57 protein-coding genes, 2 pseudogenes and 2 riboswitches are annotated in these 46292 nt (G+C 65.8%); of the genes and pseudogenes, 22 read left to right on the top strand and 37 right to left on the bottom strand.

Features of this window, described 5'->3' with window-relative positions; genetic code table 11:
• Positions 1 to 351: 351 nt before the first annotated feature.
• Positions 352 to 633 (top strand): hypothetical protein, encoded by a 282-nt coding sequence (locus tag IEX18_RS10275; RefSeq protein ID WP_150426775.1) that lies wholly within the window; start codon positions 352 to 354, stop codon positions 631 to 633.
• A gap of 16 nt (positions 634 to 649) precedes the next feature.
• On the top strand, positions 650 to 2419 hold the full coding sequence (locus IEX18_RS10270; RefSeq protein ID WP_229664497.1) for a chloride channel protein: 1770 nt from the start codon (positions 650 to 652) through the stop codon (positions 2417 to 2419).
• A gap of 96 nt (positions 2420 to 2515) precedes the next feature.
• Here the strand turns inward: IEX18_RS10270 and IEX18_RS10265 are convergent, their stop codons facing one another.
• Genes IEX18_RS10265 through IEX18_RS10220 form a run of 10 tightly spaced genes read right to left on the bottom strand, consistent with a single transcriptional unit; the run spans position 2516 to position 9759 of the window.
• Complete coding sequence (locus IEX18_RS10265; protein WP_188658604.1) at positions 2516 to 3406, bottom strand: MBL fold metallo-hydrolase; 891 nt, start codon at positions 3404 to 3406, stop codon at positions 2516 to 2518.
• Between the two features lie 21 nt (positions 3407 to 3427).
• Positions 3428 to 4069 carry a DsbA family protein gene (locus IEX18_RS10260; RefSeq protein WP_188658603.1) on the bottom strand — a complete coding sequence of 214 codons (642 nt, stop codon included), beginning with the start codon at positions 4067 to 4069 and terminating at the stop codon, positions 3428 to 3430.
• A gap of 2 nt (positions 4070 to 4071) precedes the next feature.
• Positions 4072 to 4698: a DsbA family protein gene (locus IEX18_RS10255; RefSeq protein WP_188658602.1), complete on the bottom strand. Its 627-nt coding sequence runs from the start codon at positions 4696 to 4698 to the stop codon at positions 4072 to 4074.
• Entirely contained in the window at positions 4695 to 5474 is a 780-nt protein-coding gene (locus IEX18_RS10250) for a TlpA disulfide reductase family protein (RefSeq protein WP_229664496.1), read from the bottom strand. Before IEX18_RS10250 ends, IEX18_RS10255 begins: the two co-directional genes overlap by 4 nt.
• Positions 5475 to 5503: 29 nt before the next feature.
• Positions 5504 to 6286 (bottom strand): sulfite exporter TauE/SafE family protein, encoded by a 783-nt coding sequence (locus IEX18_RS10245; protein WP_188658601.1) that lies wholly within the window; start codon positions 6284 to 6286, stop codon positions 5504 to 5506.
• Positions 6283 to 7515 (bottom strand): NAD(P)/FAD-dependent oxidoreductase, encoded by a 1233-nt coding sequence (locus tag IEX18_RS10240; protein WP_188658600.1) that lies wholly within the window; start codon positions 7513 to 7515, stop codon positions 6283 to 6285. Before IEX18_RS10240 ends, IEX18_RS10245 begins: the two co-directional genes overlap by 4 nt.
• Positions 7512 to 7946 (bottom strand): protein tyrosine phosphatase family protein, encoded by a 435-nt coding sequence (locus IEX18_RS10235; RefSeq protein ID WP_043060757.1) that lies wholly within the window; start codon positions 7944 to 7946, stop codon positions 7512 to 7514. Before IEX18_RS10235 ends, IEX18_RS10240 begins: the two co-directional genes overlap by 4 nt.
• Positions 7947 to 7964: 18 nt before the next feature.
• Positions 7965 to 8390 carry a DUF6691 family protein gene (locus IEX18_RS10230; RefSeq protein ID WP_043060756.1) on the bottom strand — a complete coding sequence of 142 codons (426 nt, stop codon included), beginning with the start codon at positions 8388 to 8390 and terminating at the stop codon, positions 7965 to 7967.
• Complete coding sequence (locus IEX18_RS10225; RefSeq protein WP_043060755.1) at positions 8390 to 8830, bottom strand: YeeE/YedE family protein; 441 nt, start codon at positions 8828 to 8830, stop codon at positions 8390 to 8392. The genes IEX18_RS10230 and IEX18_RS10225 overlap by 1 nt, the downstream gene beginning before the upstream one ends.
• Entirely contained in the window at positions 8830 to 9759 is a 930-nt protein-coding gene (locus IEX18_RS10220) for an MBL fold metallo-hydrolase (RefSeq protein ID WP_174521626.1), read from the bottom strand. The genes IEX18_RS10225 and IEX18_RS10220 overlap by 1 nt, the downstream gene beginning before the upstream one ends.
• A 72-nt stretch (positions 9760 to 9831) precedes the next feature.
• Between IEX18_RS10220 and IEX18_RS10215 the strand changes: the two genes are divergently transcribed.
• From IEX18_RS10215 to nhaA, 4 genes are all read left to right on the top strand, one after another.
• Positions 9832 to 10455, top strand: a complete 624-nt coding sequence (locus IEX18_RS10215; RefSeq protein ID WP_043060754.1) for a peroxiredoxin — start codon at positions 9832 to 9834, stop codon at positions 10453 to 10455.
• Positions 10452 to 10862 carry an ArsR/SmtB family transcription factor gene (locus IEX18_RS10210; protein ID WP_043060753.1) on the top strand — a complete coding sequence of 137 codons (411 nt, stop codon included), beginning with the start codon at positions 10452 to 10454 and terminating at the stop codon, positions 10860 to 10862. The genes IEX18_RS10215 and IEX18_RS10210 overlap by 4 nt, the downstream gene beginning before the upstream one ends.
• Before the next feature lie 28 nt (positions 10863 to 10890).
• Positions 10891 to 11436 (top strand): DsrE family protein, encoded by a 546-nt coding sequence (locus IEX18_RS10205; protein ID WP_373284538.1) that lies wholly within the window; start codon positions 10891 to 10893, stop codon positions 11434 to 11436.
• 326 nt (positions 11437 to 11762) lie between these two features.
• Entirely contained in the window at positions 11763 to 12944 is a 1182-nt protein-coding gene (nhaA, locus tag IEX18_RS10200; protein ID WP_043060751.1) for a Na+/H+ antiporter NhaA, read from the top strand.
• On the opposite strand, the gene IEX18_RS10195 is transcribed toward nhaA, so the two are convergent.
• From IEX18_RS10195 to IEX18_RS10115, 17 genes are all read right to left on the bottom strand, one after another.
• A complete protein-coding gene (locus IEX18_RS10195) occupies positions 12937 to 13674 on the bottom strand; it encodes a sulfite exporter TauE/SafE family protein (protein WP_061780584.1) in 738 nt (245 codons plus the stop codon). The two genes, nhaA and IEX18_RS10195, sit on opposite strands and share 8 nt — an antisense overlap.
• A gap of 58 nt (positions 13675 to 13732) precedes the next feature.
• Complete coding sequence (locus IEX18_RS10190) at positions 13733 to 14449, bottom strand: sulfite exporter TauE/SafE family protein (protein ID WP_188658599.1); 717 nt, start codon at positions 14447 to 14449, stop codon at positions 13733 to 13735.
• A 37-nt stretch (positions 14450 to 14486) separates the two neighbouring features.
• Complete coding sequence (locus tag IEX18_RS10185) at positions 14487 to 14744, bottom strand: PepSY domain-containing protein (RefSeq protein WP_052814241.1); 258 nt, start codon at positions 14742 to 14744, stop codon at positions 14487 to 14489.
• A 103-nt stretch (positions 14745 to 14847) separates the two neighbouring features.
• Positions 14848 to 15234, bottom strand: a complete 387-nt coding sequence (gene crcB, locus IEX18_RS10180) for a fluoride efflux transporter CrcB (protein ID WP_061780585.1) — start codon at positions 15232 to 15234, stop codon at positions 14848 to 14850.
• 55 nt (positions 15235 to 15289) lie between these two features.
• Positions 15290 to 16102 (bottom strand): undecaprenyl-diphosphate phosphatase, encoded by an 813-nt coding sequence (locus IEX18_RS10175; protein ID WP_188658598.1) that lies wholly within the window; start codon positions 16100 to 16102, stop codon positions 15290 to 15292.
• Positions 16099 to 17400, bottom strand: a complete 1302-nt coding sequence (gene eno, locus IEX18_RS10170; RefSeq protein ID WP_229664495.1) for a phosphopyruvate hydratase — start codon at positions 17398 to 17400, stop codon at positions 16099 to 16101. Before eno ends, IEX18_RS10175 begins: the two co-directional genes overlap by 4 nt.
• A 13-nt stretch (positions 17401 to 17413) precedes the next feature.
• On the bottom strand, positions 17414 to 18043 hold the full coding sequence (locus IEX18_RS10165) for a 2,3-bisphosphoglycerate-dependent phosphoglycerate mutase (RefSeq protein WP_076718498.1): 630 nt from the start codon (positions 18041 to 18043) through the stop codon (positions 17414 to 17416).
• Between the two features lie 3 nt (positions 18044 to 18046).
• On the bottom strand, positions 18047 to 18865 hold the full coding sequence (locus IEX18_RS10160; RefSeq protein WP_229664494.1) for a universal stress protein: 819 nt from the start codon (positions 18863 to 18865) through the stop codon (positions 18047 to 18049).
• Positions 18862 to 19680: an ABC transporter ATP-binding protein gene (locus tag IEX18_RS10155; RefSeq protein ID WP_043060746.1), complete on the bottom strand. Its 819-nt coding sequence runs from the start codon at positions 19678 to 19680 to the stop codon at positions 18862 to 18864. The genes IEX18_RS10160 and IEX18_RS10155 overlap by 4 nt, the downstream gene beginning before the upstream one ends.
• Positions 19677 to 19889 (bottom strand): hypothetical protein, encoded by a 213-nt coding sequence (locus tag IEX18_RS10150; RefSeq protein ID WP_043060745.1) that lies wholly within the window; start codon positions 19887 to 19889, stop codon positions 19677 to 19679. Before IEX18_RS10150 ends, IEX18_RS10155 begins: the two co-directional genes overlap by 4 nt.
• Entirely contained in the window at positions 19886 to 20464 is a 579-nt protein-coding gene (locus IEX18_RS10145; protein WP_150426783.1) for a histidine phosphatase family protein, read from the bottom strand. Before IEX18_RS10145 ends, IEX18_RS10150 begins: the two co-directional genes overlap by 4 nt.
• Entirely contained in the window at positions 20461 to 22320 is a 1860-nt protein-coding gene (locus IEX18_RS10140; RefSeq protein WP_061780587.1) for an alkaline phosphatase family protein, read from the bottom strand. The genes IEX18_RS10145 and IEX18_RS10140 overlap by 4 nt, the downstream gene beginning before the upstream one ends.
• A gap of 23 nt (positions 22321 to 22343) precedes the next feature.
• Positions 22344 to 22781, bottom strand: a complete 438-nt coding sequence (locus IEX18_RS10135; RefSeq protein ID WP_043060744.1) for an EamA family transporter — start codon at positions 22779 to 22781, stop codon at positions 22344 to 22346.
• Positions 22782 to 22783: 2 nt separating this feature from the next.
• A complete protein-coding gene (locus IEX18_RS10130) occupies positions 22784 to 23170 on the bottom strand; it encodes a DUF190 domain-containing protein (RefSeq protein ID WP_229664493.1) in 387 nt (128 codons plus the stop codon).
• Positions 23171 to 23202: 32 nt separating this feature from the next.
• Complete coding sequence (locus tag IEX18_RS10125; protein ID WP_043060742.1) at positions 23203 to 24594, bottom strand: voltage-gated chloride channel family protein; 1392 nt, start codon at positions 24592 to 24594, stop codon at positions 23203 to 23205.
• A gap of 24 nt (positions 24595 to 24618) precedes the next feature.
• Positions 24619 to 24695, bottom strand: a riboswitch (Fluoride riboswitch).
• A 147-nt stretch (positions 24696 to 24842) separates the two neighbouring features.
• Positions 24843 to 25178: a DUF190 domain-containing protein gene (locus IEX18_RS10120; protein WP_188658597.1), complete on the bottom strand. Its 336-nt coding sequence runs from the start codon at positions 25176 to 25178 to the stop codon at positions 24843 to 24845.
• Between the two features lie 25 nt (positions 25179 to 25203).
• On the bottom strand, positions 25204 to 26562 hold the full coding sequence (locus IEX18_RS10115) for a voltage-gated chloride channel family protein (RefSeq protein WP_188658596.1): 1359 nt from the start codon (positions 26560 to 26562) through the stop codon (positions 25204 to 25206).
• A gap of 23 nt (positions 26563 to 26585) precedes the next feature.
• Positions 26586 to 26662: riboswitch (Fluoride riboswitch) on the bottom strand.
• A gap of 163 nt (positions 26663 to 26825) precedes the next feature.
• Between IEX18_RS10115 and IEX18_RS10110 the strand changes: the two genes are divergently transcribed.
• Genes IEX18_RS10110 through IEX18_RS10095 form a run of 4 tightly spaced genes read left to right on the top strand, consistent with a single transcriptional unit; the run spans position 26826 to position 29910 of the window.
• Positions 26826 to 27191 carry a DUF305 domain-containing protein gene (locus IEX18_RS10110; RefSeq protein WP_206434961.1) on the top strand — a complete coding sequence of 122 codons (366 nt, stop codon included), beginning with the start codon at positions 26826 to 26828 and terminating at the stop codon, positions 27189 to 27191.
• A 1-nt stretch (position 27192) separates the two neighbouring features.
• Positions 27193 to 28632: a YncE family protein gene (locus IEX18_RS10105; protein WP_063690139.1), complete on the top strand. Its 1440-nt coding sequence runs from the start codon at positions 27193 to 27195 to the stop codon at positions 28630 to 28632.
• 1 nt (position 28633) lies between these two features.
• A complete protein-coding gene (locus IEX18_RS10100) occupies positions 28634 to 29143 on the top strand; it encodes an RNA polymerase sigma factor (protein ID WP_188658595.1) in 510 nt (169 codons plus the stop codon).
• Positions 29140 to 29910: an anti-sigma factor family protein gene (locus tag IEX18_RS10095; protein ID WP_188658594.1), complete on the top strand. Its 771-nt coding sequence runs from the start codon at positions 29140 to 29142 to the stop codon at positions 29908 to 29910. The genes IEX18_RS10100 and IEX18_RS10095 overlap by 4 nt, the downstream gene beginning before the upstream one ends.
• A gap of 51 nt (positions 29911 to 29961) precedes the next feature.
• Here the strand turns inward: IEX18_RS10095 and IEX18_RS10090 are convergent, their stop codons facing one another.
• Both IEX18_RS10090 and IEX18_RS10085 read right to left on the bottom strand, forming a co-directional pair.
• On the bottom strand, positions 29962 to 30414 hold the full coding sequence (locus tag IEX18_RS10090) for an MgtC/SapB family protein (protein WP_229664492.1): 453 nt from the start codon (positions 30412 to 30414) through the stop codon (positions 29962 to 29964).
• Between the two features lie 56 nt (positions 30415 to 30470).
• A complete protein-coding gene (locus IEX18_RS10085) occupies positions 30471 to 31538 on the bottom strand; it encodes a molybdopterin-dependent oxidoreductase (RefSeq protein WP_007406227.1) in 1068 nt (355 codons plus the stop codon).
• Positions 31539 to 31684: 146 nt separating this feature from the next.
• Between IEX18_RS10085 and IEX18_RS10080 the strand changes: the two genes are divergently transcribed.
• The 4 genes from IEX18_RS10080 to IEX18_RS10065 all read left to right on the top strand — a co-directional run bounded on the left by IEX18_RS10080 (position 31685) and on the right by IEX18_RS10065 (position 35527).
• A complete protein-coding gene (locus IEX18_RS10080; protein WP_007406272.1) occupies positions 31685 to 32557 on the top strand; it encodes a LysR family transcriptional regulator in 873 nt (290 codons plus the stop codon).
• A complete protein-coding gene (locus tag IEX18_RS10075; RefSeq protein ID WP_007406242.1) occupies positions 32554 to 33705 on the top strand; it encodes a TDT family transporter in 1152 nt (383 codons plus the stop codon). Before IEX18_RS10080 ends, IEX18_RS10075 begins: the two co-directional genes overlap by 4 nt.
• An 89-nt stretch (positions 33706 to 33794) precedes the next feature.
• Entirely contained in the window at positions 33795 to 35030 is a 1236-nt protein-coding gene (locus tag IEX18_RS10070; RefSeq protein ID WP_007406293.1) for a molybdopterin-dependent oxidoreductase, read from the top strand.
• Positions 35031 to 35065: 35 nt separating this feature from the next.
• Complete coding sequence (locus tag IEX18_RS10065) at positions 35066 to 35527, top strand: c-type cytochrome (RefSeq protein WP_229664491.1); 462 nt, start codon at positions 35066 to 35068, stop codon at positions 35525 to 35527.
• A 420-nt stretch (positions 35528 to 35947) separates the two neighbouring features.
• Here the strand turns inward: IEX18_RS10065 and IEX18_RS10060 are convergent, their stop codons facing one another.
• The 7 genes from IEX18_RS10060 to IEX18_RS10030 all read right to left on the bottom strand — a co-directional run bounded on the left by IEX18_RS10060 (position 35948) and on the right by IEX18_RS10030 (position 41880).
• Complete coding sequence (locus IEX18_RS10060) at positions 35948 to 36583, bottom strand: hypothetical protein (RefSeq protein WP_188658593.1); 636 nt, start codon at positions 36581 to 36583, stop codon at positions 35948 to 35950.
• A 1-nt stretch (position 36584) separates the two neighbouring features.
• Positions 36585 to 36755, bottom strand: a complete 171-nt coding sequence (locus IEX18_RS10055; RefSeq protein WP_156021424.1) for a hypothetical protein — start codon at positions 36753 to 36755, stop codon at positions 36585 to 36587.
• Between the two features lie 59 nt (positions 36756 to 36814).
• Positions 36815 to 37636 (bottom strand): trypsin-like peptidase domain-containing protein, encoded by an 822-nt coding sequence (locus IEX18_RS10050; protein ID WP_018251266.1) that lies wholly within the window; start codon positions 37634 to 37636, stop codon positions 36815 to 36817.
• 48 nt (positions 37637 to 37684) lie between these two features.
• Positions 37685 to 37954: an HU family DNA-binding protein gene (locus tag IEX18_RS10045; RefSeq protein ID WP_018251265.1), complete on the bottom strand. Its 270-nt coding sequence runs from the start codon at positions 37952 to 37954 to the stop codon at positions 37685 to 37687.
• A 105-nt stretch (positions 37955 to 38059) separates the two neighbouring features.
• Positions 38060 to 39268 (bottom strand): TniQ family protein, encoded by a 1209-nt coding sequence (locus IEX18_RS10040; protein ID WP_026189143.1) that lies wholly within the window; start codon positions 39266 to 39268, stop codon positions 38060 to 38062.
• 3 nt (positions 39269 to 39271) lie between these two features.
• Positions 39272 to 40201 (bottom strand): TniB family NTP-binding protein, encoded by a 930-nt coding sequence (locus IEX18_RS10035; protein ID WP_018251263.1) that lies wholly within the window; start codon positions 40199 to 40201, stop codon positions 39272 to 39274.
• Positions 40198 to 41880, bottom strand: a complete 1683-nt coding sequence (locus IEX18_RS10030) for a TnsB C-terminal domain-containing protein (RefSeq protein ID WP_188658592.1) — start codon at positions 41878 to 41880, stop codon at positions 40198 to 40200. Before IEX18_RS10030 ends, IEX18_RS10035 begins: the two co-directional genes overlap by 4 nt.
• A 294-nt stretch (positions 41881 to 42174) precedes the next feature.
• On the opposite strand from IEX18_RS10030, the gene IEX18_RS10025 reads away from it, so the two are divergent.
• On the top strand, positions 42175 to 42636 hold the full coding sequence (locus IEX18_RS10025; RefSeq protein ID WP_188658591.1) for a hypothetical protein: 462 nt from the start codon (positions 42175 to 42177) through the stop codon (positions 42634 to 42636).
• Positions 42637 to 42860: 224 nt separating this feature from the next.
• Positions 42861 to 43439, top strand: a pseudogene (locus IEX18_RS10020) (phage portal protein); the annotation flags it as partial.
• Positions 43440 to 43765: 326 nt separating this feature from the next.
• On the opposite strand, the pseudogene IEX18_RS10015 reads toward IEX18_RS10020, so the two are convergent.
• A pseudogene (locus IEX18_RS10015) lies at positions 43766 to 44137 on the bottom strand (phage major capsid protein); the annotation flags it as partial.
• Here IEX18_RS10015 and IEX18_RS10010 point away from each other — a divergent pair.
• The 6 genes from IEX18_RS10010 to IEX18_RS09985 are packed head-to-tail and all read left to right on the top strand — an operon-like array spanning position 44073 to position 46236.
• On the top strand, positions 44073 to 44375 hold the full coding sequence (locus tag IEX18_RS10010; RefSeq protein ID WP_188658589.1) for a head-tail connector protein: 303 nt from the start codon (positions 44073 to 44075) through the stop codon (positions 44373 to 44375). The pseudogene IEX18_RS10015 and the gene IEX18_RS10010 sit on opposite strands and share 65 nt — an antisense overlap.
• A complete protein-coding gene (gene gp17 / locus IEX18_RS10005; RefSeq protein ID WP_188658588.1) occupies positions 44372 to 44758 on the top strand; it encodes a tail completion protein gp17 in 387 nt (128 codons plus the stop codon). The genes IEX18_RS10010 and gp17 overlap by 4 nt, the downstream gene beginning before the upstream one ends.
• Before the next feature lie 12 nt (positions 44759 to 44770).
• The gene (locus tag IEX18_RS10000; RefSeq protein WP_188658587.1) at positions 44771 to 45175 is read left to right on the top strand and encodes a phage major tail protein, TP901-1 family; all 405 of its coding nucleotides are present in this window, start codon (positions 44771 to 44773) and stop codon (positions 45173 to 45175) included.
• Positions 45172 to 45486: a gene transfer agent family protein gene (locus IEX18_RS09995; RefSeq protein ID WP_188658586.1), complete on the top strand. Its 315-nt coding sequence runs from the start codon at positions 45172 to 45174 to the stop codon at positions 45484 to 45486. The genes IEX18_RS10000 and IEX18_RS09995 overlap by 4 nt, the downstream gene beginning before the upstream one ends.
• Entirely contained in the window at positions 45483 to 45677 is a 195-nt protein-coding gene (locus tag IEX18_RS09990; protein ID WP_188658585.1) for a phage tail assembly chaperone, read from the top strand. Before IEX18_RS09995 ends, IEX18_RS09990 begins: the two co-directional genes overlap by 4 nt.
• Positions 45670 to 46236 carry a tail tape measure protein gene (locus IEX18_RS09985; RefSeq protein WP_188658584.1) on the top strand — a complete coding sequence of 189 codons (567 nt, stop codon included), beginning with the start codon at positions 45670 to 45672 and terminating at the stop codon, positions 46234 to 46236. The genes IEX18_RS09990 and IEX18_RS09985 overlap by 8 nt, the downstream gene beginning before the upstream one ends.
• Positions 46237 to 46292: the final 56 nt, after the last annotated feature.

The following is a 46292-nucleotide window of genomic DNA, read 5'->3' as shown; positions in this document are numbered from 1 at the left end:
CCCCAAATGGAGCAGCTTACCACTGGCAGGATTTCTCTCCGCCGCACCGGCACCTATGCCGGCGCTCCCGTGGCCGGGTTTGTCACCGCCCTACACATTGAGCAGGCCGGCAGATGGCTGTGGCCGGGGTTGCACCAATTTCGGCGGTATCCGGACGGGTGTGGTCGTCTGGACGGTGATCGGTACGGATGCGGGTGGCAGGGGTTGTCGTCCGGCCGGAACGCATCCGGTAACCACGGTCAGACCAGCAACGATAGAGAGACGACGGTACAGCGAATCAAACGACAATGAGGCTTCCCTTTCCGAGCCTTCTAATGGCCTCCTCAGGGAGCGGAACGGAAGCAAGGAGCCTTGGCCGCGCATCGCGCTCGGCTTGCCGCACAAACTGTTCCGGATGCGCTGCCGAAGGACAATTCGACCAAGAAGGATAGTCCGGACAAGAGCTTGGGGCTAACGGGGACCATGCGTCTTCCCGGCTCTCCTCTCCTCGCGCCGCTACTCATTATCACCCTGCTGATCAGCTTGACCGCTGCCGCCTGGACAGAGACATGGGCGGGTTCGGTTGTGCTTTGGACGCTCAGCGGTGCCATCGCCCTGATTGTGTTCGCGGTGCTCCTTCGTGATGACGACTAAAGGCGCACGGCGCGACATGCGTGATGACGATGGCATGAGGCTGGACGTCACAGCACTGCGAATGGCGGCGTCATGGTTGCGCCGAAGAGTGCGTGCCAGCGAGGCGTTCCTTATCCTTCTGGCCGTTGTAATCGGCGGTGCTGCCGGTCTGCTGAGTGTGGTGCAAGGCGCGATCGCCCGGACCATACAGCACCTGCTATTCGCGCTGCCAAGCGGACAGCGCCTGAGCTCGACGCCGGCGATCCCCGCCTTGGCGCTCCTCGCGCTGCCCCTCGGCGGTGCCATCCTGGCGCTGTTCTCGTGGGTCGTGAAGGCGCGAGCCCGGAAGATGGTCGACGCGGTGGAGGCCAATGCTCTGCACGGCGGTCGCATGTCGTGGAGCGACAGTCTTGTTATCTCCGGCCAGACGATCATCTCGAACGGCTTCGGCGCCTCGGTCGGCCTCGAAGCCGCCTATGCGCAGCTTGGGGGGCTTGTCTCATCGATCGCGGGCGGATGGTTCAGGCTGAGACGCGCCGACCTTCGCGTCCTCGTAGGGGCCGGTGCCGGTGCAGCCATTGCAGGGGCATTCGGTGCACCGCTGGCAGGTGCCTTCTACGCGTTCGAGATCGTCATCGGTGCCTACACACCCGCTGCGATCGCACCCGTTGCGGCAGCGTCGCTATCCGGCGTGCTCGTGGCACAGGGCTTCGGTGCGCAGCCTTACATCGTCGACGCGACGGTCGGCGAGCAGGTTCAGACCCACCATTACCTGATCTACGCCGGCCTCGGCGCCATCGCCGCGGCGATCGGCATCCTGCTGATGCGCGCCGTGGCCGATGTCGAGGCGCTGAGCCGACGCCTGCCGATCCGCGCCTCGTTGCGACCCATCATCGGAGGGGTGCTGCTTGTTCCGCTGGCCTGGCTAACACCCCAAGTCCTGTCGGCGGGTCACGGCGCCCTTCACATCGATCTGGAGTATGGCGTGCCGCTGATGATCCTGGCAGCCATTCTCGTTCTGAAAAGCGCGGCATCGATCGTATCGCTGGCCTTCTGTTTCCGAGGCGGACTCTTTTTCGCATCGCTCTTCCTCGGCAGTCTTCTGGGCCAGCTCTACGCGGGTGGACTGGGTTGGCTTGCAGGGCATCCGCTGGTCGATCCTACTAATGCAGCGCTGGTGGGGATGGCGGCGCTGGCCGTTGCGGTCGTCGGGGGCCCGATGACGATGGCGATGCTGGTGTTGGAGGCGACGCACGACTTCTCCCTCGCCGGCGCGACCATCGCCGCTGGGCTGGTATCGTCGACGATCGTACGCGAGACGTTCGGCTATTCCTTCTCGACGTGGCGTCTCCATCTTCGTGGAGAAACCATCAAGAGTGCCCGCGACGTCGGTTGGGTTCGCACGCTGACCGCCGGACGGATGATGCGGAAGGTAGAGCGGGCGACGCCCGCCCGGATCACTGTCGCCGAGTTTCGACGGCTTTTCCCGTTAGGATCGACGAGCCGGGTCGTGGTGATCGACGATCAGGATCGTTACGCTGGGATCGTACAGACGGCCAGCGCCTTTGCTGAGGGTGTGTCGACAACAGACGCGGTCGGAACGCTCGCGATCCACAGGGAGCAGGTTCTGGAGCCTGACGAAGGCATCAAGGAGGTCATGACAGCGTTCGATACCGCAGGAGCCGACGAAATGGCCATTGTCGCCGGTGACGGCAAAGTCCTCGGCATTCTATCGGAATCCTATGCCCGACGACGCTATGCCGAGGAACTGGACAAGTCTCAGCGCGAGATGTTTCGCGAGGATTGATATTTGACCACGACGAGCTGATTTGCTCGTCGCAGTTAGAAGGAGAGAATGTCAGGAGCGTCCGGTCCGCTATCAGACGCATCGCGGCAGACCGGACTATTCCGCAGCTGGGCCGAAGCGGTTCAAAGGCACCTTGAGGAAAGCCGTCCCGCACGCCTCCGCATCGGGGAGCCGGCCGCCACGAATGTTGACCTGAAGCGCAGCGAGCATCAGGTCGGGTAATGGCAGCGAAGCGTCGCGCTTCTCGCGGGTCGCCACGAACTCCGCCTCGTCTATGCCGTCGCGCACATGGATGTTGTCTCGGCGCTGGTCCGCCACGGTCGAGCGGCCGACTACCTCGCGACCGTCCTTGCCGTAGTCATGCCCGACATAGGTGGCGGTTTCAGGCGAGAGGTCGAGGATAGCGCGGATCGAGCGCCAAAGCGCGTGCGCGTCCCCGCCAGGGAAATCCGCCCGGCTCGTGCCGCTGTCAGGCACCATAAGGGTGTCGTGAACGAACGACGCGTCACCCACGACATAGGTGATCGAGGCGAGCGTGTGGCCGGGCGACAGCATGACGTGCGCGTCGAGCGAGCCGATCCTGAACTGCTCGCCATCGGCGAACAGGCGATCCCACTGGCTGCCATCGACGGGCAGGTCGGGCAGGCAGTAGATGTCCTGCCAAAGCTTCTGCACCTCTATGACCTTGGCGCCGATCGCGGTTTTGCCACCTGTCTTTTCAGCAAGGTACGGAGCAGCGGAGAAGTGATCGGCGTGGGAATGGGTATCGAGTACCCATTCTACTGTAAGACGCTTCGCGCGCACATATTCGAGGATCAAATCGGCATTGTCGGTTGCGGTCGCACCGGCGCGCGGATCGAAATCGAGGACCGGGTCGATAATCGCGGCGACCTTCGTGGCCTCGTCAACTACGACATACTGGAAGCTGCCGGTGCGCTCGTCATGGAGTGACGCGATCGTCATGCCCTTGTGATTATACTCGATCATGTTTCGTATCCTCTCGCATCGTCAGCTTTCTTCCCGCGCACGCGCGAACAGCCGTTTGAAATCGCCGGTGTCGATCGCGCCCATCACCAACAGGCGACCGGCAAGATAACCCGGGGTGCCGGCTAGCCCGATCGAATAGGCTTCCTGACCGTTCGCCCGCAGGCGGGCTGCGACAGCGTCAGCATGGGCCGCAAGCCAAGTCGTCGCGCGCAGCCAGTCGCCGCCAGCGCGCATCACGACGTCCCGCAGCATTGCGTCGTCGATCGTGCGGCTGTCCGTCATCAACGCACGGTGGACGACTGGGTAAATCCCTTGCTCGGCGCACGCGAGCGCCACGCTTGCGGCACGTTCGGATGGTGGACCGAAGATCGGCCAGTCCTTGTAGATGACCCGCACCTTGCCGTCGCGCTGCACAGCCTCTTCCAGCGCGGGAAACCCGTGACGGCAAGCCGGACAACGATAGTCGCTGAACACGGCAAGCCGGAGCGTAGCGTCGGCAGGCCCGTCCTCAGGCGAGCCATTGCCGGCCAGGATCAGGTCAGCGGTCGGCCCGACGTCGCGCCCGATCGGGGCGGTACGCCACAGAACCTGCCCGACTGCCCAACCACCCACGACCACCGCGCCTAAGCCGGCAAGCTGTCTCCGATTGAGCGGCCCGGGCATGGTCAGCGCGCCGCAGGTTTTTTGCGCGCTTCCGCGACGAGACGATGCAACGTCGGGAGATCGACAGCACCGGCGACGACCTGCGAGCCGACGATCAACGCCGGCGTTCCGTTGAAACCGATCGCTTGGGCGATGCTATCGGTGCGCGTGAGCAGTGCGTCGATTTCGGCGCCACGCGTCTTCAAATCGCGTTGCAGACGGGGCCAGTCGACCCTGGCTTTGGCAGCCGCTGCCTTGACGCCCGCGCTGTCGAGCCGCGCCGGCGAGGTCATGAGGGCCTCGTGAAAGGCGGCATGCCTGCCCTGCCATTGGCTCGCGACGGCCGCGCGTGACGCCTCACGCGAGGCAGGTCCGAAGATCGGCCAGTCCCGGTACACGACCCGTACTTTCGGGTCGGAGTGAAGCAGGGCGTTCAGCACCGGCTCCATGCGACGACAATAGGGGCAGTTGTAGTCAAAGAACTCGACCACCGTGACATCATAGGTCTTGCCCGCGCGCTTGGGAGCCGCGGGATCATCGACGACGGACTTGCGCGACAGATCGGGCTGCTGGGCCATGAGAGGCGTGATCGGTGCGGCGAAGGCAAGCGCAGCCAGGAGGCCCCGCGACAACAGGTTGCGACGGTTCATCGGTGTTTCCTTGCTAATTCGATTCCATCGGCGAGGGCAGCGCGTGACAATTCGCCGAGCTGGAGCTGCACGATCGTGCCGTCGCCTGCGACGAAAGCCGTTGCGGGATATCCCACCACCTTCAGGGCTTGGGAAAGCCCGCGATCGGGGTCGAGCGCGACATGCCGCGCACCGACACCTTCACGGTCGAGAAAGCCGCTGACGATCGCTTGTGCCTCGCCCTGATCGGCAAGAAGGATCGGGACCTCGCCAGGGCGCGATGCAACCGCATCGAGCATCGGCAGCTCACGCCGGCACGGGCCGCACCATGTCGCCCACAGGTTGACCACGAACGGCCTGCCACGGAGGCGATCAAGCGGAAGCGGAGCGCCGGACGGGGTCGTCAGGTTGAAATGATAGGGGAACGGGCCGTAGGTCACGGGAGGCATCAGGGCCTGAAGCGAGAACCAGAGGCCACCCGCAACAGCCAACGCTCCCCAGCCTGCCGCCAGCGCGCTTGAGCGGCCAAGCCGGGTGGCCAGCGTCGCCGCAGCGCCGAGAAGCCCTGCGACGGGGGAAAAGCCGCCCTTCCACACGGCAAGGATGGACAGCGGAGCGTCGGCGTAGCTCGACCAATGCGCTGCGACGTAACCGGTCCGCGCCGCGACCATTCCAGCGACGATGGCGCTGGTTGCGGCTGCCGATACGCGAGGGAAGCGGAACCGACCGGCCAGCGTCGTGAGGCCAAGGAACACGACGATGCATAGCACAGCAAGCCCGCGATCGACGACCAGCATCAGCGGCCCGATGGCAATCGCACCCCCCATCAGAGAAACGCGGCCGTGCTCTTCCAAATCATATAGGCCGCCACCACGAAGATCAGGACGGCGAAGACCGTGGTGAGCGTGCCGCCGGTGCCGAGGCGCTTCGCGATCCGCGTGCCGATCAGGCCACCGACAACCCCACCGGCGATGAACACGAAAGCGAGCGGCCAGTCCACCAGACCGGAAAACGCGTAATTGGCGGCCGTCGTCAGCCCGAACGCGGTGACGGCGACCAATGACGTGCCGACAGCGTTCAAAATCGGCATGCCCGTCGACCCGATCAGGCCGGGGACGATCAGAAAGCCCCCGCCGATGCCGAAGAAGCCCGAGAACAGACCGGTGCCGAGGCCATAGCCCAGCACCTTCGGTGCCTTTTCCCGGTTGCACTCCGCTCCCGGGCTACCCGTGTCACCCCGCCCGCGCAGCATCAGGACGCCGACGACGACCATGACCAGCGCGAACAGGAATAGGAGCTTGCCGCCGTCGACGGCCTTGCCCGCAGTGGAGCCGAACAGGGCACCGATGACGCCGGCGGTCGCATACATGCCGCCACAGCGCCATTTAACGGTGTGCGCCCTTGCATGACCGATCAGCCCGGTTGCAGCGTTAGCGGCGACCGCGAACGCGCTCGTGCCGATGGCGAGGTGGGCGTTGGGCACGCGCACCAGATAGACCATGAGCGGGACAGCGAGGATCGAGCCTCCCCCGCCGACCAGACCGAGGGTGAAGCCCACCAGGCTGCCCGACAGCGCGCCCAGCAGATACTGGATCGGTTCGAGGGTCATGCCGCCTTGCCGATCTCATGCGGAGCCGCCATCCACTCATGGCCTTTCAGCATGCCCTGCCAATAGATCGGGGGCAGCATCCGCTCCTTCAGGAACCAGGCCGCGCGCGTCGGGCGCGTGCCGTTCAGCAGCCACGACGGAAAGCTGGGGAGGAGTTTTCCACCATAGCCGAACTCGGCAAGGACGATCTTGCCGCGCTCGACGGTAAGCGGGCACGATCCATAACCGTCATAGTCGGCGACTGGGGCTTTACCATCGAGTGCGGCGAGCGCGTTGACCGCCACCACGGGTGCCTGCTTGCGGGCTGCCGCGGCCGTCTTCGCATTGCTCGTCCCGGCAGCATCGCCCAAGGCAAAGACGTCGTCGTACCGCTTGTGGCGCAGCGTGGCCTCATCGACCTCGACGAAGCCGTTTGCCGCCGCGAGCGGACTTTTGGCGACGACGTCATGCGAAACCTGAGGCGGCACGACGTGGAGCATGTCGAACTCGCGCTCGACCCGCTCGCTGACGCCGTCCCGCTTGTGCTCGAACGTGGCAATACGCCGATCGGCGTCGACCGCGACTAGGTTGGATTCGAGCCTGAGGTCGATCCCGTACTTCCCGACATATTCCATCAGCGCAGGGACGTAGGTCGCAACGCCGAACAGCGCCGGGCCGGCGTTGTGAAACTCGACGTCGATCGCTGGAAGAACACCGTGATCGCGCCAGATGTCGCAGGACAGGTACATCGCCTTTTGAGGAGCGCCGGCGCATTTGATCGGCATCGGCGGTTGCGAGAACAGCGCGCGTCCCCGCTGCAATTCCTGGACAAGCTGGCAGGTGTAAGGTGCCAGATCGTAGCGGTAATTGGACGTGACACCGTTGCGGCCGAGTGCTTCGGGAAGCCCGGCGATCTTTTCCCATGCGAGGCGCAGGCCGGGGGCGACGATCAGGACACGGTAAGCGATCGTATCCCCGTCGCCCAGGGTGATCGCCCGACGCTCGGGGTCGATGGCAATCGCAGGCAGCCGGATCCATTCGACGCCCTTGGGCATCACGTCGGCTTCCGCCTTGCGGGTCTGTTCGGGGGTGAAAACGCCCGCCCCGACCAACGTCCAACCGGGCTGATAATAGTGATCTTGGGCCGGATCGACGACCGCGATCGACACTTGGGCGTTGCGCTTCAGAATGCTGGCGGCCGTTGCGATACCCGCGGCTCCGCCTCCAATGATGACGATGTCGTAGGTCATTTGCCGGCCTTTCCGGAACGGCGGGCGAGCGCCGACTTCAGATCGGCCAGATCGTATCCGGCTGCCTTGGCCTGACCGATGATCGTCGCCGGATCGGCGTGATCCGCCTCCGCCAGCGCCCATAGGGTGGCCGCCCGCGTGCCGCTTCGGCAGAAGCCGAGCGTCGGCCCCGGCAGCGAGGCCAGCGCTTCCTTCATCCGGTCCGCATCGGCATCGGTCGCCTTGCCCGGCACGATCGGGACATGGGCGAACCCAAGGCCATGTTCTTCGGCGATCCGGGCCATTTCGTGCGCGCTCGGCTGCCCTGGCTCCTCGCCATCGGGCCGGCTCGAAATGATCGAGTGGTATCCTGCCTGTGCGGCAGCAGCGACGTCATTTCGGGTAAGTTGGGGAGCAGCCGAGAAGGACGATGTGATCTTCTTGAAGGCCATGTGACGTCTCCTATCCGGTCACGCCGAACGGCGTGGGGTGAGTGCGAAGCAGTGGATGGCTGCGCCGAGCGCCATTGCAGCGATGAAGAGCAGCGCGGGGGCAGGCTGGATCGCGAGTGCGGCGATGGCAGGGCCCGGGCACAGGCCGACAAGGCCCCAGCCTATGCCGAACAGGGCGGCACCGCCGATGAGGCGCGCGTCGATCGGCGACGTGGCGGGCGTATGGAATTGCTCGGCGACGATCGGCGTGGAGCGCCGACGCACGATGAGCCAGGCCAGCGCCATCGGCAGGATCGCTCCGGCCATGACGAAGGCGAGGGTCGGGTCCCAGGCACCGGCGACGTCGAGGAACGCCCGCACCCGCGCAGGATCGATCATGCCGGACACGGCGAGGCCGGCGCCGAACAGCGTGCCGCTCATGAGCGAAAGGAGGCTCTGGCGCATCACGATACCACTCCCGCCAGACGCATGAGGGTCACGGTGGCGATACCGGTCGCCATGAACGTACCCGTCGCAACGATGGACCGCGGCGACAGGCGCGACAGGCCGCAGACGCCGTGACCGCTGGTGCACCCCGCGCCGAGCCGCGTACCGATCCCGACGATCAGCCCGGCGACGGCGATCAGCCCAAGGGATGTCGGGAAGCGGGCTTCCACATCCACATCGGCCGCGGCCAGCGCCGCACCCAGCGGCAGCCCTGCCGTGAAAAGCAGTGCTGTCATCCAGGGAGCGCCCCCTTCGGAGAGGCCGAGGACACGCGCGAACATCCCGCTGACCCCGGCGATCCGACCGTTGCCCAGCAACATGATCGCCGCAGCGACACCGATCATCAGGCCACCGATGAAGCCGGCAAGCGGCATGGCATGGGGAAAAAATTCGGGCATCACAGCGCATCCAGTGGAATCTTGAGGTAGCGGGTGCCGTTGGCTTCCGGCGCCGGCAGATGGCCGCCGCGCATGTTCACCTGCACCGACGGCAGGATGAGCTTGGGCATCGCCAAGGTGGCGTCCCGACTGGTGCGCATCGCGACGAAGTCGTCTTCGTTCACCCCTTCGTGGACATGGACGTTGCCGACGCGCTGCGCGCCCACGGTCGTTTCCCAGACATACCGGTCGCGACCCGCAGCCTTGTAGTCGTGGCACAGGAACAGTCGCGTCTCGTCAGGCAACTGCATCAGCCGGCGGATCGAGCGGAATAGCTGGCGCGCATCACCACCGGGGAAATCCGCGCGTGCGGTGCCGTAATCCGGCATGAAGAGGGTATCGCCGGTGAAGACCGCGTCGCCGATGACATAGGCCATGTCGGCGGGGGTGTGCCCCGGCACATGCAGCGCGATGGCCTCGATGTCGCCGATCGCAAAACGGTCGCCATCGTCGAACAGGCGGTCGAACTCGGAGCCGTCGCGTTCGAAGTCGGTTCCGGCGTTGAAAATCTTGCCGAAGACGTTCTGCACGCGAATGATCTCGCGGCCGATCGCGAGCTGACCACCCAGCACCTTTTGCAGATAGGGCGCCGCAGACAGGTGATCGGCATGGGCATGGGTTTCGAGCAGCCATTCGATCGAGAGGCCGTGCTCCCGCACATATGCGATGACCGCGTCCGCTGATGTCGTCCCGGTGCGGCCTGCCGCGGCGTCGAAGTCCAGGACGCTGTCGACGATCGCCGCCTTCCGCGTGGCAGGGTCCCAGACGACGTAGGTCGCGGTGTTGGTCGGCTCATCGAAGAAGGAATGGACAATCGGCGCTCCTGCCGCCTTCGCACGTTCAATCTGCGCAACTGCCTTGTTTAACGCCGACTCCACGATCGTCTCCATTTATTGATTTCATGGTTTATGTAGTTGTATAATCTGCTTGCGTCAACGGGCTGCCCGTGCCATCTGAAAAGCATGGAAACGATGGATGCAGACGTACCGCGCTCGTTGCGCATCGGGGACGCGGCCCCGAATTTCATTGCCCGCACGACGCAGGGCGAGATGTCGCTCGATCAGTATCGTGGTCGTTGGGTCGTGTTCTTTTCGCACCCGGCTGATTTCACGCCGGTCTGCACCAGCGAGTTCGTGGCCTTGGCGAAGGCCGCACCGCAATTCGAGGAGCTGGATTGCGTCCTGCTCGGGTTGTCGGTCGACAGCCTGTATTCGCACGTCGCCTGGTTGCGCGCGATCAAGGATGTCTTCGGTGTAGAGGTGCCGTTCCCGGTCGTCGAAGACCCGTCGATGGCGGTGGGTTACGCCTACGGCATGCTCGACGAACAGGCCGGCGACGCCTCAGCCGTCCGCGCGACTTATTTCATCGATCCCGAAGGCATTATCCGTGCGCTCAACTGGTATCCGATGAACGTCGGGCGATCCGTCGACGAGATGCTCCGCACAGTCAGGGCATTGCAGCGTTCGGCCGATGGGCAAGCCTATACGCCGGCCGACTGGCAGCCGGGTGATGATGTCCTGCTGCCGCCTGCCTTGCCGGGTAGCGCCGGTGACGACTGGTTTCATCAGTTAAAGGCCGATCGATGACAGCGATCCATCAATCCCGCGCGATCGCCGATGCGGCGGTCGAAAAGCTGCGCGTGTTCGCCCAGCCTCAGCGCCTCATGATCCTGTCCTATCTGCTCGGCGGTGAGCGTCAGGTTGCGGACATAGAGGCTGCTACCGGCGTGACCCAACCGGCCCTCAGCCAGCAGCTTGCCGAGCTGCGCCGCGCCGATCTGGTGAAGACAAGACGTGAAGCCAAGCAGGTTCACTACCGGCTTGCCGATGACGCAGCTGCACTGTGCGTGCGCACGCTGGAAGCGATGTTCGGCGCTGACGATACAGCCGTGGAGGAAGCAGCTCCCGCTCCCCGTCCGGCGCGAGCGCGCGGGGCGTCGGTTGCCGCGCGGCCGCGAAACATGGGCGCGGCCGTGTTTGCGAGGGTCGGATGATCATTCCGGTTGTGGAAGGAAAAATGAGATGCGGCTTCCCGTTATCGCAGTTGCAGGATGCCTTGCCGTCATGAGCAGTGCCGGGTCAGCGGGAGGCACCGCTCAACAGCCCGTGATTGCCGGCTATGGCAAGATCACGCCGGTAGAAGGCGCGGTTGAGCGGCCGGACCGCTCCCTGCGCTATCGGGTACTGTTCAGCGTGACGAAGGCGGCGTCATCCCCCGACAAGGTCAATCCCTCGCTGGAGAAGGTCGCGCGCTTTCTGAATCTGCTCGGCGCGGACAACGTGCGGCCAGCACAGGGAGATGTGGTCGTGATCGTCCACGGCCCGGCGACACCGATTATTGCTGAAAATGGGGCGTATGCGACGAAAACCGGCGCTGCCACGAACCCTAATCTTGCCCTGATAGCGGCGTTGAAACGAGCAGGCGTGTCCGTTCGGGTGTGCAGCCAGGCTCTGGTCGGGAACGGGATTGCCCCTGCTGAGGTCGACAAGGTCGTCGAAGTCGATGTGTCGGCGCTTACGACGATGGCGACGTTGCAGATACGCGGTTGGGCATTGATCCCGGACTGATCGCTTTCACACTGTCCCGAAGCGCGATCGATTCCGAGAACGTCCCCTCGTCTCGTTGGCCGTTCCTTGGTGGGACGAGCGATAAGACCTCGGATACCGATCGGATGTCGACCGCCTGTTTGATGATAGCGGCCGCTGCAGCTCTCAAGGGCCTGCTTGGATCGTTTCAATTGTACGATGGGCTCACGGCACGACATGACGTTGCCCTGATGATGTGACGATGCGATAGCTCTCCCCGGGTGTTCGCCGCCATATTCGGAGGTGGGCAGGTTCTTACGCTGGTCGGGCCGCCAGCGTCCGAATTCTCACGTCCGGATACCCTGTTGATGAGCCATGCCCAATCGCACCCCAGTGCGATCCGCCGTTTTCTCGAAGCACAGTCATCAGCCGGACTGGTTCTCATGGCCGCCGCGGTGGTTGCGCTCATCATCGCCAACTCGCCTCTCGGACCGGGTTATGCAGCGATGCTGCACGCCTATGTCGGGCCGCTGTCGCTCGAACACTGGATCAATGACGGTCTGATGGCGGTGTTCTTCCTGCTCGTCGGGCTGGAGATCAAGCGCGAGGTAGTAGACGGCCAGCTCTCGACATGGCCGCGGCGCGTCCTGCCGGGCATCGCAGCCGCCGGCGGCATGATCGTGCCCGCTCTTATCTATCTCGCATTCAATGCCGGACCGACCGCGGCCGGATGGGCGATCCCCGCGGCGACCGATATCGCCTTCGCGCTGGGCGTCATCGCACTGCTCGGTAATCGCGTGCCTGCATCGTTGCGCGTGTTTCTCGCGGCGCTGGCGATCATCGACGATCTCGGCGCGGTGCTCATCATCGCGCTGTTCTACACGGCCGACCTCTCGTTGCCTGCACTAGCGGGGGCGGGAGCGGCGCTCGCGGTTTTGATCGGGTTCAACCTGTTCAAGGTACGACGCCTGTCGCCCTATCTTCTCGTGGGCATCGTTCTTTGGGTACTGGTTCTGCGCTCGGGCATCCACGCGACGCTCGCCGGTGTCATGCTGGCCTTCACCATACCGATGGAGCGCACTCCCGGTCGATCCGACCATGCCTGCGTCAGCCCGCTGCATCGACTGGAACATGCCCTGCATCTGCCGGTGAGCTTTCTGATCGTTCCCGTCTTCGGGCTGGCGAATGCCGCGGTGCCGGTGCTGGGGCTCCCGCCGAGCGCGCTGGTCGCGCCCGTCACGCTCGGCGTCGCGGCAGGATTGCTGCTCGGCAAGGTCGGAGGCGTCTTCGGCTTTGCGTCGATCGCGGTCAGGCTGGGGCTGGCCGACAGGCCCGCACATGCGGGGCGGCTTCAGATGCTCGGGGTAGCGCTCCTGTGCGGCATCGGGTTCACGATGAGCATCTTCATCACGCTGCTCGCCTTTCCGAGCAGTCCCCTCCTCCAGGCGGAGGCCAAGATCGGTGTTCTTGCCGGCTCGCTGATTTCCGGTCTGCTCGGCTATTTCACACTGCGATGGGCCAAGCGTGATTCCGGGGGCAACGTCAGGTGAGCGCCAGTTTCCCGGCTGCGATCAGAAGGACAGCGCCGAGCGCCTGAAGCAGGCGCCGGGAATCGAGCTTCGACACACCGAGCCGGGTGCCGATCAGCGCGCCGAGAAAGACGGCCACGACAAAGATCGGCAACTCGCGCGGCAACCGGCCGACCGACGTGAGGTTGTCAAGCAACCCGGCGATCGAGACGCACAGGATGAAGGCGGCCGACAGTCCCGACGTGCGGCGCGGCGTCTCCCAGCCCAGGAGCAGCACGAGCGGACTGAGGAATATGCCGCCCCCTGTCCCGGTCAGCCCAGACAGCGCGCCGATGCCCGCTCCGGAGAGGATCGCGATTCCATGGCGAGGCGGCACCGGTTCCGGCGCTTCATGCTTCGACGGCCACAACAGGCGGATCGCGGCAAGCAGCAGCACGGCCGCGACGATCGGGCGGTAGATGTACCCCGGCAGATGGACTTGCCCTGCCAGATAGGCGGCCGGGATCGCGCCGATCACGAACGGCAGCAGCAGCCTTGCATTGAATTGCCCGGCGCGCACGAAGCGCCAGGTCGTGAAACTTGCGACGAGAATGTTGAGGATCAGCGCGGTCGGGCGCATCGTCTCGGCGGGCAGCGAGAACAGCGCCATGATCGCCAGATAGGCCGATGCGCCGGCATGGCCGACCGAGGTGTAGAGTGCCGCACCCGCCATCATCAGAAGGGCGAGCAGCAGTACGGTGGAGGCATCCATCGCACGGACTTTCGGATAAGCAGTGACGGGATACGGCTATTGCGCCGATCCCCTATTGTCAGCCCATGACGATCATCTGCACCGCGATCAGTGCGAGCAGGACCATCACGAATTGGCGAAAGCGGTCGACGGGCAGTCGCTTGATAAGCGAGCGCCCGGCCCAGGTGCCGGCGATCATCGCGAGGCCCATCGCAATCGCAAGGGGCCAGAAAGCCGGTCCAAGATCGATCGTCGCGCCATAAACGATGGTCTTGGCACCGTGCATGGCAATGGCCGCAGTCGCATCGCTCGCAACATAGGCGAGCGGGGGCAGGCCGAGGCTGAGGAAGACCGCGGCGCCGAGCGGTCCGGCACTGCCCACAAGGCCGGATAGCAGGCCGGTAATGCCACCCCCGACGACCAGAACCCGGCGCGATGGCTTGAACGCGATCATACCCGTCGCCTTGAGAACGACGAGCAACAGGATCGCTCCACCGACCAGGCGAGTGACGAGGCTGGTCGGAAGTGATGCGAAGGACAATGCCCCCAGCATCGACAGCGGAATGGCCGCCGCGAGAAACAGCAAGATCGGGCGCCAGCGTATCTGCTGCCAGTTCATGACGGCACGGGCACCGTTACCGATGATCTGGACGATCGTCAGCAGCGGCACTGCTTCGGTCACGCCGACGACTTGGTTGAGGAGCGGCAGGAGCAACAATGCGCCTCCGAAGCCCGCAGACCCCGAGATTGCGGCTGCAAAGAACGCACCCAGGACGAGTAGCAAATAGTCAGTCATGCGGCGCCCGGCCTGCCGGCGCGAGCGCCGGGCATGGTCAGTCGTTGTCCTCGCGCTCGCGCGAGATGATCTTGTAGTCCGCTGACAGCTTCAGATCGTACACGCCGTCCTTGCAACGGGCGTTGTCCACCTCGAATCCACCGTCGTCACGCTCGACCTTCGTCGGATTGGTGCAGCCAGCGGCGCGGATTGCCTTCATCACCGATGCGCGCTGCGCCTTGGTGGGCATGTCATTATCGGCAAAAGCAGGCGTCGCCAACGCGATCGCGACCGTTGCCGCAAGCAGCATCTTCATGAAAATTCTCCCGTTGCAGTTCCGGGCAAACGTCATTCTTTCGAGAGCGTTCCTGATCGATATCAGTATCGGTCAACACCGTGCGTTGGTGCAGCTGTTCGCATCATCCCCAGCGCCGCGCGGCGAGAAGGGCGATTGCCAGGACCGTCAACGACAGCACGATGCTGGCAGCGGCATAAGCAATGGCAGAGCCGATCTCGCCGCGTTCCCATAACGTCACGATATCCAGCGAGAAGGTCGACCATGTCGTAAAGCCGCCGATCAGTCCGGTCGTCACGAACAGCCGCAGTTCGGGATCGTTGATGCTCCTTGCCGCGAACAGGCCGATCATCAGGCCCATCAACGCCGAGCCGACGACGTTGATGACGAGCGTACCCCAGGGAAAGTTCGCACCCGTGAAACGCAGGGCAAGCAGACCAACCCCGTGGCGCAGCATTCCGCCGATGCCCGAGCCAAGGAACACGACCAGGAAACCTGTCCAAAGAGGCATTGTCATTCCGTTGCTTGCAGAGTGGCAAAGAAGCCGACGGAAGGCAGCGCGTCGGTCAGCCCGAGGCGAGCAACCCGGCGACCACGAAGCCGAAGACGATCCGATACCACCCGAACGGCTCGAAACCGTGCCGACCGACGTAGCGGACGAGCCATCTTACGACCGCCATCGCGACGACGAACGACACCACCAGCCCGACACCGATCGCCATCACGTCATCGACCCCGATGATGTCGCGGTTCTTATAGAGATCGAGCGTAGCGGCGCCGAACATGGTCGGGATCGCCAGGAAGAACGAGAATTCCGTGGCCGCTCGACGCTCGACACCCAACGCAACGCCGCCCATGATGGTCGCGCCGGAGCGAGACACGCCGGGGATGAGCGAGAGAAGCTGGCAAAGCCCGATCCCGAGCGCGAGCGATGGCGACAGGTGTTCGACGTCGCCGGCAACGACCGCACGGCGCTTGGCCCACCGTTCGATCACGAGGATCGCAATCCCGCCTGCAACAAGGCTGACGACCACGACATAGGGCGAAAACAGCACCTGTTTGATGAAGTCGTGTGCCAGTCCGCCGACGATGACGGACGGAATGAAGGCGATGAGGACGTTGCGCGAAAAGCGTCGTGCGCCGGCATCGCCCTTCAATCCGGTCACCACCAACCACAGCTTTGCGCGATAGAGCCAGCAGACTGCCAGAATCGCGCCGACTTGGATGACGACATCGACGATGCCCGCTTGCCGTCCCTCATAGCCGATCAGACGCTCGGTGAGGATGAGGTGGCCCGTCGAGGAGACGGGAATGAACTCGGTCAGGCCCTCGACAATGCCGAGGACGACGGGTGCGACCAATGCGGTAGGATCGATCATGCCCGCCTCTCGACGTAACGGGCAAACGGAGCCGCCATGCGGGCACGATCGCCCAGCTCCGCCTCGATCGCGATGAGGCGGTTATATTTGGCAAGCCGCTCGCCGCGACACGGGGCGCCCGACTTAATCTGGCCTGCACCCATCGCGACCGCAAAGTCGGCGATGAAGTCGTCTGCGGTTTCACCGGAGCGATGCGACACCATCGTCCCCCATCCCGCTTGCTGGCAGATGCGGACGGCCTCGATCGTCTCCGTCACCGTTCCGATCTGGTTCGGCTTGATGAGGGCGGCATTGGCAGCGTGTCGGGCGATGCCTTCACGGATGATGCGGGGGTTGGTGACGAACAGGTCGTCCCCGACGATCTGTATCCGATCGCCCTGGTCGGCGGTCTGATCGATGAACCCGGCCCAGTCTTCCTCGCCAAAGCCGTCTTCGATCGAGACGATCGGATAGGCATCGATCCAGCGCCCGTAGAGTGCGAGCAGTGCCGCCCGATCGAGCCGTCGGGTGCGCGACCGCGACAGGTGATAGCTCTCACCCTCGGCAAAGGACGATGCGGCGGGATCGAGCGCAATCGCGATATCGACCCCGGGGCGATACCCTGCACGTTCGATGGCTGCGACGATCAGCTCGCAGGCGGCCTCGTTGCTGTCGAGCCGAGGCGCGAAGCCACCCTCGTCACCCACCGAGGTCGCAAGCCCGCGGTCGTGCAACAGGCTACGCAGGGCGGCATAGGTTTCCGCACCGTAGCGCACGGCTTCCGCGAAACCCGGCGCACCGTGCGGCACGATCATGAATTCCTGGAAGTCCAGGCTGCTGTCGGCATGTTTGCCGCCGTTCAGGACGTTCATGCAGGGCACCGGCAGGAGATAGTCATCGGCGTCGTTCAGGCTCCGGTAGAGTGGTCGCCCTTGTGCCAGCGCGGAGGCGCGCGCGACGGCAATGGAAACGCCCAGGATGGCGTTGCCACCGAGCCGGCCCTTGGTGTCGGTGCCGTCGAGTGCGATCATCACATGATCGATGTCGGATTGCGCGCGGGCATCCAACCCCATGAGTGCATCTGCAATCTCGCCTTCGACATGAGCGGCAGCGCGCCGCACGCCCTTGCCGCCGTAACGGTTACGGTCGTCGTCGCGAAGTTCGACGGCTTCGTGCAGGCCGGTCGAAGCCCCGGACGGGACCGAGGCGGTTGCCGAGTTTCCGTCCGTCAGCGTCACCGTGACGGACAGGGTCGGATTGCCCCGGGAATCCAGGATTTCCAGGGCTTGGAGACGGGCGATCTGGCTGTCGATGGACATGGGAAATTTCCTGTCAGGAGATGATCGCGCGATCGAGGATCGCGGTCGTTGCGGCGAATTCGTAGAGGATGGCACCGGCGGTCGGGATGTCGAACGTCTCGACCCCGACCGCATCGATGCCGTCGAGCGCCATGGCGAGTGCGCGCAGGCTGTTGCCGTGCGCCACGACCAGCGTGGCGCCGCCTTGCATAATGGCAGGCAGCATGACGTGGATGTGGTAGGCGAGCACGCGCGCTGCCGTATCGCGCAGGCTCTCCCCGTCGGGCGGTGCATCGGCATAGGAGCGGCGCCAGCGCAGCACCTGTTCGACGCCGTACCGATCTGCGGCTTCCGCCTTGTTCAGCCCTGTCAGCGCGCCGTAATCGCGTTCGTTGAGAGCCAGGTTTGCGATGACGGGAACGTCCTGACTGCCGGTCACGGCCGTGACGATGGCAGTGGTGTCGGCGCACCTGCGTAGCGTCGACCGGAAGATGCGGGCGGGCCGAATGCCGCGGTCCAGCAACTGACGGGCAACGGCGTCGGCCTGTCCGCGCCCGTTTGCCGTCAATGCGGGATCGGCCGATCCGGTAAAGCGATTGGCGGCGTTGGCTTCGCTTTCTCCATGTCGAAGCAGGATCAGGCGCGCATGGGCAGCTCCGTTCATCGTTCAATGGGCCATCAGCAACGGGATTTCGGCTGCGGCGAGCAGATGCCGCGTGGTGCCGCCCATGAACCATTCGACGAGCTGGTTGTGCCGGTAGGCGCCGGTCACCAGTAGATCGGCTCCGACAGCCTTGGCTTCCGCGACGAGCTGCGCACCCAGATTGTCACCCTGTCGGGGGACGACATGAAGTTCGTGCGTCACGCACAGTTCGTCGAGCAGCGCCTCGAGCTTCAGCGCCGGATCGCCATCCTCGCCGATGCGGATCGCGGTGACCCGGCTTGCCACCCGCAACCATGGTGCCGCCTCCCTGATCGCATGGCGGGCCGTATCGCTGTCGCTGAGACCGACAGCCATATGGCTGAATGCGGTGACGGCACCGGGCTGCCAGTGCGGTGGTACGATCAGGACCGGTTTGTCGGTGGAAAAGAGGGCTGCGTGAATGGCATCGCCACTGTCCATGCTCTGTTCGCGCGCGACCACGATCAGCGCATCGACGTTCGCGGCCTCGCTCGTAACGACGGCTTCTTCCGTGCCGACGACCGACCGCCAGAATACCCGTGGCGTGTCCTCGCCTGCCCCGGCGTTCCACGCGACGAAGGCGGCATGGGCCGCATCGGCACGCTCCTGCGCGGTCCCTTCATCACGTTCGCGCATGCGCTGGAACTGGATTTCCTCATCGCTGGAGGCGTGAATCCTATCGGGATCGACGACGACGTTGAGTGCTTCGATCGAAGCGTCGCCCAATGCTTTTGCGGCAAGAACCGCCGCATCCAGACAGGCAGGCGCGCTGTCCGCGCCCACGATGACAGCAAGCAGCTTCATGACATGATCTCCTGTGGCGAGGGATGAACGACTTTTGGATCAGCTATGCGCCCGGCCCGCGTCCGTGTGCCCAGCAGATAGTTGCGGAGCCACGGGTCCTGGCTGTGCTCCAGCTCACGGACGGGGGCGACGGCAAGGATCGTGCGATCCGACAGAACCGCGACACGGTCGCAGATGGTGTAGAGGGTATCGAGGTCGTGGGTCACGACCACCACGCTCAGGCCTAGTTCGCTTGCCAGACCACCGATCAGGGCATCGATCTGTGCTGCCATGATCGGATCGAGACCGGCAGTCGGTTCGTCGAGGAGGATGAGATCCGGGTCGCGCACGATCGCCCGCGCCACCCCCACACGCTTTTGCAACCCGCCGGAAAGCTCGGACGGGAACTTCCACAGCGCATCCTCGGGAAGTCCCGATGCGAGCGCCTTCATTCTTGCGACCGACAGGATCAGCTCTTCCGGCAAACCGTGATGTTCGCGCAGCGGCATCGCGATGTTGTCCAGAACGCTGAAATCGGAAAACAGTGCGTTGGCTTGAAAGAGCACGCCCCAGCGCTGTTTGATCGCGGCCAGCGTCCGGTCGTCAGCCTGGTACAGATCGTCTCCGAACAGCCTGACGGTGCCCGCTTTCGGTGGCAGCAGGCCGATAATGCATCGAAGCAGAACCGATTTTCCCGATCCCGACGCGCCGACCAAGCCAAGAACCTCGCCACGCTTCATGACGAGGTCCACACCGTCGTGGATGATCCGGCCGCTCAGTTCGGTCACAACGCCCTCAAGAATGAGCGGAGAGGCATCGTCATGCGTGTTCGTCATGACCGGCCCACCCACCAACCGAACAGGCCGGTGACCGTCAGGAGGACGACCGTCGCCACCGCCCCGCTTCGCAGGGCCTCACGGGCTGCCCGCCCCTTGGGAAGCCGGTGCTGGCTATATTCGGCGTAAGTGATGATGCCGGCGCTGATCCCGCCCAGCGGTGCGAAGATGCCCCCTATCGCCCATGCGAGGAGGGCAGTCCGGTTCATGCCAGATTCCATCCGCGAATGACCCGCTCGGCATCATTGTGCTCGTAACCGAGAATGCTGATGCTGGCGGTGTCGAGGATGAAGAGCGCACCGGCCGCGGCGGGAAGCCCCAGCCAGCGCGCAGCCAGCACCCGCAGGATATGGGCGCTGGAAAAGATCAGGATGTCGGACGTGGAGGCCCGCAGGCGTTCGACGACGCGATCCGCCCGCGCCGTGATGTCGTCAGGTGTTTCACCTTGCGGGCAGCCATCGCGAAACAGCATCCAATCCGGGCGATCGGCCAGAATCTCTTTCGTGGTTCGACCTTCGTAGGCACCGTAATCCCACTCCGCGAGGTCATCGACGATTGCGATCTTCCGGGAGAAGCCTGCCAGTTCGCCGGTTCGACGCGCGCGCTGCGACGGGCTGGACCATATTTGCGAAAAGGGACGTGCCGGCAGGCGCTCGCTCAGGCGTTGGGCAGCTTCCTCCCCGCCCTTCGTCAAGGGAATGTCGCTTCGACCCGTATGCTGACGTGTCAGGCTCCAGGCCGTCTCACCATGACGGACAAGCCAGAATTGCGGCAGCCCCGTCATCGACGCGCTCCCCGGCCAGCGGCTTCAGGTGCTGCCACATCAGCCAGGCCGAGAGTGCGGCCCGCAAAACCCCCGGCGTCGAGATAACGAATGCCTGCCGCCTCCTGATAGCGCAGCAGGGTGACGAGACCATTCCCGGCGGCAGCGGATCGCTGCTCGCCCCGGACATAGGGGGTCATCCGCCCCCCGGGCATCGCTTCGCTCAATACCCGGCCGGTCAGCGCACCATGCGGCGTCGGGGAGAGGCGTAGCAAGGCCATCATCGTGTGTCCGATATCCGCGTTGCTGACCGGTGCCGGATCGACGAAACGCCGTTTGAAATCGGGGCCGATCGCCGCTGTGAAGTTGAGGGTGTCGCCGCGGCCGAAGCTGCCGTGCATGCCCTGGCCTTGCTGCAGCGTCGTATCCGCCACCTCCACCTGACAGTTCGTCGGTATTGCGCAGCCGGTCGTTGCCGAGCGGAAGATGACGACGATCGACGGTACGGGGGGCAGCGCTGCCCCTTTGAGGTTGATCGACGATAATGGCAGCGTGCCGGCGATCGAGCCGAGCCGATCATCGACGAAGATTCCGCTGATATAATCCTGGTCAAGCAGCGCGGTGACGATACGGCGCGCGAGCGTCGGATCGCGTCCAGGCAGGTACAACAGGTCCGACCCGCCATTGGCGGCAACCACGATGTCGGGATGAGAGGGATCGGCCCCCAGCAGTGCGTTGCCGCGACTGGGATGAGCACCCGTTGTCACCGGCGCGTTGCCGGCCTCGGGATCGAATGCCGGCATATTCAGCGCCGACGCCAGATCAAGCGCGAGAAAGCCGGGCGGGAGGAAGCCTTCAGGAACATCGGCATACCGCGTCCGTGCTGCACGGCTCGTGTCGCTTTGCTTCGAGATCGTGGAAAAGCCGTGGTCCGACGTGACGATGATATCGGTCGTCCGATCTAGGCCAAGCCGCTTGAGCGCCGTTCGCAGCTTTGCGAGATCTCCATCCGCGTTGCGGATCGCAGCAAAGGTCGTCGGACCATTAATTCCGGGCGTCAGGCGGTTGAGACTGTCGCCCTGATTGTGCTGGGTCCCATCGGGATCGCGTGACCAGAAGACCATCGCGAAAGGCCGGTGACGTGCCTTGAATGACGGCAGCGCCACGCGGGTGGCGACATCGATGAAATAGTCCTGCTGCGCACGATTGGCCTCGCGCGTGCCGGGTGTGCGAGCGTCCCCCGAACGGCCGTTGGCACCCCTGTCCGGTGCGACGAGCGGCAGCCCCGCCCTGGTCATTCCTGTGACAGTGTCGGGCGAAAGCGCGATGCCGCCCGGCCGTCCGGTGGAGTCGTCGACGATGATCGTCGTCATACCGTCGCGAGCGAGGTGATCCTGGATAAGCGCTGGGCCGAGCTTGCCGATCGCAGCGGTGCCGTATCCCGCTTTGCGTGCGGCTTCGAGAACAGTCGTTTCGTTGAGGTAATTGCCGCCGAAGTGCGTATCGACCTCGCCGAGCACGGCATCGTTTTCGAGGAACGGGGTGACGCTGCCCGCCGCGCTTGCGATCGGGGCGGCCGTCCAGATCGTGTTGCTGAAATCGCCGGTATCGCCAAGCTGATGGCCGGTCGCGAGACTGGAGGCATTGGCGGTCGTGAACGTCGGGAATACCGAATGGCTGTTGGGAAAGTAGGTCCCGGCATCCCGTAGCCGGACCAGTTCAGGCGCGGTTTGAGGGGTGACGATCTTGCCTCTCAACCCGTCGATGACGACCAGAATGACGTTGTGCGGAGTGCGGGCGCGCTTTGCGGTGCGAGCTTCGAGTGCCGGTGTAGCGGCAATGGCGACGGCAGCGGCGACGATCGGGAGATAGCGCATCGTTGGTTTCCGTTCGAAAGGCATCAGGCAAGCGCGACGAGCACGGCGCCGGCACCGATCAAACCGATGCCGAACCAGCCCCGCAGGGAGAGGTGTTCACCAAGAAGCGTCACGCCGATGACGGCGACAAAAACGACGCTCAGCTTGTCGATGGGAGCGACCCGCGCTGCGTCGCCGATCTTCAGGGCGCGGAAATAGCAGAGCCATGACGCGCCGGTCGCCAGGCCGGACAGCCCGAGAAACAGCCAGGTACGTGGCGCGATGGTCCCGAGGGGCTGAAATTTGCCGGTAAGCGCGAGCAGGGCGGTCAGCACCACGACAATCACGAGCGTGCGGAAAAGGGTCGCCAGGTCGGAGTTGATTCCTTCGACCCCGATCTTGGCGAAGATCGCGGTCAGCGCGGCAAATCCGGCGGAACCCAGCGCCCAGACGAGCCACGAGGAGGAGCTGACGCTTCCCACTCTCACGCCTGCCCCGTTTCATCGGCCAGCTCGGCGGGCACCGCATCTTCATGCCGGACGCCGCCCGGACCGATGCTCCAATGCTCCAGATGCTTGTAGACGATCACTTTGCCCGCGAGCAGATCGCCATGCCCCTCGCAGAAGCGTTCGAGTTCGCCGCGCTGGCCGATCAGCTCGACACACATGGTCAGGTGCGGATCGGAAATCTCGGAGCCATTTTCCCGAATCGGGCCATGATTGCTGTAGCCGTAATGGGTGTGATGGGCGACGGCGTTCATAATGCCGTCGCGCTTCGCCTGCGCGACCAGCTCGCGGTACAGCGGTTTGCGCGACCAGAAGCTACGCGCGCCCGCAGCCTTGTCGGACGGCTTCATGTAGATGCGGATCATCCCGATCTCGCTGGGCGTGACCTTGTGGGGCATCAGTTATGCTCCTTGACGGTGTTGGAAGGACGCCGGCTACGGCGGGATGCGCGGGCGTCGCGCAGCGTTAAGGTGCCGGTATGAGCGCGGGCGGGACGCTTGGGCACGGCGATCCGCTGCGACAGGTAAATGCCGTTATGGCCCGAGCAGATGTAGGCGACGAAACAGGCCACCGCGATCGGCACGGCATGGGTGGCGCCGAACAGCTCGATCCCCATGATCGTACAGGCCAGCGGCGTGTTGGCCGCCCCGGCGAACACGGCGACGAAACCGAGCGCTGCGAACAGGTCGAGCGGTGCACCGAGCAGCCACCCCAGCGCGTTGCCGAGCGCGGCACCGATGAAGAACAGCGGCGTCACCTCGCCGCCCTTGAAGCCTGCGCTCAGCGTCACGACGGTGAACAGCATCTTGAGCGCCCAACTCCACCGATCGACCGGGCCGCTGAAGAAGCCCGCGATCGTAGGATCACCGGGGATGGCGGACCATACGCCCAGACCCAGATAGGCGCGGGTGCCGACGATCCAGACGAGCGCGATGACCAGGACGCCGCCCAGAGCGGCACGGGCCGGTCCGTAAGGTATGCGGCGCTTGAGGAAGCCGCCGAATGCGTGGTTCGCTTCGGCGAAGACGAGGCCGGCGAACCCGAAGGCGACGCCCGCGATCGTCGCCTTGAGGAGCATCAGCGGCTCGACCAGCAGCGCGCCCGTGGCGGGGGCGGCATAGGCGATGTGATAAGGCGTGTGGTGGATGCCCCAGGCATGACACGTCCAGTCCCCGACCAGCGCGGCGAGCAAGCACGGAATGATCCCGCCATATTCGACGCGGCCAAGCGCCAGCACTTCAAGAGCAAACACCGCGCCTGCCAAGGGCGTGCCGAACACCGCGCCGAAGCCCGCCGCGACGCCGGCCATCAGCAGGATGCGAATACCGGATGCATCGAGACGGAACAGGCCGGCGATGGCACTGGCGAGACTGCCGCCGAGCTGCACGGCGGTTCCCTCGCGTCCCGCCGAGCCGCCGAACAGATGCGTCGCGATCGTGCCAAGGAACACCAGCGGTGCCATGCGGAGCGGTACGCCACCCCCGGGCTCATGGATCTGCTCGACAATCAGATTGTTGCCGGCTTCGACCGAGCGCCCGGTGTGATGATAGAGAAACGCGACGGCTGCCCCGCCCACGGGCAGGAGATACAGCAGCCACGGATGATCGAAGCGGGCCTGTGTAGCGGCATCGAGGCTCCATAGGAAAGCCGCGCACAACGTCCCGACCAGCGCCGCCATCGGCAGCAGGATCAGCGTCCAGCGAACCACCGACATGGCATGGTCGTGCCGGTCGCAAAAGAACGCCGCCACGTTGAACTCATGGTACAGATTGCGAAACGTCGCGCGCACGATTCCTCCTTTGCTGCCTTGCGGCGCCAAGTAGGAATCATCGGCCCTTGCTAGGGCGGTTCGGTCAGACGACCCGGCGGAAATCCATCGCCTTGAAGAGATATATGTCGCTGCAATGCAGCAACGTCAATTCCCGAAATACCATCCTTGCGGGGAAGCCTTGGCCATGTCGTTGGTCGTTTCCCAACCGGGAACGCCGATCAAGCTCTGGCTCGCTCAGTTTGGCGCGTGATCGTCCAATGCTCCAGTTAGTTGTAGACGATCACCTTGTCGCCGAGCAGATCGCCATGACGGCGACAGAAAAGGTCGAGCTGATCGCGATCGCCGACCAGTTCGACACAGATCGTCAGATGCGGATCGGCAATTTCCGAGCCGTTCTCCCGGATCGGTTCGTGATTGCTGAAGCCGTAATGGGTATTTTGCGCGACGGCGTTGATGATGCCGTCCGCCTTCGCGGTGCGAATCAGCTCGCGATAGAGCGGCTTTGCCCCCCAGAAGCGACGCGGGCCGATCTTGTCGGACGGTTTCAGATAGATGCGCAGCATCCCGACTTCGCGGTGATGGACGGTGAAACGATTGGGCATGACGGGCTTTCGACAGGAAACAGGATCAGGCGCGCGTGCGCCGGCGAGAAGCGCGGTGCGTGCGGGCATCGCGCAGGGTCGCGTCGGGTGTGAGGTGTGCGGCAGGTACCTTTGGCACAGCGACGCGCTGCGACAGGTAGATGCCGTTGTGGCCTGAGCAGAGGTAGGCGACGAAGCACGCGACTGCGATCGGCACCGTATAGGCCGCGCCGAACAACTCGATCCCCATGAACGTGCAAGCCAGCGGTGTGTTGGCCGCGCCCGCGAACAGCGCGACGAAGCCGATCGTTGCGAATAGCCCCGACGGTACTCCGAACATCGGCGCGAGCGCATTGCCGAGCGCCGCGCCGATAAAGAACAGCGGCGTGACCTCGCCCCCCTTGAAGCCCGCGCTCAGGGTCACGACGGTAAAGAGCAGCTTCAGCGCCCAGCTCCACGAGTGCGTATCGGGACCAAAGAAGCTGGCGATGGTCAGGCTGTCCGGTGTCGCGGCGAGCGTACCCAGGCCAAGATAGTCGCGGGTTCCGAGCAGCCAGACCAGCGCAATCACGGCCAGCCCGCCGATAACGGGTCGTAGTGGGCCATAGGGGATCACGCGCTTCAACCATCCGCCCAGCGCGTGATTGGCCTCGGCAAAGGTCAGCCCGGTCAGACCGAAGGCAATGCCGGCGACACCGGCCTTGGCGACGAGCAGCGCGTCGACCGGCACCAGCGCATCGACATGGTAGACGCCGTGATGAATGCCCCAGGCAAGACAGGTCCAGTCACCGACCAGCGCCGCGACCAGGCATGGCACCAGCGCGCGATACTCGACCCGACCGATCGCCAGCACCTCCAGTGCAAAGACCGCGCCCGCAATCGGCGTCCCGAAGACCGCGCCGAACCCAGCCGCGATCCCGGTCATAAGGAGGGTGCGTGTCGCTTCCGCATCCAATCTGAGCGCGCGTCCAAACCCGCTGGCAAGACTGCCGCCCAACTGCACGGCGGTGCCTTCACGTCCCGCCGATCCCCCGAACAGATGTGTCACGACCGTGCCGAAGAAGATGAGCGGAGCCATGCGCAGCGGCACGCCGCCCCCCGGTTCGTGGATTTGCTCGACGATGAGGTTGTTGCCGCCTTCGACCGAGCGCCCTGTCAGATGGTAGAGCAGTCCGACCACGAACCCGCCGATCGGCAGCAGGTAGAGCAGCCAGGGAAAGGCGAAGCGAAGCCGGGTTACGGCGTCGAGGCTCCGCAGGAAGGCCGCGCAGAGCGTTCCCACCGCTGCGGCCATCGGGACCAGGATCAAAGCCAACCGCAGTACCGACGTGGCATGGGTGCGGCGATCGCGAATGAACGCTGCCATGTTGAACTGGTCATAGAGATTGCGAAATGTCGCGCGCACGATTCCTCCTTGCTGCCTTGCGGCGCCTGGTAGGAATCATCGGCCCTTGCGAGGGCGGTTCGACCGAATGGCCCGGCGGAAATCCATCGCCGTGCCTGCGCATATGCTGTCCGACCGCGACCCGGTCAACCAACCGCAGAAGCATGAGACTATCGTTTTGGTGAGGACCGATAAAATGGCTTTGGCCACGGAATAAACCCCGACGAGCATCGTCTACGCTTTCGAGACCGATGCGCTGGAGGCTTATGCGTAGACGAGATTGGATGCTGGGTCTGACGGCCTCGGCCCTACTTACCGGCGCAGTCGCGGCCGCCCCCGCCGATGGCTACGCTACCATGATGTCTGTCGCGATGGACCGGATGATGGCGGGCATGATGGTCAAGCCGTCCGGTGACGTCGACCGCGACTTCGTGGCGATGATGCTTCCGCATCATCAGGGTGCCATCGATATGGCGGTGGCGGAGCTGCGCTACGGCCATAACGAGCAGCTCAAGCGCATCGCGCAGGAAATTATCATCGATCAGCAGCAGGAGATCGCCGCCATGAAGCTGGCGATCGGTCAGCCGCTACCCCCTTCGACGCCAGCCCCGACGCAGGGCGGTGACCACCACAGCCATATGGAGCACTGACATGATCCGGACCATCCTGCGCTCGGCCGCCTTGCTGATAAGCGCCGCACCGGGCATCGCCATGGCCCAGCAGGCGCCGTGGAACGCCAGGGACGTGCCTGTCAGCCACCGCGACCGCGTCTATGCATCCGAACAATTCTCCAACACGGTGTCGGTGACCGACCCGGCCGACAACCGGCTGCTCGGCGTCATCAAGCTTGGCGATCCGCAGCCGATGAATTTTTCACCGCTCTACAAGGGGCAGGTGCTGGTTCACGGACTCGGCTTCTCGCCGGACGGGAAGACCCTCGCGGTCGTGTCGATCGCATCGAACGCCGTGTCGTGGATCGACACCGCCACCAACACCGTCAAGCATACGACTTATGTCGGGCGCAGTCCGCACGAGGCGTTCTTTACACCGAACGGCAAGGAAGTCTGGGTCACCGTCCGCGGCGAGGACTATATCGCCGTGCTCGACCCTACGACGTACAAGGAAACCGGGCGCATCAAGACGCCCGGTGGTCCGGGTATGACGATCTTCTCGCCCGATGGCCGATACGGCTATGTCTGTTCGTCGTTCAATCCGGTGCTGGCCGTGTTCGATGTCGCAACCCACGCGCAGGTCGGACAGGTGGCACAGCCGAGCCCATTCTGTCCCAACATCGCCGCGACGCCGGACGGCAAGCAGGTGTGGTTCACGCTGAAGGACATCGGCAAGACGGTCGCATTCGATGCCAGGCCACCCTTCGCAATCCTCAAGGTGCTGGATACCGGGCCGATCACCAATCACGTCAACTTCGCCCGCACGGTCAGGGGACAGTTCGCGTACGTCACGGTAGGCGGGGAAAACGCGGTGAAGGTGTTCCGCACGTCCGATTTCGCGCCCGTCGCCACCATCCCGGTCGGCAAGATGCCGCACGGCGTCTGGCCATCGGGCGACGGCCGGCGCATCTATGTCGGGCTGGAGAATGCCGATGAACTCGCCGCAATCGACACCACAGGCAACAAGGTGGTCGCCACCGTGCCGGTCGGACAGGCACCGCAGGCGATCGCCTATGTGCCGAACGCTGTCCCGACAGGCCCCGGCACCGACAATCTCCAACCGCTCGGTACGGCCGGCAAGGCGGTGCATCTGACCATGGGGCCGGTTGGCGGCAATGGTGCGGCAAGCAGCATCACCCTCTTCGACCAGGGCATCATCCAGGTCGTGCAAAGTGCCGTTACCGGTTTGCAGCCCAAAAAGCCTTACATGCTCGTGCTGACCGCCAACGCGGACGGCAGCGGTGCGGTAGAGCCGCTTGCGAACTTCATGAGCAACCCGGCAGGTGCGGCGATCGTCAACGCATCGGGGCCGATCCGGCAGATCGTTCAGGGCAGCACCGCGGCGCCCCGGCGCTTTCTGGCTGTCGCGGAGGTGGTGAACGGCGCGCCGGGTCGCATCGTGCAGGTGCAGCGCGACTGAGATGGACCCGCTTGCCGCCGCGATCGAACCCCTGATCCCCGGCCTGCGCCGCTATGCCCGATCGTGGTTGCGCGATCGGGCGATGGCGGATGACGTGGTGCAGGATTGCCTCGAGCGCGCAGTCGGGCGCTGGCGACAGCGACGCGGCGTGGAGGTGCGCCCGTGGGTCTATACGATCCTGCACAACCTGTTGGTCGACCATCAGCGGCAGCATAACCGGCGAGGCACGGCGGTTCCGCTCCACCTCGTGGACGACGCTGCGCTCGGCCGCCCGGCCGATCAGGATACAGGCCTGCACCACCGCGACCTGCTGCACGCGCTTGATGCGTTGCCTGAGGAACAGCGAACGGTGCTGCTCCTCGTCTCGGTTGAGGGGCTGCCCTATGCGGAGGTCGCTGCCGTCGTCGGGGTGCCGCTGGGCACGGTGATGTCGCGCATATCGCGGGGGCGCGACCGTCTGGCGACGCTCCTCCGGGAGGGTGAACGGCCGCGATTGAGGAGCGTGCAATGACCAGCCCGATCGGCGAGGACGATCTGGCCGCGTGGATCGATGGCAGGCTGTCGCCCGAGCGGCAGCGCCTGGTCGACGCTTACCTTGAAGGCCAGCCGGACGTGCATGCCCGTTTGCGAGAGCAGGCGGAGCAGGCGCGAGCCCTTGCATCCCTGTTCGCCCCCGTCGCGGATGAACCGATCCCGGCGACGATGCGCGTCGCAGCCATCAGGGGACGGCAACGGCAACCGCGTTGGCAGCTCGCCATCGCCGCGTCACTTCTGCTGGCGTTGGGGTTTGGCGGTGGCTGGTCGAGCGCGCGGTGGAGCGGCGAACCCCGCGCGGGCATCGCGGCGCTGGCCAACGAGGCGAGTGATAATTTCCGTGTCTATGCCGCCGACCGGATACGACCGGCGGAGATCGGCCCCGACCAGCGCGCCATGCTGATCCGATGGACGTCCGCTCGATTGGGTGAGCGCGTGACCATCCCGGACCTCAGCACGGCCGGCTATCGCTATGGCGGGGGGCGACTGGTCGCGACGCCCCACGGCCCTGCGGCACTGCTCCTCTACGACGGACCGCAAGCGTCGAAACTTGCGGTGCTGACGAGGCCCATGCAGATCGACAAGACCGCGAGCATGACCAGCACGTCCAGCGGGACCATGGGCCGGGTCACATGGGCGGTCGACGGGATCGGCTATAGTGTGGTGGGCGAGCGACCCGCGGCCGAACTGCATCCGATCGCCGATGAAGTCCGGCGTCAGGCAGATGCCGCGCTTGTGTCCTGATAGCGCCTTGCCGCCTCCCGGCGCCGACGGGCACCGGGCGGTCCAGCGCGATCACGGCTTGCGCTCGACATCCTTCCTGTCGGTCTCGGCCGGCGTCAGACGGGCTCGCTCGCGGATGCGGCGTTCCAGCGGCGCGCCGACGAACAGGACGAGCATTGCAAGGCTCACCCCGCCGATGATGAGCGGCCACACCGCCAACCCTGCTGCCGCGCCGATCGTGGCTGTCACCCAGATGCACGCGGCGGTCGCCAATCCATGCACTTCCTGACCCTGGCCGACCCGCAGCACCGCACCGGCACCGATGAAGCCGACGCCGGACAGAATGCCCTGCATCGCCCGTCCTGCGGCATCGGCGTTCACGTTCGGCAAGCCACTATGCACGATCGCCTGAACGGCGATGCAACTCGCCAGACCGACCAGACCCAGCGTCCGCAGGCCCATGATCTGCCGGTTCTCACGCGAGCGTTCCCAGCCGAGCACCATCCCGGCCGCGGTCGCCACCACCAGCCGGCCAATCGCATCGATCCAGAAAGCGACGTCCGGTGCCGCTGATGCTTCGATCATTCGACCAGCACGTGAACGTGATGCCAGGCGGTGCACAGATAGCCGGCGAAATTCCACATCGTATCCGGCCGCTCGGGCTGTCCCTGCCCGGTCTCGTCGAAGGCACGGGCGACAAGGTGCTGGCGTCCCTTGGCAAGTGTGGCGTCAAGGATCCAGCGCCGCCAGCCCCAGCGCGTCTCCGGATCATCGGCGAAGGTCGCCTGTTGCCAGTCGCGACCGCCGTTCACCGACACTTCGATCCGAGAAATACGGCGGTCATAGGCAATGGCATATCCCTCAATCCGCACCTCTCCGGCGGCCAAACTCTCGCCCGCACCGGGCGAGCAGATCGCGGCGTTGAGCGGCATGGCATTGATCGTCAGACCCTGGCTCCAGTCGACGGTGTCGCTCGTCACAGCGGCGGGGAAGAGCTTGTAGTCGTGCGCCTGGATCGGTGCCTCGGAGGGCGTTTCACGCACCTCGATCCGTGTCAGCCATTTGGCGCTGCGGACCCCGGCATAGCCAGGCACCACCATGCGGAGCGGGGCGCCATGTTCGGGCGTCAGCGGCTCGCCATTCATCGCCCAGGCGAGGAGTACGTCGGGCTCCCGCGCCTTGCTCATGGCGATCGATACCCCGAACAAGGCTTCTTCACCCTCCACGTCCACCTCGTCCGCGCCGGTGAACGCCACGAACAGCTCGGACGCATCCGGCGCGCCGACCGCATCGAGCACATCGGCCAAGCGTACGCCGGTCCACTCCGCATTGCCGATCGCGCCTACGTCCCACGGATCGCCGGAGGTGTTGGCGACCTGCTGGAGATCGGTACGCCGGTTGCCGGCGCACTGGAGAACCGCCGTTACCGTGCGCGTGGCAAACGTGCTCTTCAGTTCCTGCACCGAGAAGAAGCGGCTCGCCATGCCCCTCCCGCTCACCTCGATCCGATGATTGGCGGGCAGATCCGGCACCGGCCCGTGGCTGCGCACGTAGAACAGCGCCTGCGGCGTCAGAAACCGCTCGATCAACGCACCGGGCGTCGGCTCGGCATTGTAGGGATCAGAACTGCGCTCGATCATATCGGTCATGGACGATCAAACGTCGCGGGCACGCGTAACGCTTCAAGTCTTCGAGACCATCGCAGACGAAAGGCTGCCGACCATTCCGATATCCAGATTGGAATGACCATATCAAACGGTTGGTCGTATCGATCTAAGTACGCGATATATGCTGCATGACTTTGGAGCAGCTCAGAATATTCGTCGGTGTCGCGGAGCGCGAACACGTCACCAAGGCAGCGGAGGCGCTGAACGTCACGCAGTCTGCTGCCTCCGGGGCGGTTGCGGCCCTCGAAGCGCGCTACGGCGTTCCGCTGTTCCACCGCGTCGGGCGTGGCATCCAGCTTACCGAGGCAGGCCGCGGCTTTCTGGAGGAAGCGCGCGCGGTGCTGGGGCGGGCAGCGCATGCCGAGACGATGCTCGCGGACTATGCCGGGCTCGCGCGTGGTTCGTTGCGGATCGTCGCCAGCCAGACGATCGCGAGCTATTGGTTGCCGGCAAAGCTCGCCGCCTTCCACGAACGCCACCCACAGATCGCGGTCGAGCTGGCGATCGACAACACCGAAGGCGCGGCAGCGCAGGTGTTGAGCGGCGCGGCGGAACTCGGCTTTGTCGAGGGCGAGGTGGACGAACCGGCGCTTGCCCACTGGAATGTCGGGCATGACCCAATGGTGCTGGTCGGCCGCGAGGAAGCCGAACGCATCGACGAGGCCTGGCTGCGCACTACACGCTGGATCGTCCGTGAGCAGGGATCGGGTACGCGCTCGACTTTCGAGGACGTGCTGCGAACGCGCGGGTTTGATCCGGCCCAGCTGACGATAGCGATGACGCTGCCGTCCAACGAGGCGGTGCGCACCGCCGTTGAGGCCGGTGCCGGCGTTGCCGTCTTGTCGCGATTGGTCGTCGCGCGCGCGCTCAAGGCTGGCGATCTCGTCGAGCTGCCGCTCGGGCTGCCCGACCGCGCCTTTCACGCGCTGCGCCACAAGGAACGCTATCGCACCCGCGCGGCCGACGCGCTGACGGATCTCATCAAGGAGCAGGTCGCATGACTGCCGACACGCACTCCGTTCTCAGCGGCCTCAAGCCGCTCAGCCGGCTCGATCACCCCCGCGAGATGATCCGCCAGTTCACGCCCAACTGGTTCGCCGCGACGATGGGCACGGGCATCCTTGCCCTCGCGCTGCCGCAGGTGCCCGGCATCGGGCCTTCGCTTAAACCTGTCGGCGAGGTGTTGTGGTTCTTCAATATCGCGCTCTTCGCGCTGTTCGCCGGCCTCTATGGCGCGCGCTGGGTGATGTTCGGGCACGAGGCGCGGCGCATCTTCGGGCACAACACCGTGTCGATGTTCATCGGGACCATTCCGATGGGGCTGGCGACGATCATCAACGGCTGTCTCGCCTTCGGCATCGCGCGGTTCGGAAATGGCATCGTGCCGGTCGCGCATATCCTGTGGTGGATCGACGTCGCCATGTCGCTCGCCTGCGGCGTGCTGATCCCCTACCTGATGTTTACCCGCCACGAGCACAGCCTGGACGGCATGACCGCCGTATGGCTGCTGCCGGTCGTCGCTGCCGAAGTGGCGGGCGCCAGCGGCGGGCTGCTCGCGCCGCATCTAACCGATCCCCACGCGCAGATAGTGACGCTCGCGACCTCCTATGTGCTGTGGGCCTATTCGGTGCCGGTCGCGTTTGGCATCCTCGCCATCCTCATCCTGCGCATGGCACTCCACAAGTTGCCGCATGAAAGCATGGCGGCATCTTCCTGGCTGGCGCTGGGGCCGATCGGCACGGGTGCTCTGGGCATGCTGGTGCTCGGCGCGGATGCGCCGGCGATCCTCACCGCGCACGGGCTAGCCGGCGTCGGCACCGTCGCGCAGGGGATCGGCGTTGTCGCCGGGCTCTGCCTTTGGGGTTTCGGCCTGTGGTGGCTGGCGCTCGCGACGCTTATCACCATCCGCTACTGGCGCGCGGGCGTGCCGTTCAACCTCGGCTGGTGGGGCTACACCTTCCCGCTCGGCGTCTACACCGTCGCCACCTTCCGCCTCGGCACGACGCTGAACCTTATGTTTTTCGGTATCGTCGGCACGGTGCTGACGGTTGCGCTCGCGGCGATGTGGCTGCTGGTCGGTGCCAAGACGCTAGCCGGTGCATGGCGGGGCAACCTGTTCGTCTCGCCCTGCATCGCCACCCCGAACTGATCCGCCATGATGATCGGATCAGTCGGTCCGATCACTTGCAGAATGCCCCTTCGATCCGCCAGCGTGACTGGCCACAGGAGAGCCTTGTCATGGACAATTTCGACGCCGGGCTGGCGAGTGAGACCAGCCGTCGCCGCTTCCTCAGCCATGCCGCGCTCGGCACCGCCGGCCTTGCCGCCGCGCCGGCACTGGCGCAGCAGCTCGTCGACCTGAAGCTGCCCGGCGGCAATGCCGAGCGGCCGATGACCAGCGCCTTTCCCGGCAAGGGCAGCATGATCCTCCAGCGCGTCCATCCACCCTTGCTGGAGACGCCGATGGAGGTCTTCGACAAGTCGGTGTTCACGCCCAACGACCAGTTCTTCGTCCGCTGGCACTGGGCCGACATACCGACCTCGATCGACGTCGAAAGTTTCCGCCTCAACGTCTTCGGCCACGTCAATCGGCCGCTGTCGATCAGCCTCGCTCAGCTGCTGCGCCTTCCACGGGTCGAGATGGCGGCGGTGAACCAGTGCTCGGGCAACAGCCGCGGGCTGTTCCAGCCGCGCGTCGCCGGCGCGCAATGGGGCAATGGCGCGATGGGCAACGCCAAGTGGCTCGGCGTTCGCCTGCGCGACGTGCTCGACCTCGCCGGGGTCAAGGCAGGCGCGGTGCAGGTGCGCTTCGGCGCTCTCGATCAGCCGGTCGTGGCGGGCGCTCCTGACTTCGAGAAGGCACTCGACATCGACCATGCCCGCGACGGCGAGGTCATGATCGCCTTCGGCATGAACGGCGAGCAACTGCCGCTCCTCAACGGCTTTCCCTGCCGGCTGATCGTGCCGGGCTGGTACTCGACCTATTGGGTCAAGATGCTGAACGCGATCGAGGTACTGCCCGGCCCTGACGACCAGTATTGGATGGCCAAGGCCTACAAGATCCCCGCGACACCCGGCGCGAATGTCGCGCCCGGTGCCAAGGACTTCCCGACCGTACCGATCAATCGCATGATCCCGCGTAGCTGGATGACCAGCCTGCCCGATGGTCAGGCGATCGCCTATGAAGCGTCGATCCCGGTCGGCGGCATCGCAATGGGCGGCGATTGCGGCGTCGCCAAGGTCGATGTGTCGTCGGACGGTGGCCGCACCTGGTACAGGACGACGCTCGGAGCGGACGAGGGCAGGTACAGCTTCCGGCGCTGGGACGGGCGGGTGCCGCTGAGACGCGGGCCTAACCCCATCATGGTGCGCTGCTGGAACACCAACGGTGTCGCTCAGCCGATGAAGCCGATCTGGAATCCCGGCGGGTTCATGCGCGGCAACATTGAAACCACCACCATCATCGCGGCCTGAGGAGCGAGCAAATCATGAAGACTCCGTCTCCCGGCATGATGGCTGCTGGCCTGATCGGCCTGACCGGCATCATCCTCGTCTCGATCGGCGCGCCGAGCAGCCGCAAGGCGCCCGTTCCGATCTCCGAGATGTCTGAGCCGGCACCGGCCGCCAGCGTGTCAGCGCGCGGCTTCTCGCTTGCCTCGACCAGCGTCGACCTGCCGGCCGACGACGCGACCTACCCCGACGGTCCGCACGCCGACGTCATCAATGCCAATTGCACCTCGTGCCACTCAGCCAGCATGGCGCTGACCCAGCCTGCGCTATCGGCGGATCAGTGGAAGGCGACCGTCACCAAGATGCGTGAGGTGTATAAGGCGCCAGTGGCCGAGAAGGACGTCGATGCGATCGTTGCTTATCTCACCGCTATGCCGAGCCAGAAGGTGGCACCCGCGACCGGCAAGGCGCAGGACCCGGACCCCAAAGTGGCTCCTGATGTCTCAGGTGGAACCGGCTAACCGATCTACTTCCATAATCCCGAAATACCATCCCAATCGGGACGGTGTCGGAGCCGTCCGGTTGTGACGCAACCTCTTCGACGTCGGCCTTCCGCGGGTCTCGAGGTGTCACAAACCCGCGTCATGATGGCTGCTGGCGGCGGTTCATCCACAGCAGCAGCCAAAAGCCACGACCCACCTTTTCAGAAACGAACGGCCAGCGAGACCCTGGGCAGAAAACCAACTGGGCCTCGCGCCCGATGCTGTCGCAGCGGGTCCAAGGGCGAGAGCCGCCATGTCATCGCATCAGCGGGGGCAGCGCTGCGCTGCTTGGGGGGCTCCACGCTGCCCCCGCTGCCACGAGCGAGTGTCGTTTCTATCTAGCGGAGAATGTGTCTTTTCTAACTGGCAGCAACAGAGCGTAACGGCTTTTGATGTGTCTTACGCCGCCCCGATCGCGGCCGGCGCTTCGATCAGCCAGCGGCCGACGATCCGCTCGAAGTCGACATACGGGATCCGATTCGGATCGAACTCTAGCTCGGCCGCCAGATCGGGCAAGTCGGCTAGAAACGCCTCATAGACGCGCTGCACGCGGTCGGCGCTGGGCAGCTCGCGGCGTGACACGTTGGCGAGCCAATCACGCGCCTCGCGGAGCGCACGACCCGGGTCGCCGCCATGCTCATGGATGTCCATACCGGCCAGATCTGAGATGAAACGCTGGTAGCGGAACTGCTCCACGTCGAGGATCAGGACACGCTTGGCCTTCTGATGTTTGCCGCCGTAGCGCTTGGCGCCAAGGAACAGCCCGAGTTCCAACGGCATGTTGAAGCGCGGCAGGTTGTTGACCGCGTCCAGCTCGGTGCGTGACAGGTCATGGATGCCGTAGCGGCACTGCTCGATCAGCGCGAAGATCTTGTCGATCCGGGTTTGGCCACCGTCATCCAGCTCGCGCGCCGAGCGCGGGCGAAAGCCGCAGACGAGGATCGCAAAGATCAGTGCCCGGAACGTCGGCGCGAAGGCATCGTCGAACGGGCAATTAATGAAGACGTCGTCCGTCGACGTCTGGACAGCCGGCAAGCTACTTCTTCTTGGCCAGAACGCTCTTCACTGCCGCGGCGATACGCTGGTCGGAGACGGTCGCCTTCTTGGTCGCCACAGGCGCCAGAACGTAACGGCCCGTCGCTGCGCTGCGCCCGAGCACGCCCGGCTTGCTGCTCTTAGTGGTGATCGTATCGGACCGGGTCGCCATGACAGTGATATGCGCCTCCCATTCCCGCCGCGCAAGCGGCGTCCATGGCACCGGTCCGACTAGCGCCATCGTTCCCCGTCGCCGACGTCGAAGCTGATTGCATCGGCAAAGGGCCGGAGCACCTCGCTGGGAATTGCGTAGGTGATCGGCAGGCTGATCTCGCCCACGGTGAGCCCGCTCGTCACCATGCCGAGCACAGCACCCGTCTTCGCGTCACACACCACGCCGCCGCTGATGCCGCCGAGCGCCACCGAGCTGATCTGGAACAGTCGCGTCTCACCGCGCTGTATGGCCGGGATCACCGCGCTGATGATCCCTTCGAAAAAGGACGGCTGGACCAGCCCGCGGTTGGTCGCGTTGGAGAAAAACATCGCCTTGCCGAGCGGGAAGCCGCCGATCAGCACCCGGTCGCCGATTCCAACCTTGGTCGAGTCTCCCCAGGCCACCGGCGGCACGTCGTAGGGCGCCTCCTCGCTCTCGGTCGCAGGACAGATCAGGATGCCGGCGTCGATCCCCGGTCCGCCGTTCTCGAACCGTTGGTCATAGTAGCGCATGACGGCCGCGAACGGGTACGGCCGTTGCGCCTCTACGCCGTTCAGCCGGCTGTTCGCCCAGAGGTACGCTTCATGCTCCTTCAAGCGGAGCGCTTCCACGACGTGCCAGCAGGTGTAGAGCTTGCCGCGCCCAACCTGAAAGGCGGTACCCTGAATGTCCATGACCCAGTCCTCATGGGCGGGATCCTGGATCGCGATATGGAGCGCGAGGTCGCCCTTCGGCACGCCCGCCTTGTTGCCGACGGGTACGATCGATCGTGCGAGGCGGGAGATCGGCGTCTCCCGCCCGCGCGACGCCCAAGGCACGCGCTCGAGCGCCTCCTTCAAATTGGCCGGTTTCGGAGCCGGCCTTCGGTTACGCGCGGCCACTAACGCTCAGAGCCGATCCTTGAGGGCTTTGGCCGGCGCGAACGTGAGCTTCTTCGACGCGGCGATTGTGATCGGCTCGCCGGTCGCAGGGTTGCGGCCGCTGCGCTCGCTCATGCTCTTCACCTTGAACTTGCCGAAGCCCGGCAGGTTGATCTCGTCACCCGCCGCGGCGGCCTGGCTGATCGCGTTCAGCACCGCGTCGAGCAGGTCGCGCGTCTGCTTCTCCGTCGTGCCGAGGTGGTCGGCGACCTGCTTGGCGAGATCCTTGGTGTTCATGCTGTCCGCTTCCCCCCTGTTTGCCGAGCCGATGTCATAGCGGCGAAGCCATCCGCGGCAAACCGTCGCTGAACGGGATCGCCGTCCCGCTTCAGCCGTGAGCCCTCAGGCAGGAAGGTCCGCCAGACTGCCGCGCCAACCTGGATCCCCGGGGCGCCTGACCAGGCTGGTGAAGCCGAGCTCCGCCCGGATAGCCTCGAAGCGTGCAAGCACATTATCGACGTCGATACCCGACGCTCCATGCAGAACGCGCATGCGTTCCCGCAGGGCCGCCGGCCACCGCTCGCTGCCTCGAATCAGCATGGCCTGCACGCGTGTCGTGGCGTTCTCGAACAACCACTCAAGCTTCTGGGCCTTGACCTCGGAACCCGACGACCTGGTCCAGTACCAAAGGGAGAACAGCACGCTAATCTCCTCGCGTGAGATAATTGCGATCACCGCGCACAGTACCTTGGCCCTCATTCTCGGTGAAAGCTTGGGGAAGGAAGCGTCCGCCCAACTGCGAGGCCGGTGGTGCGGAACAGCGCCGATGAACTCGCATTGGAAGCGGTTGATCAGGCTGGTTTGGTCCAGATTGCGCGCGAGCAGCGCCTTTGTCAGATCGTCGAGCAGCGCCAGGAACTCGGACGGTTGGACCTCGCCTACCCCGAACCAGTGCGACGAATGGCCGAGCCAGGCGGCTCGCAAGCATTTCTCAAATGCCAGCAGCATCTCGAACTGTCGGGCGCCGCGCCGATCGTCACTCGGCCACTCGCTGGCGGGAACACGATGGACAACGGTCTGAAGGAGCTTGCGACAGTCGGGGCAGATCAGTTCGGTCGCGCCGTTGATGTGCACAAAGGTCGGCTGGCGAGTGGGCACGCAGTTGCGGCAGCTTTCGTATCGCCATCGCAAGTGACGATGACAGAGGACCAGCGGAAGAGCTGCCTCACGATCAAGGTAAGCGCCCCCCGCTCTGCGACCTTCTTCAAGACAGGTAGGACACCAGCAAAGAAGCAAAGGACCCGGGGCGTCTCTCGCCCGGTTGATGCAGCGTAGCCAGTCCACGGCAAGGTTCGGCCAAGCCTGCCCGAGGTCAAGCGCAGCGACGCATCCCGGGGCCAGTCCGAACGCCTCGGCGATCCGATCCCGCTCGTCGGGATCAAGTCCAACGTCCACACCGTTAGGAGCGACGTCGCCGTTCCGCAGCAGGCTGGCACGCAACCGGTCCACGTCCATGTCGTAGACCGCCGCAGTTCTGCCCAGCCAGGACGAGATCAGTTCGTCGGGATGCGCACGCGGGGCGACCGGCAGCGGGGATGCGTCGACGACCATCGCTCATGCAGTGCCCGCCGCGCCCGACACTGGCCGCCCTTGGCGTTTCGCGATCTCCTTCATGGTGACGCTCGGCAGCACAAGGTCATCGGCGTCCAGGTCTTCGGGTCCGATCGTCTCCGCGCTCCGCCGGATCGCCCGAACGGCGAGGTTCTCGACAAGCCGGAAGATACGGCCGGTATTTCCATCGGTCAGCTCCAGCAGCCTGGCCCTGAACAAGTCTTCGGCGAGCGGCGACGGGTTTCGGAGCGGCAGGATGGCGGCCAGCGTCACCAAGAGCAGCCGAAAGGCTTCGTCGTCTCGCCAACGCACGAGCTCGATCGCATCGAAGCGATCGGCAAGCGCGGCGTCCGTCAAGAGCGCCGCCCTCGCCTCGTGGTTGCCCGTGCAGACCAATGGAATGCGCAGATCGTTGGCGAAGTAGCGGATAGTGTTCAGGAAGATGCGTTGCTGTCGCGGTGTGCAGGCCAGCATGTGGTTGATCTCGTCAAGCAGCAGCATGCGCGCGCCGACCTGACCCATCAATCGGCGCGTAAGCTGCCGGGCGCGTCCGATGTCGGAGCCACCGGCGAAGCCAGCACCCAGCGCGGCTAGGACTTCGTCGTAGAACTCGCCCTCGGTCGGCTCCGGCGGCAGCTGCACGGCGACGACCGGAATGGTCGCCAGCCCCGTTCTGTCATCGAAGGTGCGCGGGTTCTCGTCCGCAAACCGCTCGACGATATGCGATTTGCCCATCCCTGTTTGCCCGAAAACGAGAAGGCAGGGCATGCGGGTGCGAGGCGGGTGCGCCAGCAGCTCGCCCAGCATCAACCGGACCTTCTCCGCCTTCGGAAAACCGACCCAGCGATCCTTGCGTATCCATGCGATACGCTCATCGTCAGGCCAGAGCGCCTGGTCGCGGTAGCCTTCCGCCAGATGCGCGAATCTGGTCATCCTCTCTTCTCGTCGACCAGGAACGGGAGGTCGCCCGCTGAAGGCGCGGGTGGCGGTAGTTGGCCAGACACAGGCGCCGGCTCGGCACGCTTGGGCAGATCAGAGTGCTTGGCCGCGCGGACGCGTTGAGCGTCCGCGAGCGCCGTCGCGGTGCGCTGCATGGCCAGCCGGGCCGCCTTGGTCTTGCGGGCAGCCTCGGCGACGATGAAGCGCTGCGTCTCAACGGCATCAAAGATGAGCTGCTCGTTGACGGCCCCGCGACCCCGCTCGCGCAGGGTACGCTGCGCCTCCAGCTGCTCCCATCGGGTGATCGCTGGCCGGCGAAGGTCGCGGTACGGCACCTCAAGATGATCACCATCCGGCAGCTCGAGCCAGATCCGCGACAGGTCGCGCGGGTCCCACCGGACGGGCAGCTTGCCGCCGAGTCGAGTATAATGACAGGACAGGGCATCATCCCAGTAGTGGGTGTTGAACAGCTCGATCCCTTCGCGCGTGACCGCTCGCACCTCGCAGGGCAGAAAGTCGAACAGGAACGTGGCCGGATCAGCGGGCAGCCGCATGAGTTCCGTCCGTCGCTCGACCGCTTCGTCCCAAGCTGTCGCAGGCGGGATGCCGAGCCCGCGGTGAATATCGGCGTGGTACGGCCCGATGATCTCCGCCGCGAGCCAGGCCTCGATCTCCGCCAGCGTCATGCACGCCTTGCCTTCGGCCTGGTAGTCGCCGCGCTCGGCGACGTTGGAAAAAGTGGTGCCGGGCAGCAGGTGGACGGCGCCCATCATCGTCCCGATCAGCCGCTCGATGTGCGCACCATAATGGGGACGCTTGCGAGGCCGGTACTCGAGCGCGATCGAGTAGGCACGGCAGCCGCGCTTCAATGCCTTCGAATGATGCTCCCGCGCATTGTCGAGGTGAAGACGGTCCATCAAGCCCTGATTGCCCCAGGGCGCAGACATGCCGCGTTCGGCGAGCCAGGGGTCCTTCGGCAGCACGGCGTGGCGCATGGCCATCCCGACCGACACCGCCGACGGGTGCAGCATCGTGAGGTAGAAGCCCGGCACCGTCCTGCTCGCAATGTCGATCATGAGCGTGATCCACGGCCGGCCGATCGGCCGACGATACACGTCGTCGACTGCGATTACGTCGACGAGCGTGTGGTCGGACTGCACGAGTTCGAGTGCGTAGCCTGCCTCAAGGCGGCCGCGCACCGGCCGAAACCGGTCGGCCGCCACCTTGGCGCCCTCGCGCGCGGCGATGATGTCCTTCGGCGGGAGCGCCGCGATGCGAGCGCGCAGCGCCTTGACGCTCGGGATTGGGACGCCGGCCTTCAGGCACTCGTGACGCAGCCAACGTCGCAAGCTGGCTACGCTCGGCTTCTCCGCGGTGAGATAAACCTCGCGAAGCGCTCGGCCGATCAGGTCTTCCTGTTCGCTCAGCAACCGGCGCTCGCCCCGTACCCGACCGCGCTTGCCCGGGAGAAGCGAGGCGAGCTCCGGTGAAGCGCGGTACGCCCGGATTAGTTCGAACAGGCGGGAGCGTCCAAGACCCAAGGTGGCTGCAGCGTTCGCTGCGGTCTGGGCATTGATCGTGACCTTGGCGGCAAGAGGCCGGATCACGAGTTCCCGGCGATGGGCCTCGCTAAAGGCTGCGTCACTCGCACCGTCCGTTCCCGCCTCGCGCATCGGTTCACAACCCTGCCGCTTGGACTGCGGACAAAGTCTATCTTTTCAGGGCATGAGTCCAGCGTTTCGGGAGCAGAATGCCCGGGCGAACCGGCAATCAAGGCCGCAGTCCACCTATTCAGGAACTGCGACAGACGGCGCGTCAAGCGACCGGCCCGAAAGTGCTTGACAGCGTCACGCTGTTTGTGTACAAAACAGGAACATCGAGATGGTGTGAACGGGTCGGAGCGACCCGGGCGGAGCGGAGCCGCCCGGGTGGTTGTCCGGCCCTTTCTGCGTGCGGGGGAGGCGGGCATGAAGGGTGATGCTGGCGCGCCCGGCGCGGCGGGAGCGGCGAAGGCGGCGAGCCTTCGCCGGACGGGCGGCGGCGCGGGGCAGGCGGTGCGCGCGCGCTTTCTGGAGCTGCTGATCGAGACCGGCAATGTCCGCACCGCGGCGGCGCGCGTGGAGGTGCCGCTGTCGACCGTGATGAGCTGGCAGGCACAGGACATCGATTTCGCGGCCGGCTGGGCGGCGGCCTGGGATCACAGCTATATGCTGCTCCACAGCGACCTGTTCGCCCAGGCGGCGGGGACGAACGATGCCGGGCGCAAGCTCGACGTGTCGCTGTCGCTCAACCTGCTGAAGCGCCGCGACGCGCTGGCCGCCGCGCAGGTGACGGGCAGCGGGGTCGAGCCGGTGCGCGTGCCGCTGCTGCGCGCCCAGTCCGAACTGCTGCGGCGGATCGCGGCGATGCGGGCGGAGGCGCAGGAATGACGGAAGCGGTGGCGGAGACGCGCGCGGCGCTGGCGCGGGTGGCGGCGCTGCCCGAACCCGCGCGGGCGCGGCTGGTGGGCGACCTGCCCGAGGGCGCGGTGCGGGCGCTGCACGACTGCTGGCCGCTCTGGGCGCATCCGGGGCAGCTGCCGGGACACGAGGACTGGTCGGTCTGGCTGATCCGCGCGGGCCGCGGCTTCGGCAAGACGCGCGCCGGGTCGGAATGGGTGCAGGCCTATCGCTACCGCGTCGGCGAGAGGGTGACGCGGCTGGCCGCCGATGCGGAGCGGCCGCAGGTGATCCATGTCCGCAGCTTCAACCCGCTCGACGATCATTACGGCATGGGGTGCCTGGGCGCGGCGTCGGCGGCGGTCGCCGTGCACAATGCGGCGGCGCGTTGGGGCAAGGCGCTGCTCGACAATGCGGCGCGGCCGTCGGGGGCGCTGGTCTATGATCCGGGCGACGGATCGGCCCTGTCGGCGACGCAATATGAGCGGCTGAGGGCGGAGCTGGATGCCTTTTCCGGCGCGGGCAATGCCGGGCGGCCGATGCTGCTGGAAGGGGGCCTCAAATGGCAGGCGCTGAGCCTGTCGCCGGCCGAGCTGGACTTTGCCGGGACCAAGGCGGCGGCGGCGCGGGAGATCGCGCTCGCCTTCGGCGTGCCGCCGATGCTGCTGGGACTGCCGGGCGATTCCACCCACGCCAATTATCGCGAGGCGAACCGCGCCCTGTGGCGGATGACGGTGCTGCCGCTGGCCGAGGAGCTGCTGACCGGGATCGCGCAGGGGCTGGCCGGGTGGTTCGCCGACCGACAGCGTCCCGCCGCCGCTCGCCGTCACGCCGTCGATCGCCGTCACCGGCCGCTCCGCCAGCGACTGCCAGCCGCCCGTTCCCGTCACCGCCTCGCTGACCGTCCGCACGAGGAAACGCTGCCCGCAAAACGCCTCCCCCGCCTCGAACGCGGCGCGGACCAGCCGCACCAGCACCGCATCCTCCGCCGTCCCCTCCAGCCGCAGCATCGCCTTCGCCGCCGCCACCGCCGCGGCGACCGCCGTCGCATCGGTCATCCCGCTCTCTCCCGCCTGTACGAAGGAATCCGGCCCGGGCGCCGCCGGGCCGGACCGGTCGATCAGTTCGCCGCGAACTTCAGCAGCTTGATCGCCTCGCTATTGGTCACGCAGCCGCCGATCCGCTTGGTGGCGTAGAAGCTGACGAACGGCTTGTTCGAATAGGGATCGCGCAGGATCGCCGTCTCGCGCCGCTCGGCCACCAGATAGCCCAGCCGGAAGTTGCCGAACGCGACCGACAGGCTGCCCGCGCCCATATCGGGCATGTCCTCGGCCTCGATCGCCGGATAGCCCAGCAGCGTCGCCGGCTGCCCCGCCGCCAGCCCCGCCTGCCACAGGAAATTGCCGTCGCTCGTCTTGATCTTGCGGATGCGCGCCAGCGTCCCCGCATTCATCACGAAGCACGCACCCTGCCGGTACGGGGCCTTCGAGGCCTATGCGATCGATATCGTCGAGGGCGTGGGGCGGGTGCGGCTGCCCGCGGGGGTGACGGCGCTGGTCGCCTATCGCGCCGGGCTGGCGGCGCGGTGGAACGCGCTGCCCGCCGGGCTGGCGCATGGCGTCACGCTGCTGGCGGTGCATTGGTGGGAGAATCGCCAGGCCGATGCGGCGCTGCCGACGGCGGTGGCGGCATTGTGGCGGCCGTTTCGCCGGCTGGGGATCGGGCGATGAGCGCGCGCGAGCTGCTGGTCGCGGCGGTCATGGCGCGGCTGAAGCCGCTGCCGCTGGCGGTGTTCGACGCGCCGCCGGTGCGCGCCACGGTGCCGCGCGCGGTGGTGGAGGAGCCGGCGCTGGCCGACTGGGGCGCGGCGGGGATCAGCGGGCGCGAGGGACGGCTGACCGTGGCGCTGTCCGACGAGGGCGAGCGGCCGGGACGGCTGCGCGGGCTGCTGGCGGCGGTGGAGGAGGCGGTGCCGCGCACCGCGCCGGTGCTGGGGCAGGGCTGGCGGATCGCGCGGCTGCAACTGGTGCGCAGCCGGCTGACCGCGGGGCCGGCGGGGCGGTGGAGCGGTGCGGCCGAGTTCGCGGTGCGATTGTACCGCGAGGATAGCTGAGGAGATGCGAGCATGATCGAGAAGGGAAGCGCCTTTCTGTTGAAGATCGGCGACGGGCAGGCCGTGCCAGTATTCGCGACGGTGGCGGGGCTGCGCACGACGCAGCTGTCGATCAACGGCGAGGCGGTGGTCGTCACCAGCAAGGATTCGGGCGGGTGGCGGCAGCTGCTGTCGGGCGCGGGGGTGCGCAGCGTCAGCGTGTCGGGCGCGGGCGTGTTCACCGGATCGGCGGCGGAGGGGCGGATCCGCGGCCATGCGCTGGCGGGAACGATCGAGGACTATCGGCTGAGCTTCGAGGGGGGCGAGACGCTGACCGGGCGGTTCCTGGTGACGCGGCTCGACTTCGCGGGCGATTTCAACGGGGAGCGGACCTACACCCTGTCGCTGGAGAGCAGCGGCCAGGTGGTGGCGGCATGAGCGCGCCGGCGAACCCGGTGCGCGGCGAGGCGATGCTGCGGGTCAAGGGCGAGACTCTGGTGCTGCGCCCGAGCTTCGCGGCGCTGGTCGCGGCGGAGGGCGAGCTGGGGCCGCTGTTCGCGCTCGTCGAACGGGCGGCGGAGGGGCGGCTGGCGCTGGCGGAGATGGCGGCGCTGTTCTGGCACCTCGTCCAGGACCGGCCCGACTGGGCGACGCGCGAGGCGCTGGGCGAGGCGGTGGTGGCGGGCGGACTGGCGCAGGCGACGCCGGTGCTGCGCACGCTGCTGTCGCAGATCCTGGGCGGACGATGAGCTTTGCCGAACAGGCGGCGCGGCTGGCGGGCTTTGCCGGGGCGGTGCTGGGGTGGAGCCCCGACGCCTTCTGGCGGGCGACCCCGGCCGAGCTGGCGGCGGTGGTCGCGGCACTGAGCGGAGAGGCGGCGGGCGCGCCCGCCGATACCGCGACGATGGCGCGGTTGCAGGAGGCGTTTCCCGATGGATGACGGGTCGATCGACGGGATGAGGGTACAGGTCCGCGCCGATACGGCGGGCTTCGGACAGGACGTGGCGGCGATGCGCGCCGATCTGGAGTCGGTGCTGGTACCCGGCGCGCAGCGGGCGGGCCGGGCGATCGAGGCGTCGCTGCTGACCGCGGTGCGGACCGGGCGGCTGGCCTTCGAGGAGCTGCGCGCGACGGCGCTGAAGGCGATGGACGCCATCGCGGCGGCCGCGCTCCATGCCGGCGTCAAGGCGGTGACGGGCGGCGGCGGGATCGGCGGGCTGCTGGAACGGCTCGGCGGGGTGCTGGGGGGCGTGGTCGGCGCGCCGGGCCGGGCGACGGGTGGGCCGGTGACGGGCGGGCGGCCCTATTGGGTCGGCGAGCGCGGGCCGGAGCTGTTCGTGCCGGCTGCGGCGGGGCGGATCGAGCCGGTGGCCGCAGCGGGTCCGCGCGAGGTGCGGGTGGCGATCACGGTCAACGCCAGCGGGAGCGATGCGCCGGCGGCGATGGCGCGATCCGCGCGGCAGGTGGCGCGGGCGGTGAAGGCGGCGTTGGAGGGGTAGGAGTCGGAGCACTGTAGCCCCCTCCCCTTCAGGGGAGGGGGCGGGGGTGGGGGCCT

This window comes from Sphingomonas metalli (assembly GCF_014641735.1).
Lineage (GTDB): Bacteria > Pseudomonadota > Alphaproteobacteria > Sphingomonadales > Sphingomonadaceae > Sphingomonas > Sphingomonas metalli.
The sequence above is the reverse complement of the archived record's forward strand: the minus strand, read 5'-3'. Positions and strand labels throughout refer to the sequence as shown.

Excerpts from the sequence above, each read along its gene's own strand:
- IEX18_RS10270 (WP_229664497.1), top strand. The coding sequence starts at position 650 with ATGCGTGATGACGATGGCATGAGGCTGGACGTCACAGCACTGCGAATG.
- IEX18_RS10265 (WP_188658604.1), bottom strand. The coding sequence starts at position 3,406 with ATGATCGAGTATAATCACAAGGGCATGACGATCGCGTCACTCCATGAC.
- IEX18_RS10260 (WP_188658603.1), bottom strand. The coding sequence starts at position 4,069 with ATGCCCGGGCCGCTCAATCGGAGACAGCTTGCCGGCTTAGGCGCGGTG.
- IEX18_RS10255 (WP_188658602.1), bottom strand. The coding sequence starts at position 4,698 with ATGAACCGTCGCAACCTGTTGTCGCGGGGCCTCCTGGCTGCGCTTGCC.
- IEX18_RS10250 (WP_229664496.1), bottom strand. The coding sequence starts at position 5,474 with ATGCTGGTCGTCGATCGCGGGCTTGCTGTGCTATGCATCGTCGTGTTC.
- IEX18_RS10245 (WP_188658601.1), bottom strand. The coding sequence starts at position 6,286 with ATGACCCTCGAACCGATCCAGTATCTGCTGGGCGCGCTGTCGGGCAGC.
- IEX18_RS10240 (WP_188658600.1), bottom strand. The coding sequence starts at position 7,515 with ATGACCTACGACATCGTCATCATTGGAGGCGGAGCCGCGGGTATCGCA.
- IEX18_RS10235 (WP_043060757.1), bottom strand. The coding sequence starts at position 7,946 with ATGGCCTTCAAGAAGATCACATCGTCCTTCTCGGCTGCTCCCCAACTT.
- IEX18_RS10230 (WP_043060756.1), bottom strand. The coding sequence starts at position 8,390 with ATGCGCCAGAGCCTCCTTTCGCTCATGAGCGGCACGCTGTTCGGCGCC.
- IEX18_RS10225 (WP_043060755.1), bottom strand. The coding sequence starts at position 8,830 with ATGCCCGAATTTTTTCCCCATGCCATGCCGCTTGCCGGCTTCATCGGT.
- IEX18_RS10220 (WP_174521626.1), bottom strand. The coding sequence starts at position 9,759 with ATGGAGACGATCGTGGAGTCGGCGTTAAACAAGGCAGTTGCGCAGATT.
- IEX18_RS10215 (WP_043060754.1), top strand. The coding sequence starts at position 9,832 with ATGGAAACGATGGATGCAGACGTACCGCGCTCGTTGCGCATCGGGGAC.
- IEX18_RS10210 (WP_043060753.1), top strand. The coding sequence starts at position 10,452 with ATGACAGCGATCCATCAATCCCGCGCGATCGCCGATGCGGCGGTCGAA.
- IEX18_RS10205 (WP_373284538.1), top strand. The coding sequence starts at position 10,891 with ATGCGGCTTCCCGTTATCGCAGTTGCAGGATGCCTTGCCGTCATGAGC.
- nhaA (WP_043060751.1), top strand. The coding sequence starts at position 11,763 with ATGAGCCATGCCCAATCGCACCCCAGTGCGATCCGCCGTTTTCTCGAA.
- IEX18_RS10195 (WP_061780584.1), bottom strand. The coding sequence starts at position 13,674 with ATGGATGCCTCCACCGTACTGCTGCTCGCCCTTCTGATGATGGCGGGT.
- IEX18_RS10190 (WP_188658599.1), bottom strand. The coding sequence starts at position 14,449 with ATGACTGACTATTTGCTACTCGTCCTGGGTGCGTTCTTTGCAGCCGCA.
- IEX18_RS10185 (WP_052814241.1), bottom strand. The coding sequence starts at position 14,744 with ATGAAGATGCTGCTTGCGGCAACGGTCGCGATCGCGTTGGCGACGCCT.
- crcB (WP_061780585.1), bottom strand. The coding sequence starts at position 15,234 with ATGCCTCTTTGGACAGGTTTCCTGGTCGTGTTCCTTGGCTCGGGCATC.
- IEX18_RS10175 (WP_188658598.1), bottom strand. The coding sequence starts at position 16,102 with ATGATCGATCCTACCGCATTGGTCGCACCCGTCGTCCTCGGCATTGTC.
- eno (WP_229664495.1), bottom strand. The coding sequence starts at position 17,400 with ATGTCCATCGACAGCCAGATCGCCCGTCTCCAAGCCCTGGAAATCCTG.
- IEX18_RS10165 (WP_076718498.1), bottom strand. The coding sequence starts at position 18,043 with ATGAACGGAGCTGCCCATGCGCGCCTGATCCTGCTTCGACATGGAGAA.
- IEX18_RS10160 (WP_229664494.1), bottom strand. The coding sequence starts at position 18,865 with ATGAAGCTGCTTGCTGTCATCGTGGGCGCGGACAGCGCGCCTGCCTGT.
- IEX18_RS10155 (WP_043060746.1), bottom strand. The coding sequence starts at position 19,680 with ATGACGAACACGCATGACGATGCCTCTCCGCTCATTCTTGAGGGCGTT.
- IEX18_RS10150 (WP_043060745.1), bottom strand. The coding sequence starts at position 19,889 with ATGAACCGGACTGCCCTCCTCGCATGGGCGATAGGGGGCATCTTCGCA.
- IEX18_RS10145 (WP_150426783.1), bottom strand. The coding sequence starts at position 20,464 with ATGACGGGGCTGCCGCAATTCTGGCTTGTCCGTCATGGTGAGACGGCC.
- IEX18_RS10140 (WP_061780587.1), bottom strand. The coding sequence starts at position 22,320 with ATGCGCTATCTCCCGATCGTCGCCGCTGCCGTCGCCATTGCCGCTACA.
- IEX18_RS10130 (WP_229664493.1), bottom strand. The coding sequence starts at position 23,170 with ATGATCCGCATCTACATGAAGCCGTCCGACAAGGCTGCGGGCGCGCGT.
- IEX18_RS10120 (WP_188658597.1), bottom strand. The coding sequence starts at position 25,178 with ATGCCCAATCGTTTCACCGTCCATCACCGCGAAGTCGGGATGCTGCGC.
- IEX18_RS10110 (WP_206434961.1), top strand. The coding sequence starts at position 26,826 with ATGCTGGGTCTGACGGCCTCGGCCCTACTTACCGGCGCAGTCGCGGCC.
- IEX18_RS10105 (WP_063690139.1), top strand. The coding sequence starts at position 27,193 with ATGATCCGGACCATCCTGCGCTCGGCCGCCTTGCTGATAAGCGCCGCA.
- IEX18_RS10100 (WP_188658595.1), top strand. The coding sequence starts at position 28,634 with ATGGACCCGCTTGCCGCCGCGATCGAACCCCTGATCCCCGGCCTGCGC.
- IEX18_RS10095 (WP_188658594.1), top strand. The coding sequence starts at position 29,140 with ATGACCAGCCCGATCGGCGAGGACGATCTGGCCGCGTGGATCGATGGC.
- IEX18_RS10085 (WP_007406227.1), bottom strand. The coding sequence starts at position 31,538 with ATGACCGATATGATCGAGCGCAGTTCTGATCCCTACAATGCCGAGCCG.
- IEX18_RS10080 (WP_007406272.1), top strand. The coding sequence starts at position 31,685 with ATGACTTTGGAGCAGCTCAGAATATTCGTCGGTGTCGCGGAGCGCGAA.
- IEX18_RS10075 (WP_007406242.1), top strand. The coding sequence starts at position 32,554 with ATGACTGCCGACACGCACTCCGTTCTCAGCGGCCTCAAGCCGCTCAGC.
- IEX18_RS10070 (WP_007406293.1), top strand. The coding sequence starts at position 33,795 with ATGGACAATTTCGACGCCGGGCTGGCGAGTGAGACCAGCCGTCGCCGC.
- IEX18_RS10065 (WP_229664491.1), top strand. The coding sequence starts at position 35,066 with ATGATGGCTGCTGGCCTGATCGGCCTGACCGGCATCATCCTCGTCTCG.
- IEX18_RS10055 (WP_156021424.1), bottom strand. The coding sequence starts at position 36,755 with ATGGCGACCCGGTCCGATACGATCACCACTAAGAGCAGCAAGCCGGGC.
- IEX18_RS10045 (WP_018251265.1), bottom strand. The coding sequence starts at position 37,954 with ATGAACACCAAGGATCTCGCCAAGCAGGTCGCCGACCACCTCGGCACG.
- IEX18_RS10040 (WP_026189143.1), bottom strand. The coding sequence starts at position 39,268 with ATGGTCGTCGACGCATCCCCGCTGCCGGTCGCCCCGCGTGCGCATCCC.
- IEX18_RS10035 (WP_018251263.1), bottom strand. The coding sequence starts at position 40,201 with ATGACCAGATTCGCGCATCTGGCGGAAGGCTACCGCGACCAGGCGCTC.
- IEX18_RS10030 (WP_188658592.1), bottom strand. The coding sequence starts at position 41,880 with ATGCGCGAGGCGGGAACGGACGGTGCGAGTGACGCAGCCTTTAGCGAG.
- IEX18_RS10025 (WP_188658591.1), top strand. The coding sequence starts at position 42,175 with ATGAAGGGTGATGCTGGCGCGCCCGGCGCGGCGGGAGCGGCGAAGGCG.
- IEX18_RS10010 (WP_188658589.1), top strand. The coding sequence starts at position 44,073 with ATGCGCGCCAGCGTCCCCGCATTCATCACGAAGCACGCACCCTGCCGG.
- gp17 (WP_188658588.1), top strand. The coding sequence starts at position 44,372 with ATGAGCGCGCGCGAGCTGCTGGTCGCGGCGGTCATGGCGCGGCTGAAG.
- IEX18_RS10000 (WP_188658587.1), top strand. The coding sequence starts at position 44,771 with ATGATCGAGAAGGGAAGCGCCTTTCTGTTGAAGATCGGCGACGGGCAG.
- IEX18_RS09995 (WP_188658586.1), top strand. The coding sequence starts at position 45,172 with ATGAGCGCGCCGGCGAACCCGGTGCGCGGCGAGGCGATGCTGCGGGTC.
- IEX18_RS09990 (WP_188658585.1), top strand. The coding sequence starts at position 45,483 with ATGAGCTTTGCCGAACAGGCGGCGCGGCTGGCGGGCTTTGCCGGGGCG.
- IEX18_RS09985 (WP_188658584.1), top strand. The coding sequence starts at position 45,670 with ATGGATGACGGGTCGATCGACGGGATGAGGGTACAGGTCCGCGCCGAT.